General features: G+C 70.7%; 53 protein-coding genes, 1 tRNA gene and 3 pseudogenes (2 of these 57 only partly in view). 22 read left to right on the forward strand and 35 right to left on the reverse strand.

Translation table 11 applies throughout. The features are described 5' to 3' along the window. From ACLQ23_RS09850 to ACLQ23_RS09880, 7 genes are all read right to left on the reverse strand, one after another. Positions 1-203: the 5' portion of a diaminobutyrate--2-oxoglutarate transaminase gene (locus ACLQ23_RS09850; protein WP_425880560.1), read on the reverse strand. Its footprint begins 1,060 nt before the window's first position; the window shows 203 of its 1,263 coding nt (coding positions 1-203); it begins with the start codon at positions 201-203; its stop codon lies beyond the left edge, outside the window. A gap of 88 nt (positions 204-291) precedes the next feature. Then, positions 292-1,629 (reverse strand): peptide ligase PGM1-related protein, encoded by a 1,338-nt coding sequence (locus ACLQ23_RS09855; protein ID WP_355596331.1) that lies wholly within the window; start codon positions 1,627-1,629, stop codon positions 292-294. Between the two features lie 61 nt (positions 1,630-1,690). After that, the gene (locus ACLQ23_RS09860) at positions 1,691-2,881 is read right to left on the reverse strand and encodes an acyl-CoA dehydrogenase family protein (RefSeq protein ID WP_355596333.1); all 1,191 of its coding nucleotides are present in this window, start codon (positions 2,879-2,881) and stop codon (positions 1,691-1,693) included. Continuing rightward, positions 2,881-4,209, reverse strand: coding sequence for an aminotransferase class III-fold pyridoxal phosphate-dependent enzyme (locus ACLQ23_RS09865; RefSeq protein WP_425880561.1), 1,329 nt, complete (start codon positions 4,207-4,209; stop codon positions 2,881-2,883). The genes ACLQ23_RS09860 and ACLQ23_RS09865 overlap by 1 nt, the downstream gene beginning before the upstream one ends. Beyond that, on the reverse strand, positions 4,202-5,221 hold the full coding sequence (locus ACLQ23_RS09870; RefSeq protein ID WP_425880562.1) for a 3-oxoacyl-ACP synthase III family protein: 1,020 nt from the start codon (positions 5,219-5,221) through the stop codon (positions 4,202-4,204). Before ACLQ23_RS09870 ends, ACLQ23_RS09865 begins: the two co-directional genes overlap by 8 nt. 127 nt (positions 5,222-5,348) lie before the next feature. After that, the gene (locus ACLQ23_RS09875) at positions 5,349-5,882 is read right to left on the reverse strand and encodes a winged helix-turn-helix domain-containing protein (protein WP_355596339.1); all 534 of its coding nucleotides are present in this window, start codon (positions 5,880-5,882) and stop codon (positions 5,349-5,351) included. Positions 5,883-5,908: 26 nt separating this feature from the next. Beyond that, entirely contained in the window at positions 5,909-6,103 is a 195-nt protein-coding gene (locus ACLQ23_RS09880) for a hypothetical protein (protein ID WP_355629830.1), read from the reverse strand. A gap of 213 nt (positions 6,104-6,316) precedes the next feature. On the opposite strand from ACLQ23_RS09880, the gene ACLQ23_RS09885 reads away from it, so the two are divergent. After that, complete coding sequence (locus ACLQ23_RS09885) at positions 6,317-7,393, forward strand: LuxR C-terminal-related transcriptional regulator (protein WP_425880563.1); 1,077 nt, start codon at positions 6,317-6,319, stop codon at positions 7,391-7,393. Here the strand turns inward: ACLQ23_RS09885 and ACLQ23_RS09890 are convergent. The 5 genes from ACLQ23_RS09890 to ACLQ23_RS09910 all read right to left on the reverse strand — a co-directional run bounded on the left by ACLQ23_RS09890 (position 7,320) and on the right by ACLQ23_RS09910 (position 13,024). Then, positions 7,320-8,663, reverse strand: coding sequence for a cation:proton antiporter (locus ACLQ23_RS09890; protein ID WP_425880564.1), 1,344 nt, complete (start codon positions 8,661-8,663; stop codon positions 7,320-7,322). The genes ACLQ23_RS09885 and ACLQ23_RS09890 overlap by 74 nt on opposite strands. A 30-nt stretch (positions 8,664-8,693) precedes the next feature. Continuing rightward, entirely contained in the window at positions 8,694-10,067 is a 1,374-nt protein-coding gene (locus tag ACLQ23_RS09895) for an FHA domain-containing protein (RefSeq protein ID WP_425880565.1), read from the reverse strand. Further along, positions 10,064-10,498 carry a hypothetical protein gene (locus ACLQ23_RS09900; RefSeq protein WP_355596428.1) on the reverse strand — a complete coding sequence of 145 codons (435 nt, stop codon included), beginning with the start codon at positions 10,496-10,498 and terminating at the stop codon, positions 10,064-10,066. The genes ACLQ23_RS09895 and ACLQ23_RS09900 overlap by 4 nt, the downstream gene beginning before the upstream one ends. Positions 10,499-10,549: 51 nt before the next feature. Then, the gene (locus ACLQ23_RS09905; RefSeq protein ID WP_355629819.1) at positions 10,550-12,121 is read right to left on the reverse strand and encodes a hypothetical protein; all 1,572 of its coding nucleotides are present in this window, start codon (positions 12,119-12,121) and stop codon (positions 10,550-10,552) included. Between the two features lie 75 nt (positions 12,122-12,196). Next, positions 12,197-13,024, reverse strand: coding sequence for a hypothetical protein (locus tag ACLQ23_RS09910; RefSeq protein ID WP_425880566.1), 828 nt, complete (start codon positions 13,022-13,024; stop codon positions 12,197-12,199). Between the two features lie 530 nt (positions 13,025-13,554). On the opposite strand from ACLQ23_RS09910, the gene ACLQ23_RS09915 reads away from it, so the two are divergent. From ACLQ23_RS09915 to ACLQ23_RS09940, 6 genes are all read left to right on the forward strand, one after another. Next, on the forward strand, positions 13,555-14,367 hold the full coding sequence (locus ACLQ23_RS09915) for an AfsR/SARP family transcriptional regulator (RefSeq protein WP_355596353.1): 813 nt from the start codon (positions 13,555-13,557) through the stop codon (positions 14,365-14,367). Between the two features lie 128 nt (positions 14,368-14,495). Further along, positions 14,496-15,953 carry a lactonase family protein gene (locus tag ACLQ23_RS09920; protein WP_425735439.1) on the forward strand — a complete coding sequence of 486 codons (1,458 nt, stop codon included), beginning with the start codon at positions 14,496-14,498 and terminating at the stop codon, positions 15,951-15,953. 160 nt (positions 15,954-16,113) lie between these two features. Further along, the gene (locus tag ACLQ23_RS09925; protein ID WP_355596357.1) at positions 16,114-16,365 is read left to right on the forward strand and encodes an anti-sigma factor family protein; all 252 of its coding nucleotides are present in this window, start codon (positions 16,114-16,116) and stop codon (positions 16,363-16,365) included. Then, positions 16,362-16,985, forward strand: a complete 624-nt coding sequence (locus tag ACLQ23_RS09930; protein WP_355596358.1) for an RNA polymerase sigma factor — start codon at positions 16,362-16,364, stop codon at positions 16,983-16,985. The genes ACLQ23_RS09925 and ACLQ23_RS09930 overlap by 4 nt, the downstream gene beginning before the upstream one ends. 131 nt (positions 16,986-17,116) lie before the next feature. Continuing rightward, the gene (locus ACLQ23_RS09935; RefSeq protein ID WP_355596360.1) at positions 17,117-18,364 is read left to right on the forward strand and encodes an MFS transporter; all 1,248 of its coding nucleotides are present in this window, start codon (positions 17,117-17,119) and stop codon (positions 18,362-18,364) included. Between the two features lie 178 nt (positions 18,365-18,542). After that, positions 18,543-19,235, forward strand: coding sequence for an HAD family hydrolase (locus tag ACLQ23_RS09940; protein WP_425880567.1), 693 nt, complete (start codon positions 18,543-18,545; stop codon positions 19,233-19,235). On the opposite strand, the gene ACLQ23_RS09945 is transcribed toward ACLQ23_RS09940, so the two are convergent. After that, positions 19,232-19,882, reverse strand: a complete 651-nt coding sequence (locus ACLQ23_RS09945; RefSeq protein ID WP_355596364.1) for a hypothetical protein — start codon at positions 19,880-19,882, stop codon at positions 19,232-19,234. The genes ACLQ23_RS09940 and ACLQ23_RS09945 overlap by 4 nt on opposite strands. 162 nt (positions 19,883-20,044) lie before the next feature. Between ACLQ23_RS09945 and ACLQ23_RS09950 the strand changes: the two genes are divergently transcribed. Beyond that, complete coding sequence (locus tag ACLQ23_RS09950) at positions 20,045-21,253, forward strand: PucR family transcriptional regulator (RefSeq protein WP_355629807.1); 1,209 nt, start codon at positions 20,045-20,047, stop codon at positions 21,251-21,253. A 69-nt stretch (positions 21,254-21,322) separates the two neighbouring features. Here ACLQ23_RS09950 and ACLQ23_RS09955 read toward each other — a convergent pair whose 3' ends face one another. Continuing rightward, positions 21,323-21,904 (reverse strand): hypothetical protein, encoded by a 582-nt coding sequence (locus tag ACLQ23_RS09955; RefSeq protein WP_355596368.1) that lies wholly within the window; start codon positions 21,902-21,904, stop codon positions 21,323-21,325. 214 nt (positions 21,905-22,118) lie between these two features. On the opposite strand from ACLQ23_RS09955, the gene ACLQ23_RS09960 reads away from it, so the two are divergent. Then, the gene (locus tag ACLQ23_RS09960) at positions 22,119-22,667 is read left to right on the forward strand and encodes a GNAT family N-acetyltransferase (protein ID WP_425880568.1); all 549 of its coding nucleotides are present in this window, start codon (positions 22,119-22,121) and stop codon (positions 22,665-22,667) included. Positions 22,668-22,722: 55 nt separating this feature from the next. Here the strand turns inward: ACLQ23_RS09960 and ACLQ23_RS09965 are convergent, their stop codons facing one another. The 5 genes and pseudogenes from ACLQ23_RS09965 to ACLQ23_RS09985 form a co-directional block, all read right to left on the reverse strand. Then, complete coding sequence (locus ACLQ23_RS09965; RefSeq protein ID WP_425880569.1) at positions 22,723-23,058, reverse strand: hypothetical protein; 336 nt, start codon at positions 23,056-23,058, stop codon at positions 22,723-22,725. A 417-nt stretch (positions 23,059-23,475) separates the two neighbouring features. Next, entirely contained in the window at positions 23,476-23,811 is a 336-nt protein-coding gene (locus tag ACLQ23_RS09970; protein ID WP_355596374.1) for a DUF952 domain-containing protein, read from the reverse strand. Between the two features lie 359 nt (positions 23,812-24,170). Next, positions 24,171-24,536 (reverse strand): annotated as a pseudogene (locus ACLQ23_RS09975) (hypothetical protein); the annotation flags it as partial. A 149-nt stretch (positions 24,537-24,685) separates the two neighbouring features. After that, a complete protein-coding gene (locus tag ACLQ23_RS09980) occupies positions 24,686-25,897 on the reverse strand; it encodes a helix-turn-helix domain-containing protein (RefSeq protein WP_425735436.1) in 1,212 nt (403 codons plus the stop codon). A 419-nt stretch (positions 25,898-26,316) separates the two neighbouring features. After that, positions 26,317-26,820 (reverse strand): hypothetical protein, encoded by a 504-nt coding sequence (locus ACLQ23_RS09985; RefSeq protein WP_425735435.1) that lies wholly within the window; start codon positions 26,818-26,820, stop codon positions 26,317-26,319. A 16-nt stretch (positions 26,821-26,836) separates the two neighbouring features. Between ACLQ23_RS09985 and ACLQ23_RS09990 the strand changes: the two are divergent. After that, positions 26,837-26,998, forward strand: a pseudogene (locus tag ACLQ23_RS09990) (GNAT family N-acetyltransferase); the annotation flags it as partial. Between the two features lie 31 nt (positions 26,999-27,029). Here the strand turns inward: ACLQ23_RS09990 and ACLQ23_RS09995 are convergent. After that, positions 27,030-27,425 carry a CPCC family cysteine-rich protein gene (locus ACLQ23_RS09995; protein WP_355596382.1) on the reverse strand — a complete coding sequence of 132 codons (396 nt, stop codon included), beginning with the start codon at positions 27,423-27,425 and terminating at the stop codon, positions 27,030-27,032. Positions 27,426-27,457: 32 nt separating this feature from the next. Between ACLQ23_RS09995 and ACLQ23_RS10000 the strand changes: the two genes are divergently transcribed. From ACLQ23_RS10000 to ACLQ23_RS10010, 3 genes are all read left to right on the forward strand, one after another. After that, a complete protein-coding gene (locus ACLQ23_RS10000; RefSeq protein WP_425880570.1) occupies positions 27,458-27,775 on the forward strand; it encodes a hypothetical protein in 318 nt (105 codons plus the stop codon). 218 nt (positions 27,776-27,993) lie between these two features. After that, on the forward strand, positions 27,994-29,061 hold the full coding sequence (locus ACLQ23_RS10005) for an SMP-30/gluconolactonase/LRE family protein (RefSeq protein WP_425735434.1): 1,068 nt from the start codon (positions 27,994-27,996) through the stop codon (positions 29,059-29,061). A 27-nt stretch (positions 29,062-29,088) separates the two neighbouring features. Beyond that, entirely contained in the window at positions 29,089-30,828 is a 1,740-nt protein-coding gene (locus ACLQ23_RS10010) for a PQQ-dependent sugar dehydrogenase (protein ID WP_425880571.1), read from the forward strand. Positions 30,829-31,196: 368 nt separating this feature from the next. On the opposite strand, the pseudogene ACLQ23_RS10015 reads toward ACLQ23_RS10010, so the two are convergent. Beyond that, positions 31,197-31,321, reverse strand: a pseudogene (locus ACLQ23_RS10015) (IS5/IS1182 family transposase); the annotation flags it as partial. 70 nt (positions 31,322-31,391) lie between these two features. On the opposite strand from ACLQ23_RS10015, the gene ACLQ23_RS10020 reads away from it, so the two are divergent. The 4 genes from ACLQ23_RS10020 (at position 31,392) to ACLQ23_RS10035 (ending at position 35,398) form a co-directional block, all read left to right on the forward strand. Next, positions 31,392-31,736 (forward strand): hypothetical protein, encoded by a 345-nt coding sequence (locus ACLQ23_RS10020; RefSeq protein ID WP_425880572.1) that lies wholly within the window; start codon positions 31,392-31,394, stop codon positions 31,734-31,736. Between the two features lie 433 nt (positions 31,737-32,169). Next, positions 32,170-32,298 (forward strand): FxSxx-COOH cyclophane-containing RiPP peptide, encoded by a 129-nt coding sequence (fxsA, locus tag ACLQ23_RS10025; RefSeq protein WP_231639982.1) that lies wholly within the window; start codon positions 32,170-32,172, stop codon positions 32,296-32,298. Positions 32,299-32,306: 8 nt separating this feature from the next. After that, complete coding sequence (locus ACLQ23_RS10030) at positions 32,307-33,533, forward strand: FxsB family cyclophane-forming radical SAM/SPASM peptide maturase (protein WP_425880573.1); 1,227 nt, start codon at positions 32,307-32,309, stop codon at positions 33,531-33,533. Beyond that, positions 33,530-35,398, forward strand: coding sequence for an HEXXH motif domain-containing protein (locus ACLQ23_RS10035; RefSeq protein WP_355596396.1), 1,869 nt, complete (start codon positions 33,530-33,532; stop codon positions 35,396-35,398). Before ACLQ23_RS10030 ends, ACLQ23_RS10035 begins: the two co-directional genes overlap by 4 nt. A gap of 27 nt (positions 35,399-35,425) precedes the next feature. Here ACLQ23_RS10035 and fxsT read toward each other — a convergent pair whose 3' ends face one another. The 5 genes from fxsT to ACLQ23_RS10060 all read right to left on the reverse strand — a co-directional run bounded on the left by fxsT (position 35,426) and on the right by ACLQ23_RS10060 (position 44,542). Continuing rightward, positions 35,426-39,679 (reverse strand): FxSxx-COOH system tetratricopeptide repeat protein, encoded by a 4,254-nt coding sequence (gene fxsT, locus ACLQ23_RS10040; protein ID WP_425735431.1) that lies wholly within the window; start codon positions 39,677-39,679, stop codon positions 35,426-35,428. Then, positions 39,676-40,716: an AAA family ATPase gene (locus ACLQ23_RS10045; RefSeq protein ID WP_355596400.1), complete on the reverse strand. Its 1,041-nt coding sequence runs from the start codon at positions 40,714-40,716 to the stop codon at positions 39,676-39,678. Before ACLQ23_RS10045 ends, fxsT begins: the two co-directional genes overlap by 4 nt. Before the next feature lie 14 nt (positions 40,717-40,730). Continuing rightward, a complete protein-coding gene (locus ACLQ23_RS10050) occupies positions 40,731-42,212 on the reverse strand; it encodes an effector-associated domain 2-containing protein (RefSeq protein ID WP_355596402.1) in 1,482 nt (493 codons plus the stop codon). Between the two features lie 162 nt (positions 42,213-42,374). Continuing rightward, positions 42,375-44,159 (reverse strand): caspase family protein, encoded by a 1,785-nt coding sequence (locus ACLQ23_RS10055; RefSeq protein WP_425880574.1) that lies wholly within the window; start codon positions 44,157-44,159, stop codon positions 42,375-42,377. Beyond that, the gene (locus ACLQ23_RS10060) at positions 44,156-44,542 is read right to left on the reverse strand and encodes a hypothetical protein (RefSeq protein ID WP_355596405.1); all 387 of its coding nucleotides are present in this window, start codon (positions 44,540-44,542) and stop codon (positions 44,156-44,158) included. The genes ACLQ23_RS10055 and ACLQ23_RS10060 overlap by 4 nt, the downstream gene beginning before the upstream one ends. Before the next feature lie 164 nt (positions 44,543-44,706). Here ACLQ23_RS10060 and ACLQ23_RS10065 point away from each other — a divergent pair, with 164 nt between their 5' ends. Continuing rightward, positions 44,707-44,865 (forward strand): hypothetical protein, encoded by a 159-nt coding sequence (locus ACLQ23_RS10065; protein ID WP_425735430.1) that lies wholly within the window; start codon positions 44,707-44,709, stop codon positions 44,863-44,865. 547 nt (positions 44,866-45,412) lie between these two features. Here ACLQ23_RS10065 and ACLQ23_RS10070 read toward each other — a convergent pair. After that, positions 45,413-46,429 carry a hypothetical protein gene (locus tag ACLQ23_RS10070; protein WP_425880575.1) on the reverse strand — a complete coding sequence of 339 codons (1,017 nt, stop codon included), beginning with the start codon at positions 46,427-46,429 and terminating at the stop codon, positions 45,413-45,415. Beyond that, positions 46,426-46,983 carry an RNA polymerase sigma factor gene (locus ACLQ23_RS10075; RefSeq protein ID WP_355596411.1) on the reverse strand — a complete coding sequence of 186 codons (558 nt, stop codon included), beginning with the start codon at positions 46,981-46,983 and terminating at the stop codon, positions 46,426-46,428. Before ACLQ23_RS10075 ends, ACLQ23_RS10070 begins: the two co-directional genes overlap by 4 nt. Positions 46,984-47,915: 932 nt before the next feature. Here ACLQ23_RS10075 and ACLQ23_RS10080 point away from each other — a divergent pair. Beyond that, complete coding sequence (locus tag ACLQ23_RS10080; protein ID WP_355629783.1) at positions 47,916-48,092, forward strand: hypothetical protein; 177 nt, start codon at positions 47,916-47,918, stop codon at positions 48,090-48,092. Between the two features lie 56 nt (positions 48,093-48,148). On the opposite strand, the gene ACLQ23_RS10085 is transcribed toward ACLQ23_RS10080, so the two are convergent. Further along, a tRNA-Val gene (locus ACLQ23_RS10085) sits at positions 48,149-48,223 on the reverse strand. 50 nt (positions 48,224-48,273) lie between these two features. Beyond that, positions 48,274-48,867 (reverse strand): TIGR02611 family protein, encoded by a 594-nt coding sequence (locus ACLQ23_RS10090; RefSeq protein ID WP_425735429.1) that lies wholly within the window; start codon positions 48,865-48,867, stop codon positions 48,274-48,276. A 294-nt stretch (positions 48,868-49,161) separates the two neighbouring features. Here ACLQ23_RS10090 and ACLQ23_RS10095 point away from each other — a divergent pair, with 294 nt between their 5' ends. Continuing rightward, positions 49,162-49,593 carry an SsgA family sporulation/cell division regulator gene (locus ACLQ23_RS10095; RefSeq protein WP_053653619.1) on the forward strand — a complete coding sequence of 144 codons (432 nt, stop codon included), beginning with the start codon at positions 49,162-49,164 and terminating at the stop codon, positions 49,591-49,593. A gap of 113 nt (positions 49,594-49,706) precedes the next feature. Here the strand turns inward: ACLQ23_RS10095 and ACLQ23_RS10100 are convergent, their stop codons facing one another. Then, positions 49,707-50,483, reverse strand: coding sequence for a glucose 1-dehydrogenase (locus ACLQ23_RS10100; RefSeq protein WP_355598473.1), 777 nt, complete (start codon positions 50,481-50,483; stop codon positions 49,707-49,709). A 202-nt stretch (positions 50,484-50,685) separates the two neighbouring features. Here ACLQ23_RS10100 and ACLQ23_RS10105 point away from each other — a divergent pair, with 202 nt between their 5' ends. Together ACLQ23_RS10105 and ACLQ23_RS10110 are read left to right on the forward strand one after the other, a co-directional pair. Beyond that, positions 50,686-51,681, forward strand: a complete 996-nt coding sequence (locus ACLQ23_RS10105) for a helix-turn-helix domain-containing protein (RefSeq protein WP_355629764.1) — start codon at positions 50,686-50,688, stop codon at positions 51,679-51,681. A 7-nt stretch (positions 51,682-51,688) separates the two neighbouring features. Further along, complete coding sequence (locus tag ACLQ23_RS10110; protein WP_306272357.1) at positions 51,689-52,144, forward strand: RrF2 family transcriptional regulator; 456 nt, start codon at positions 51,689-51,691, stop codon at positions 52,142-52,144. A 1-nt stretch (position 52,145) separates the two neighbouring features. Here the strand turns inward: ACLQ23_RS10110 and ACLQ23_RS10115 are convergent, their stop codons facing one another. The 4 genes in view from ACLQ23_RS10115 to ACLQ23_RS10130 are tightly spaced (at most 2 nt apart) and all read right to left on the reverse strand, a layout consistent with a single transcriptional unit that may run on beyond the window. Then, complete coding sequence (locus tag ACLQ23_RS10115; RefSeq protein ID WP_355629759.1) at positions 52,146-52,826, reverse strand: N-acetylmannosamine-6-phosphate 2-epimerase; 681 nt, start codon at positions 52,824-52,826, stop codon at positions 52,146-52,148. Beyond that, a complete protein-coding gene (locus ACLQ23_RS10120) occupies positions 52,823-53,758 on the reverse strand; it encodes an ROK family protein (RefSeq protein ID WP_425880576.1) in 936 nt (311 codons plus the stop codon). The genes ACLQ23_RS10115 and ACLQ23_RS10120 overlap by 4 nt, the downstream gene beginning before the upstream one ends. 2 nt (positions 53,759-53,760) lie before the next feature. Further along, positions 53,761-54,699 (reverse strand): dihydrodipicolinate synthase family protein, encoded by a 939-nt coding sequence (locus ACLQ23_RS10125; protein WP_355598463.1) that lies wholly within the window; start codon positions 54,697-54,699, stop codon positions 53,761-53,763. Further along, positions 54,696-55,639 carry the 3' portion of an oligopeptide/dipeptide ABC transporter ATP-binding protein gene (locus tag ACLQ23_RS10130; protein ID WP_425880577.1) on the reverse strand. It continues 130 nt past the right edge of the window, so only the last 944 of its 1,074 coding nucleotides appear in the window; the start codon falls outside the window, past its right edge — the gene reads right to left on this strand; its stop codon occupies positions 54,696-54,698. Before ACLQ23_RS10130 ends, ACLQ23_RS10125 begins: the two co-directional genes overlap by 4 nt.

Consider the following 55,639-nt stretch of genomic DNA (forward strand, 5'->3'; position numbering starts at 1 on the left):
AGGTAGTCGCGCAACGCGGTGGCGATGTGCGGGTCGTTGTGGCCGTAGTTGAGGGCCCCGGCGCCGCACAGCAGGTCGACGTAGCGGCGACCGCTCACGTCCCACATGTACGGGCCGTCGGCCCGTTGGAAGACGACGGGGAACTCGCGGCAGTAGGACCGGACCTGCGACTCGTACCGCTGGCACGCGGTTTTCTCGGACATCGGTATCGACTCCCTCATGGTGCCGTCGGACACCGGGTGGGTGGGCGGGCGAGATCGGCCCGGCGGGCCGCCGGGCCGACCGCGGCGGTCAGGCGGTCTGCGCCCGCAGTACGTCGAGGGTGCGGGCCTCGATGTCGCGGGCGTGCGCGGCGTCGTGGCCGATGACCATGTAGTCGACAGTCCCCGAACGGTCGGTGTCCTCGATCGGGATGACCACACCGGAGCGGGTGTCGTGGTCGAAGAGGACCCCGGCCTCGCCGAGGGCCTTGAGGGTCGCGCCGAAGGAGGTGGCCTTCAACCAGTTGCGGGTGAGTACGACGTGGGTGCGGTTGTAGTCGTCGCCGACCAGGGCGCGGGCCAGGTAGTCGATGTGGGTGCAGTCCCCCATCCGGCCGTTGACCTCGGTGAAGAGCATCTGGCCGTCCTCGGTGAGGATCGAGTCCACGTTCATGTAGCCGGTGAAGCCCCGGTCGCCGGCCTCCCGGCACAGGTTGGTGGCGTGGGCGATCATCTCGCCGATGTCCTGCGGGCCGAGGCGCTGGCAGGGGATCTCGAACCCGATGAAGGTGGGCTCCATTCGCATCTCGCCGAAGTTCATGAGCGTCGGCGCCCGCCCGGGGCCGTGCACGTAGTGCTCGGTGTAGTGAACCGCCTGGGAGAAGTGGTAGGCCTCCACCACGACGCGGGTGTTGCGCTGCACCGCGACCTCGGTCCAGAGTTCGCGGGCCACCTCGGCGACGTCCGCGCCACGGGTCAGCCGCCGCACCCGCGACGCGCCGGTCAGCACATCCTCGTCGAAGGAGGTCAGCGCGGTGTTGCCGGCGCTGCCGGAGTTGAGGTCCTGCTTGACCATGACCCGGCCGGTGCGGTCCATCAGCTCGGCGATCGCGCCGGCCAACTCCCGCTCGCTTGCCGCGATCCGTCCCTCCGCCACCGGCGCGCCGATGGCTTCGGCGAGCTGCCGGAACAGGACCTTGCTGTTGTACGTCTCCGCGCCGCCGGCCCGCAGGAAGTTGCGCGCCGGGCCGGCCCCGGCCAGTTGCAGCTCCTCGGCCAGGGTGACCGCTGCCCGGTCGGAGAAGTACGTCTCCAGCTCCCAGCCGGCCACCGAACCGCCGGCACGGGACCGGATCTCCGCCGCCACGTACCCGTCGTTGAGGGACTCGTCGTTCAGGATGAGCTGCTTCTCGTCCCCGTCGCGGGGCACCACCACGTTGCGGGCGGACAGGTTGCGGCCGAGCAGTTCGTTGACGTACCGGATGAACTCGTCGGAGATCGAGTGCGGGACGACGACCATGTCCTGCTCGCTCTCCGCCATCACGATCAGGCGGCAGCAGCACATCGAGCTGAGGGCATGGATCTCCGGCGGCATGTCGTTGCCGCACATGGCGTCGCTGTCGACGTTGGCGATGACGATCCGGGACATGTTCGCTCCTTCCGCCCGCCGCCACGGCGGCGACGGGGCAGTGTCAGGGGTGTCGGAGGTGTCAGGCCGCGCGAAGCGGGGCGAGGACCGGCCGGTTCGGGACGACCGCGACCGGCTTCTTCATCATTTGGGTGAAGATGTTCTTGCGCTGGATGTCCGAGGTGCCGCCGGCGATCAGCGTGCCGAGCGAGTCGCGGACCGCGCGGGACACGTCGCCCTCCTCGTAACCGGCGTGGCCGAACACCTGCATGGCGTCCAGGGCTGCCGCCGCCAGGCTCTCCGAGCCGGTCAGCTTCGCCGCCGACGACATCAGCGCGGCGTCCGGGTGCTCGGCCAGCAGTTGGTCCAGCGCCGCGTAGGAGATCCACCGGGTGGTCTCGATGGCCAGCCTCATGTTGGTCAGCCGGCGCTGGACGTACTGGAATTCGGTGATCGGCTGGTGGAACGCGGTGCGCCCGCGGGCGAAGCGCAGCGTGTCGTCGAGGAGCCCTTCCAGGTAGGCGGCCCCCACGACGCCGTAGAGCAGCCGGTCCAGGGTGATGGTGTCGTAGGTCAGGCTCAGCCCGTCGCCGGGCACACCCAGGATGTCCGCGTCGTCCAGGTGCACCCCGTCGAAGCTGATCGCGCCGGTCGGGCTGGAGCCGTTGCCGAGCATCTCCTCCGCGGCCCCGGTGCGGATGCCGGGCTGGTGCCTGTCGACAAGGAACACTGTGACGTCCCGCTTGGCGGGCAGACCGCTGACCCGGCCGAGTACGTAGATCAGGTCGGCGGCCGGGGCGTTGGTGATGTGCACCTTGACGCCGACCAGCCGGTGCCCGCCGTCGACCGGGTGCGCGGTGGTGCTGACCCGGGCCACGTCCGACCCGCCGCGCTCCTCGGTCAGCGCGGTGGCGCCCACCGCGCCGACCATCAGCCGGTCGAGGTGGTGCTGCTGGGTGTCGTCACCGTGCCGGACGACGGCGCGCAGCAGGCCGGCGTGTGCGATGAGGGACAGGCAGAAGCCGAGGTCGCGGCTGCCCCGGACGATGCCCTCCAGCGCGGCGCAGAAGTCCCACCAGGTCCCCCCGTCACCGCCTCGGGACTCCGGCACCGGGATCCGCCAGAGCCCCTGGTTCGCCAGTTCCCGCCAGGACAACCTGTCGAGTTGCCGGGTGGCGGCGTGCGCGGCGCTGCGTGGCGCGACGGCGTCGCGGGCCAGCTGCTCGTAGTGGTGGGACAGTGCCCGTTGCTGCGGGGTCCAGCCGAGTTTCATCAGGTGCTCCTTCGGTCGGCGACGGGGACGACCCGGTCGAGTGCGGCGGCGAACCGGTCGACGAGTTGGTCCAGTTCGGCGTCGGTGATGGTGAGCGGCGGGGCGACGATGACGGCCCGGGGCACCGCGTCGGTGCCCGCCGGGTAGAGCAGGAGTCGCTCCTCGAACGCGGCGGCGGCCATCGCGGCGGCCGTGACGCCCTGGTCCCGGCCCGGGTGGCGCGCGGTGAAGTCGACACCGAGGAGCAGGCCGGCACCCCGGACGTCGGCGACCACGCCGCGTGCGGCAAGCGCCGCGGCGAGCCCGCGCCGCAACCGGTCGCCGGCCCGGGCGGCCCGCGCCGGTACGTCGTGTCGGACCAGGTAGTCGACAACGGCGGCGGCGCTGGCCGCGGCGAGCGGATTGGCGCTGTAGGTGTGCCCGAGCGCGCTGGTGCCACTGCCGTCGTGGATCGCGGCGTGGATCCGCGCATCGACGAGCACGGCACCGATCGGCAGGTAACCGGCGCTCATGCCCTTACCGAGCACGAGCAGGTCCGGAGCGACGGATTCGGCGTCCACGCCGAACCAGCGGCCGGTACGCCCGAGTCCGGTCATCACCTCGTCGGCGATGAGCAGCACGTCGTGGCGCCGGCAGATCTCGGCGACCGCGGTCAGGTAGCCGGGCGGGGCCGGCACAGCGCCGCCGGCGGCCCCGACGACCGGCTCCACTATGAACGCCGCGACGTTCTCCGGACCGGCGGCGAGGATCGTCCGCTCCACGGCGGACGCGCAGTCCAGCGCGCAGGTGTCCCGGGTCAGGCCGAAGGGGCACCGGTGGCAGTCGGCGCGCGGGGCGCGCGGCATGTCCGGCAGCAGCGCGGCCAGTGGGCGACGGCGCGATTCGTGCCCGGAGACGGCGAGCGCGCCGAGCGTGGCGCCGTGGTAGCTGACGTCCCGGGACACCACGAGCCGCCGTCCGGGTCGGCCGACCTCCTGCCAGTACTGCAGGGCCAGCCGGATCGCGGCTTCGGTGCCTTCCGACCCGCTGTTTGTGAACTGGACGTGGCTCAGGTCGCCCGGGGCGAGGCGGACCAGCTCGGCGGCGAGGCGTTCGGCCGGCTCGTTGGCGAACTGGGTGCGGTAGCAGTAGGTGATGGTGTCCAGCTGGGCGCGGATCGCGTCGAGGATCTCCGGGTTGCCGTGCCCCACGTTCACCACGATCGCGCTGGAGCAGCCGTCCAGGTATTCGCGTCCCTGGTCGTCGTAGAGGTAGCACCCGGCGGCCCGGGTGGCCCGGGGGTACGCGGTGCGCAGGTCCGGCGGGAGCACCCGGCTCGTCTCACCCATCGCGGAGGCCCGCGTGCTCGTGCCGGTCCGCCGCCCAGCGGTGCAGCGAAGCGCCAGCGGTCATCCCGCCGCCGAAGGCGATCAGGACGACGTACCCGGAGCCGCGCAGCCGTCCGCCGCGGACCGCGTCGTCGAGGGTCACCGGCACCGACGCGGCACCGGTGTTGCCGTAGCGCGGGTAGGTGTGGTGCAGCTGGTCCGGCCGAAGCCCGAAGTCGGTGGCCACCCGGTCCAGCATTACCCCGTTGGCCTGGTGGGGCACGACCAGGTCCAGGTCGCCGGCCTCCAGGCCGCTGTCCTTGAGTAGTTCGTCGAGCAGAGCGGGGAAGACCTCTTCGACGTAGGTGCGGACGTCCCGCCCGCGCATCTTGAAGTACTGGTCGCCGCACGCGCGGGCGTTCTCGTCGCACTCAAGCCGTGACCCGCCCGCGGGCACCCGGACCAGGTCATGCAGGCGACCGTCGCTGACGAGGCGCGAGGTAAGCATCCCGTGGCCAGCGGGCACCGGGCCGAGCACCACAGCGCCGGCTCCGTCACCGAACAGGACGCAGGTGCGCCGGTCGGTGTAGTCGAGTTGGCGGCTGTAGATGTCGGCGCCGATCACCAACGCGTACCGGGTCCGCGGGTCGGCGCCCAGCAGCCCCCGGGCGACGTCGAGGGAGTAGACGAAGCTGGTGCAGACGGCGTTCACGTCGAAGGCGGCGGCCCGGTGCGCGGCGATGTCCCGCTGCACCAGGACGGCGGTGGCCGGCTGCGGGTGGTCCGGTGTGGATGTCCCGACGATGATGAAGTCCAGGTCGTCGGCGGTGATGCCCGCCGCCGCCAGCGCCTCACGGGCGGCGGCGGTGGCGCAGTCGGAGGTGGCCTCGGAGTCCAGAGCCCGGCGTCGTTCGCGGATTCCGGTCCTGTCCACGATCCAGTCGGCACCGATGTCGAGCCGTTCGACGAGGGTGTCGTTACTGACGACTGTCGGTGGAAGGTACGAACCCGTACCGATGATTCCAAATTGCATGACCGCTCCCAGCACTCGTCCTCGGCGACCGTCATCAGTTCGGATCGGTCCCGAGGAGGGGACGTCGATGCACCCCACGCTAGGGCGGCGGCAGTGACCGGACCGTCACCGGCGCATCGCGGCAGCGTCAGGCCGCGTTCTCACCCGTTTCGAGCACGTAGCCCCGCCCCCAGACGGTGTGGATCACCAGTTGCAAGGGCTTGATGCGCCGGCGCAGTCGGAGGATCTGCAGGTAGAGGCCATTGGGCGCGGCGTCGCATTCCGGCCAGCACAGGTCGGTCAGCTCACCGCGATCGACCACGTCGCCGTACGACGCGACCAGTCGGCGCATGATCACCGCCTCCAGCGGGGACAGGGGCGTCTGACGGTCACCGACCCGCAGCAGGTTCTGCCGGGTCACCACCGGCCGGCCGGCCAGCGCGGCCCGGACCAGCAGGGTGCGCACCCGCACCCGGGCGTCCTCGCGTTCCACCGGCAGCCGGACCCAGTCCTCCAGCGCGTCCGGACAGGGCGGCGCCGGTACTCCGGCCTCCACGACCAGCAGTCGTGGAACCCCTCGCAGGCGGCACTCCTCGCGTCGCCGCAGTTCCGTCGGCCACCTGACGATCACCACCCCGAGATCACCGAGCGCCGCGGCGGACACCCGCTCCACGTGGCTCATCCGGTCACCTCCGCCCTCGCTGGCCCTCAGCAGCACCAGACGCCGCTCGCCGTTCCGGGCCCGGAATCGTCGCCGGCATGCCCGGTCGACATGGCGGTCGTTATCTGGCCGTTATCCGCATACATCGCCTTGGCGGAAGGCTGCGCAAAAAGCCCGTCCGCGACGAGGGCCAGCGCCAAAGCCAGGTGGATGACGACCCACACATTGATCGAGTTGCTCATTTTGACTCCCCCAGACTCATTGACCGACGACGAACCGTCGCCGACTTTGCTCATCCCATCCTGGCGATACCGCCCGTTCACACGGAAGGGCCGGGACGGTACGTGAACACGCCGTGGCGTGTACGCGTCGCCCCGACGATGCAACCAACTGCCCCCCGTAGTCGCAGGCAAATTGCACCGACAGTCCGATTTAGACGGACGTGCCCGACGCTGGTGAGACTTGCGGGCGTCGGGACTTTGAGCACTACTAGGAGTACCGACAGACGGGACGTGGGCATGGCGGAAGACGGTGGTCCGTCGCCGGCAGGCAGACAGGCCGAGGAAATTGCCGTGGCGATTTACAAGCAGGCTTTCCGGTTCGGATCCGGATCGGTCCGTCAGGCGGCCGACGTATTGGGTCTGTCCGCCGAGGAGCACGATGCCGGACTGCGGGAACTCAATCGACTCGGACTGGTGACCGCAGGCCGCGACGATCCGCGCGTGGCGACTGTCGTATCACCGGAGATCGCCATCGTCCGGGTGCTGGAACGGGACCGCGCGACGCTCACGCGGTACCGGGACACCATCGCCGCCACCAGCGAGTCGCTGGAACGTATCGTCGATCGGTTCCTCCCCCTCGGTCCCGGCCCCCGGCTGGACCTGGAATTCGAGGTCATCGAGGACCTGGCGCGGGTGGCGGAGACGCTGGACATGATGACCGACCTGGGCAGGGAGGAGATGCTGTCCATGCACCCGGGCCCTCTCCCACAGGAGCACCTCCTGCGGGAGGGCCTGGCCCGGGACCGGCGCCTGGGCGAACGCGGCCTGAGCTTGCGGGCCCTCTACGTGAAACAACTGACCACCACCCCGTTCGTCGCCACCTACCTTCGTGAACTGATCACCGTCGGCTACGAGATCCGGACCACGACCACGCTGCCCATCCGCATGATCATCTGCGACACGCGGCGGGCGCTGATCCCGCTGGACCCGACGCAGGGCCAGGCGGGGGCGATCGCCATCGACGGCGAGGTGATGGTCCGTTCGCTGGTCTGCGTCTTCGAGCACTGCTGGCAGGACTCGAAGCCGCTCACCGGCGGCACCAACGACCAGCCCGCCAACCAGCTCACCGATCAGGAACACACAGTGCTCCGGTTGCTGTCGGTGGGCATGAAGGACGAACAGATAGCCAGGGCCATCGGCGTCTCCGTACGGACCGTCTCCCGGACCGTCAGCGACCTCATGCGGCGTCTCGGCGTGCAGAGCCGCTTTCAGGCCGGCGTCCGGGCGGCGCAGGCCGGCTGGGTCGACTGACCCCCGGCGACGCCAGGGTGAGATGCCTCCCCGGCGCCACCGGCGCCGCCTCCGGTCGGGTGGCGGTGCCCGGCTCGGCCTTGTCCCGCCGCACCCCGAGCGCCCACAGCGCCGGACCGGTCATGATCGTGGTGAGCAGCGCCATCGCCACCATTACCGAGAACACCAACTGGTCGATCAGGCCCACCTGGAGACCGACGGTGAGCACCACGATCTCGGTCAGACCGCGGGTGTTCATCAACGTGGACACGGTGAGCGCCTCCCGCGGGCCGAGCCCACCGAGCCGGGCCGTCGGATAGGTGCCCAGCACCTTCGCGACAACTGCCACGGCCACCACGAGGGCGAGTTCGCCCAGCACGTCCGGCCGCATCCGGGACAGGTCCACGTTGAGCCCGGCGACGGCGAAGAAGACCGGCACCAGCAGCATGTTGTTGACCGGCTCCAACCGGGCGACGATCTGCTCCCGCACCTCCGACATCCCCTCGCGTGGCATCATCGCGCCGAACAGGAAGGCGCCGAAGATGTAGTGCGCCCCGATCCACTCGGCCGCCGCGCAGGACACCAGGAGGCCGGCCAGCACTGCGGCGAGGGCACCGTTGCCGGCTCCCGCGCGGCCCAGCAGACGCCGCAGCATCGGCCGCACCAGATAGAGGTGGGCCAGCACGTACGGCACGGCAAGCGCCAGCCGCCACATGTGCTGCCCCTGCGCCCCCGCGTAGGCGATCACCGCGTAGAGCAGGCCCCAGGCCAGCACGTCGTCGACGGCCGCCGCCGCCAGCGACAGGTTGCCGGCCCGTACACGCTGCAGGCCGTGCTCGGTCACGATCCGGGCGAGCACAGGGAAGGCGGTCACGGCCACCGCAACCCCGATGAACAGCGCCGTCGCCGACGGATCCGCCGCACCATGCCGGCGTACCAGCCACCAGCCGAGGGCGACGCCCAGCACCACCGGCACCGCCAGCGCGCCGAGCGCCACCACCACCGCCTGGCGTCCGCTGGCCCGCAGCATCCTTCGGTCCAGCTCGTAGCCGACCAGGAAGACGAACAGCACCAGCCCCACTGTCGACAGCGCGCCCAGGGCGGACCGCGCGGATGCCGGGAACAACCAGTCGCTGAAGCCGCCCAGCAGGGTGGGGCCGAGCAGCACACCGGCCAGGATCTCGCCCACTACCCGTGGTTGTCGCAACCGGATCGCCGCCTGCCCGAGCAGCCGGGCCGCCGCGACGATGATCGCCAGGTCCACCAGGAAAATGACCACGCCCTCGCTCATGGATCGTCCTCACTTCCGCCGCAGGGGGTGTCAGATGCCGCGATGCGAGTGGTACCGCAGGGTGCGCAGGCCGATCCGCAGCCAGGTGCCCGGAGTGACAACCACCGGTACGCCCGGCCGCAGCCGGTCCCACTGGTTGCGCTCCTCGGCCCACACGAAGGTGCCGTTCGTGGACCCGTTGTCGGTAAGCCGGACGTCCCAGCCGTCGATGTCGATGCGGGCGTGCACCCGGGACACCGACGCCTGCCGGTCGTCGACCGCCAGCGGCTCGCAGCCCGTCTCGGCGCCGTCGCGCCCGTCCGGCGCCCGGCCCAGCAGGTATCCCCGGTCCAGCGGATAGGTGGAGCCGTCGTCGAAGGTCAGCACACCGAGCGGCGGCCGCGGCCCCGGCTCCGGGTCCAGGCTTCCGTTGGCGTTGGACAGCCCACAGGTGCCGCAGTACGGCGCGCGCGGGTCGTTCAGGTGGCCGTCGCGGCAGCGTACGCCCAGCACTGTCGGCCTCGGTGCGGCGTGCGGGCCGGCGGGCGACGGCGACGCGGCCGGTCCGGTAACCGGCGGCGCGGAGATCGGGTGTATCAGCACCGACGGCGCGTCCGACGCGGACACCGGCGGCGCGGACACCGGTGACGCATCCGGTCCGGCCGGTGGGGCCGACGGCACGGGAGGCGAGGGCGCCGGCACGGGAGGCGGAGCCGACGGCCGGTCCGTCGGGGGCAGGCAGGCCGCGCAGGCACAGTGCCCGGTGCGGGCGGCGGACACCGACGCGGCGACGCACGCCGCGCAGCCGCACTGTTCCGGGTGACCGGTGTCCGCCGACGGAGGCATGTCGAGCAGCGGTCCCACCGGCGGCGTGGGCGGCACGTTCAGCAACGGGCCGACCGGCGGCGCGGTCGGCGCGGTCGGCGCGGTGTCGGCGGCCAGGACGCCACCGGCCCTGATCACCCCGGACTGCAACACACTCCAGTCGTCGGCGTCGCGGTCGGTCACCTCCTCGCCCAGCCGGACGCTGGTCAGGGTGACGTCCGGATCCACCAGCCGGTTGACGCAGGTGACCGACTCGCGGCCGTCCAGGTGGATCGGGCCCACCGGCCCGGAGAGCGTGGCCAGGGCACGGCCGTGCACCAGCACGGCCCAGCCGTCGGAGCACGGTCCGAAGGCACACAGCGCCGGGTAGGCGCCGTTGTCGCCGTCGTCGCTGAGCAGGTGCGTCAGCCGGCGGCACAGGTCCCGGCCGTCACCGCGGGCGGCCACCTCGCCGAGGGTGTCCAGCAGACGGGTGACCTGCGGGGCCCACTCGGCGCTGGCATCGCAGAGCAGGACGAGGTCGCCCTGCCTGGCCAGGATCCCGTCGCCGGGCACCGGGCGGAGCACCGGCCGTACGCTGTTGATGTCGATCGTGGTCACAGCAACCTCCCACCGTGGAAACGCCATCGGATGAACGGCACCCGCATCGGCCCCTGGGCGACCAGCCAGACCGCGATCCAGACCAGCGTGAAGTGCCAGAGGAACGCCGCGAGTACGGGCGGCCCGGCGCCGGGTACGTGTCCGGCCCGCAGCAGCAGCCAGACCAGCACGCCCTCCGGCACAAGGGTGACCAGCGCGAAGAGGGTGGGCCAGTCCTTCTCCCAGCGCCACTGCATGAGCAGGTGGTAGACGCACTCCCAGGCCACGCCGAGGACGGCGACGGTGGCGAGCACGATGAACGTCTCCCGGTAGTGGTCACCCCACCCACCAGGGATCGGCAGGACCGGCGCCAGGACCAGGGTGACCAGCCCGCCGACCACCGCCAGCAGGAACAACCGGGTCTGAATACGACCGAGCAATGTCGGTACCATCACGCTCCCCTTTCTCTCGTCGACTCCGGACGGCCTGGGGTAGCCGACCGGTCAGATCGGCCGGTCGCGCAGCCAGCGCCACCATTCGCGCAGTGAGCGGGCCGGGCCGATCCGATTGCCGAACCCCTGCCGGGCCAGGTCCTCCTGGATCTCCTGGGCGGCGATCTGAAGCCCGAGGAAGGTGTCCACACCCGGGAAGTAGCCGCCCAGGGTGGCCGCTCCGGAGGCGTAGATCCGGCCGTCACCGCTGGCCGCGCCGCGCACCTCGAACGCCCGGGACACGTCGAGCCGACCGATCGGGTTGCGGCCGGCGTTGGCGTGCCGGAGCAGGTCGTTGATGACCCGGTGGGAGGTGATGTCACCGTCCAGGCCGGTGCAGTCGATGACGTAGTCGGCGCACAGCTCCACCCGGCTGGACTCGGAGTCGACGTACGCCCGCAGCCGGCCGTCGGGGCCCTGCCGGAGCTCGCCCATCGTGCCGGCCACCGACCGGTACCATCCGCCGTTCTTGCCCTCCCGCAGCTGCCGCTGCCAGTGCCTGCGGTAGGCCGTGTTGGTGCCGCCGATCTCGGCGTAGATCCGCGCCCGGTCCCGCCCCTCGCTGCGCCGCGCCCGCGCCTTGAGCTGGCCACCCCACACGGACTTCGGATAGTTGAAGCCCTGGTAGGCGAAGCCGTCGCCGCCGGCACGCCGGGACCACGGGTGCGGGCCGTGCGCGCCCTCCACGTAGGTGCGGAAGAGGTGCACGATCTCGGTCTGCAGCCCGTGCCGCTTCCGTTCGCTGATCAGCCGTTCCAGCACACGGGAGGCGACGATGCCGGAGCCGCGGATCAGCACGCGACCGGTCCGCTGGCGCAGCGCTGTGTAGACGTGCTCGTGGTCCTCGTAGGCGTTGACGACCCGGTGGAAGTCCGAGGTGTCCCGGAACTGCCGCAGCTCGGGCAGGAACTTCAACCCGGCGTAGCCCACCGCGAGATGCACGAACCAGGAGCGGTAGGCCACCACCCGCGACGGCCTGCCGGGCTCGTTGACCGCCAGGACTGTGAAGTAGCCGCCGCCCCAACGCCGCCGTACGGTGCGGACCTGACCGGTGTCCAGCATGTCCCAGTACCGGATCCGGGTGGCCTCCCGCTCCAGACCGGTCAGCACCATGCCCAGGCGGGGGGTGTAGAAGTCCGCGAAGACCGGCTCCCGCAGCACCTGCCACAGCGCGCGTGGGCTGCGGGTACGGAACGCCTCGGTCAGGGCGTACGACGGAAAGCCCCACACGTTGTCCGGACGCGACGCGGAGTCGGAACGGATCCGCTCGCCGCGCGGAATCTGCGACACCCGGGTCAGGTACTCGTAGGTGCGCCACGGTCGGTCCAGGTTGGACAGCACCCGGATGTCGCGCGTCGGCACGCCGGCGATCCGCAGGTAGTCGACGGTCACGAAGCTGCCGATCCCGCCGCCGACGGAGACGAACGGCACGTCGGTCACCGGCAACCCGGCGTCGCGTACCATTTCGTCGCTCCACCAGTCACTGGCCTCCAGGTCCGCCGGCAGGTCCTGCGGACCGGGTAGCCGGCCCAGGTCGTCGTAGACCCTGGTCTCGGTAAGCAGGGTCCCCTCGCTCAGTTTCACCGGATTCGCCTCCTCGGTAGCCGGTACGACGACCGGACGGCTCGGACCGCCGGTGTCGCCTGCTACCCGGGGACGTTAGGTCGACCGGCGTCGCTCGACCGTCGGTACGGCGTCACAGTCGCCGGCCTGCGTGGGCCGACGCCGTGGGCCGACGCCGACGACGAAACCTCCGACGACGCCCCACCTCTCCGGCGGCCAGTCCACGTCGCGCAGGTCGACGTCGGCGGGTAGGACCTGCGTTGGCGTGCCGACAAGCGCCGCCTCCCGGGCCAGCAGGCGCGCCGCGAGGTGCGCCGCGCCGAGGTCGCGGTAGACATCCAGGAGCGCGCCGGCCTGGTACGGGTCCAGCACGTCGGGCCAGGTGACCCGCCAGAGGACCAGGGCCGGGGCGACGCCGTGGCCGAACGCGTCCGGCGTCACCCGCCGGACCACCCGCAGCGGCCACTGGGCCGGTGCCCGGACGGGGACCAGGCGGACGCCGGCCGTTGGCCCGCGGGCGGCGGACCGGCACCGCCACAGTCCTTGCGGCAGCCCGGGCACGTCCATCGTGACCACGAACGGATCCAGGACCGACCCGAGACCGGTCAACGCGGACAACCCCCCGAGCAGGTACGCGAGGCGGCCGGCCGGCACCGGCTCGCTCGCGACGTCGTGCCGGTCCGCCTCGGCGGCGGTCAGCGCGGCCAGGGCATCCGGTCGGGACGGCGGGTCGGCGGGCAGCCAGCGGCCAGCGGCGTCCCCGGCGACGGTGGCGGCGGCTTCCGTCGTGACCGGGCCGCGGCGGCCCGCCCCGGCGCACCAGTAGCGCCGGGCCGACCACAGGTCCCATTCGAGCGCGGTCCAGCCGACGGCGGGAGTGTCGGAGGCGGGAGGGGGGCCCGCTCCGTACCAGTCGAACACCATGTCGACCTCCTTCCGACCTGTCGCCGGGGTCGCGGGCACGGCCGAGGCGCGGATTCGTCACCGACTATGGAGTGCGTGTCTCGAACAATGACACGAAACGCTGAGGATTGGCTTACCGACAACCATTGGCCGGTATACGCCATGGCGTGATTGTGCCTGTAACCACGGAAAGATATAGCCAAGGATTTCGGCGCCGGACGCCGGCTCGAATGGAGGTTGGCGTCACTCTACGCCACCGAACCGACGGTCTCGTCGGGCGGCCAAAGCCTCGATAACCGGCTCTTCCGGACACGAGACGATGCGGAGAGTTCGGCAGCGGGTGCCGCCTCGGCGAGCGGTATCCGTTGACGGTAACGACAGCGGGTTGCACGGTGGATGGCGACGGCAACGCTATGGAAGTTCCAAACCCCGGTCGGTCCGCACATCGCTGACCATCCGATCGCCGTCCCCGCGCCGCGCATTCCGCAGCGACCGATGCACCTTCGTCACACCGATGACGGTGTTCCCGTGCCCGTCGACCGGAGGTCTCCATGCGCCACTCCGCCCCGCAGCCCATCCATAACCCTACGACGACCGAAGCGAGCCCCACGTACGCCGACAACGTCGTCCCCCTGCGCCGCACTGTTGCGCGGACAGCAGACGCGGACGACCGCACCGCCCGCCTGCAGCTGCTGGGCGCCTTCGAACTGCACTGCGGCGGCCGGCGCATCCCGGTCGGTGCCGCCGCCCAGCGGCTGCTCGCCCTCCTGGCCCTGCGGCAGCACCCGCTGGCCCGCGCCACCGCCGCCGGCGTGCTCTGGCCCGACGTGACCGACCAGCGGGCGCAGGCGAACCTGCGGACCGCCCTGTACCGACTCAACCAGGTCTGCGCCGGTCGGGTGGTGGAGGCGACCTCCCACACCATCCGGCTCTCGCCCTCGGTGTCGGTCGACGCGACCGAGGTCGCCGAGTTCGCCACCGCCCTGCTCGACGACCCCACCCGGCTGCCGGCCCGCTGGCCCACCATCGAGTCGATGCACCGGGACCTGCTACCGGAGTGGGACCACGCGTGGCTGCGACCGGAGCAGCAGCGCTACCGCAGCCTGCGGCTGCACTGTCTGGAGGCGCTGTGCGACCGGCTGCTCCAGCACGGCCGCTTCGGCCAGGCCGCCGACGCCGTCCTGGCCGTGGTGCACGCCGACCCGTTCCGGGAAAGCGCACACGGCAAGTTGATCCGGGTCTACCTCGCCGAGGGCAACCGCAACGAGGCGGTGCAGCACTACCTGCACTACCGCCGGACCCTCCGCGACGAGCTGGGACTCAACCCCTCCCCCGAGATCGGCCAGCTGGTCAACGCCGCCTGAGTGCCTCACGGCGACGCCACGACGCCGCGAGTGCCACGGCCCGGTGACACCACCCGCCGAGAGTGGAGGACGGCACGCACGCACGACCGACCGACGACGCGACACAGCGCAAAGCAAAGGAGACTCGGATGAGACACCGCGCAAAGCACGCGACCCGGAACCCCTGGTCGGCGCCGGGCGGCCGGCACCGCGACCCGGAGACCGGTCGACGCACCGGCAACCGAAGCGCCCTGGCCGTGACGGCCGTGTTCCTCAGCGCGGCGCTCGCCGGGCTGATCACCATGCCGCACGTGGTGAACGCCGACGAGGGCACCGACGCCGCCGCCACGGACACCCGCAAGGCCGCCAAGGGCAAGACCGACCTGCGCAGGGGCGCCGTGTTCCTGATGTCCAACGCGGAGGACGGCAACGAGGTGGTCGCCTTCTCCCGGGCCTCCGACGGCAAGCTCACCGAGGTCGAGCGCTTCCCGACCGGCGGCACCGGCAGCGGCAGCTTCGAGGACAGCGCCAACGCGCTGGTGGTGGGCAGCGCCGAGGGCGAGGCCTCGCCGAACATGCTCATCGACCAGCGCCGGCTGCTGTTCGTGCCGAACGCCGGAAGCAGCACCATCTCGGTCTTCCAGATCAACGCCGACAGCCTGGAACTGGTCGAGGAAGTGCCGTCCGGCGGGCAGAAGCCGGTCAGCCTGACGGTGAACAACGGCCTGCTGTACGTGCTCAACAGCGGCGAGACCGCCAACCACCTCTTCGACGAGGACACCAACGTCCTGGAGAACTGCACCAGCGGCGCCCGTCCCGAGATCACCGGTTTCTCGGTGTCCAGCGGAGGCGAGCTGACGCCGGTGAAGAACTCCACGAGGCAACTGTCCGGGCAGGCGCACTCCGGCTGCGCCCAGGTGTCCTTCAGTGCCGACGGCCGGTCGCTGCTGGTGACCGAGCGCCTGGCCAAGCTGCCGGCGCACGCCGACAGCGAGGTCGACGACGACGAGGGAACGGTGGTCACCTTCCAGGTCCGCCAGGACGGTACGCCGGGGCGCAAGCGGGTGCAGGACGCGACCGGGCGTGGCCCGTTCGGCTTCGCGGTCACCCGCAGCGGCACCGTGCTCACCACCGAGCAGTTCGGCGGCTTCGCCAACGACAACGCCTCGGCGGTGGCCTCGTACACCTTCGACGAAAACGGCGGCCTCGAGGCCAGCAGCGAGTCGGTGTTCAACAAGCAGACCGACACCTGCTGGGTCGTGGTCAACGGCGACGAGTCGCTGGCGTACGCGTCCAGCCCGTTCGGCGACGGTACTATCTCCAGCTTCTCGGTCACCGACGGCGTGCCGAAGCTGCTGCACGAGTCGGCGTCGGCCGAGGACGGCAAGGACCGCAAGAACGACCACGTGCCGACCGGGGCGACCGACCTCGCCCTCAGCTCGGACAGCCGCTACCTCTACCAGCTGAACTCCTTCGAGGGAACGCTCACGGTGTTCAAGGCCAACCAGGACGGTTCGCTGGCCTACGTCGAGGATCACCGGGTGTTCGACCTGGAGGTCTTCGGCGAGGGCGGCGAGGGCGACCCGATGGGCATCGCGGTCATCTGACCGTGGTCCACCTTCCACCGACCGCGTGGGGACCGGCTCGACAGCCGGTCCTCACGCGGGTCCGACGTCGCCTCCGGGAGGACGGGAGCGACGAGGCGATCACGTATCGTCGAACGACGACGAATACGTGCGAGATCACGGCCCCGCCGAGGAGTGCCCCATGCACGAGTTGACCTGCGCCCAGATGGTCGAGTCCATCACCGACTACCTGGAGGGCACGCTGCCGCCAGACGAGCTGGAGAGCTTCCGCGCCCACCTGCTGTGCTGCGACGGCTGCGACGCGTACCTCGACCAGATGCAGTCCACGGTGCGGCTGCTGCGGTCCGCGCCCGGGCACCGGTTGCCCGTCGCTGTCGAGTCCGCCATCGTCCAAACGTTCCGCGAGTGGAACGGCACGAGGGCGGAACAGTGACTGTCGACCTGGCGGGCCTGCTCGCCGGTGACGAGGACGCGTTCCGGGACCTCGTCCGGGCACACCAGGCGACGATGATGCGGCTGGCCCTGCTGCACGTACGCAGCACCGCCGACGCCGAGGAGGTCGTGCAGGAAACCTGGCTGGCAGTCCTGCAGGGGATAGACGGGTTCGAGGGCCGGGCGTCACTGCGCACCTGGATATGCCGCATCCTGCTCAACATTGCCCGGCGTCGCGCCGGGCAGGAGTCCCGCAGTGTCCCGATGTCCGGCCTGCCGGGCGCGGACGGCGGGCCGAGCGTGGACCCGGACCGCTTCATGTCCTCCGGGCCGAACGCCGGGCACTGGAGTGCGCCGCCCCGACGGTGGGGCCGCCAGCCCGAGGACCTGCTCCTCGCCGGGGAACTACGCGAACTGCTCGGCGACGCCGTACGCCGGTTGAGCCCCGGACAGCGTGAGGTGATCACCATGCGCGACGTGGAGGGGTGGACCAGCACCGAGGTCTGCGAGCTGATGGAGATCAGCGAGGGCCACCAGCGTGTCCTGCTGCACCGCGCCCGTTCGCGGGTACGGCAGACGGTCGAGTCGTACCTGGAGCGGCAGAGCAGCCCTGCCAGCTGAGCGGCACCGGCGAGAATCGCGCCGGCCGGTGTAACGCCGGGGCCTCCGCACGCCACTGGACGGACATGTGAACCGTCCGTGCGCCCGGTGCCCGTCCGCCGGGACGTGCCCGCTCTGCGAGAGGTGCAGCCATGACGTTGACCAAGGAGACGACCGAGGACCGGCCGCAGGGCCGCCCGTCGGGCTACCTGTCGGTCCTGCGCAGCCCGGGGATGGCCGCGTGGTTCGCGGCAGTGGTCTGCCAGCGCCTTCCGATCGCGATGGCACCGCTGGCGCTGGTGCTGCTGGGGCGCGAGGTGACAGGTTCCTTCTCGGTAGGTGCTCTGCTCGCCGGTGCGTTCGCCCTCGCCGAGGCGGCGGCGGCCGGGGTGATGGGCCGCCGCTTCGACCGCCGGCCGGCAGGGCCGGAGCTGCGGCTCGTCCTAGCTGTCCAGGCGGTCGCCCTGCTGGCCCTGGTCGGGGTGTCCCGGGTGCTCGACGGCGCCGTGGTCGTGATCGGCATGGTGGTCCTCGCCGCGCTGGCTGGCGCTGTCGCCTCGGGTGCACACGGTGGACTGCGGGCGCTTGTGGTGCGCAGCGTGTCGCAGGAGAGCCAGCACTCCGCGTTGGGCCTGGAGGCATCGATGACCGCCCTGATGTGGGCGGTCGGGCCGGCCGTCATCGGCGCGCTGGCGTTCCTCGGCGGCCCCGCGGTGTCGCTGGCGGTCACGGCCGGTGTCGCCGGCGTCGGCGTGCTTGTCGCCGGAGCCCTTGTGGACCCGGGCCGGGCGGCGACCGACCCGGGGCACGGGGACAGTGTCTGGCGGCTGTCCTGGCCGGCGATGACGCACGAGGCCGCGGTGCTGCTGACGGTGGGTGCCGCGTACACGGCGCTCCCGGCGCTGCTGGAGCGCCTCGGTGGCGACGCCGACCTGTCCGGCCTGGCCCTGGGCGGTTTCGCCGTGGCCGGCATCGCCGGTGGCATCGTCTACGGCGGACGGCGCTGGCCGGCCAGCTACCACAGCCAGACCACAGTGCTGATCCTCGTCCTGTGCGCGATGGTGCTGGCCGCCGCCGTGGCCGGCACGGTGCCGCTGGTGATCGCGCTGCTGCTGGTCGGGGGTTTCGCCAGCACCCCGGCGCTCACCGCCCGAGGTGCCGGATTGCAGCAGATGCTGCCCGAGTCGCAGTGGTCCGCCGGGTTCTCCGGTCTGTACGCCGCAGGCGGCATCGGCTTCGGCCTGGCCGGCCTGGTGGTGGCGCCGCTGCTGGCCTCGGTCGGGCCGCACGTCGCGTTGGCGGCCTGCGCGCTCCTCGCCGCCGGTCTCACAGTGGTGGGCACCGTCGCCGAGTCCCGGCTGACTCGAATCCCGGCCACGCACCCCGCGCCGACGCCCTGACCCGCGCCCGCCGGGCATCGGCGGCGTGCCGGGGTGCGGCGGAGGGCGTGCCGGGTTTCGGGGGACGATTCAAACCCTATGGACAGACATCGAGGCCCTGGCCGGCTTCCTGCTGGCCGGGGCCTCATGTTGGTGCCCGGTATGTCCCGAACCCACGGACGCTGGGGATACTGCCGTGATGACGGTCAAGGCGCTCATCTTCGACTTCGACGGCCTGCTGATGGACACGGAGACGACGCTGCTGGAGAGCTGGCGTTGGGAGTGGCGGCGGCATGGTCTGGAACTCGATCCGGCCGGCTTCTTCGCCGACCATGGCGGCGACGCGAACGAGCCGCGTTACGCGGCGCTCGCCGCCACGGTCGGGCCGGCCTACGACCGCGAGTCCAGTCACGCGCTGCGGATGGCGTACCGGGCGGAACTGAACGCGGCGCTGGAGCCGGCACCGGGGATCGTCGGCTGGCTGGACCGGGCCGCGGAGCTGGGGCTGCGGCTCGCGGTGGCGAGCAGTTCCCCGGTCACCCACGTGGGGGCGATGCTCGATCGGACCGGGCTGCGGGCGCGGTTCGAGGTGCTGGTGACCGGCGAGGAGGTGGCCGCGCACAAGCCGGATCCGGCCGTCTACCTGCTGGCGCTGGACCGGCTCGGGGTGCAGGCGCAGGAGGCGATCGCATTCGAGGACACCCCGCACGGCGTGGCGGCGGCGCACGCGGCCGGGCTGCGCTGCGTGGCAGTGCCGAACCCGCATGCGGACCACGCCCGCTTCACGGCCGCGGACCTGCTGCTGCCCAGTGCCGCGGAGCTGTACCTGGACGCGGTCCTGGCCGGGCTGGCCCGGCGCGTTGGCAGTTCCCGGTTGCCTGATCGAGGCTAGACCTCTCCGGTCCAGGGTTTTCCGACGTCAGCCCGTACCGCGCTGCCACCGGGCGGCAGGTCAAGAACGTCGATCAGGCTGGGGTCCTCGTCGACGGCATGGTGCAGGTGCCCGACTTTGCCGTTGCTGCCGCTCGCGTCGGTGGCTCCGATCAATTGCCACACTCCGTCGTCCGCGTCGTGGCTGACGAACAGAACAGGCTCACGGCGTTCGAAGACCTCAGGGGTTTGAAGACAGACCGTGCCGAGCAGCCAGTGCCGCATCCACCAGGCACGCCGATCGCGCTGCATGACCTGGTCGGTGACCCACCAGACGAACGGCAGGTCCTCGTGGGCACGCGACTGGTCCGCGGTCAGGTCCGGACCGCCCTGCGGGACCCGCTCGAAAGGCTCGTCGATGAGCGAGAACGCGTGACCGTCCTCGTTGGCGAAGATGACGGCGTGGAAGGTGCCACCGCCAGGATTGCCGGCACCGATCCCGACGGACAGACGGGCTACGTGCGGGTCCGAGCCGGTGGACCAGCCGAACGCGTACGAGGCCAACTCCCCACGCGGCCCCACGAACTCACCGAACGCCCGCCGGTCCATGCCGCTGACATCGGCCGTCGGCACCTCAATGAGCGCACCTTCCAGCACCTGAATATCCACGCCGGCAACTTAGCTGATCGAGAGCATCGTGCCGCAGGCGCACGCACTCGAATCCGCATGCGTGGACGCCGCCGTCGCCAAGTCGCCGATTGACTCAGGGCGCGACGATACGATCGGCGAACATCAATCGAAAGGCGTTCGACGTCCCTTACAGGAGGTGTCGTGCCGGATCTGATCATGGCGCTTCAGCGGCGGATTGACGTAAATGCCCTGCGTGCCGTCAACACCTACCAGCGAGAGGTGCCCGAGTACGCGTCGCCGTCACCGGAGCAACTCGCGCACATGCTCGACTTCGCGCGTTTCATCAGACGGGTGAGTCTGGAGCGCGTACGGGACGACACGCCGCTCGACGAGGACGATCTGGCGGCTATCGGCGACGTCGGCCGACGACGAGGCGAGGATCGGCTCTCGCTGGCGTCACAGCGGCAGGCGCTCAGCACGCATACCGCACTGATGCTGCGCGATGTGGTGGAGACCGCGGCTCCGGCCAACACCGAGGACGTGCTCCACATGGCCAACTGGCTCGGGCGGGAGGGCAGCCGAGCCCGCTGCGCCTACCTGGACGGTTACCTCGATGGCGTCGCACAGACCTGGTCGATGTCGGCTCAGGTCCAGTTGCTCGCGCGGTCGCTGCTGGCCGACGAACCACCGCCGATCGGCATCGCTCGGGCGGCCGGCGTACGTCTCGGGCATCGGTGGCTGGTGACGGTCGTTCGCTTCGATCCGCCGGGCCTGGCCGCCCCGGAGCGGAAACGCATCGTCGCGACGGCCCTGGCGTCCTGGCGGATCCCGATGTCCTGGCTCGGGCCGGCGGAGTTGGTACTGGCCACGCCGGCATCGGTCGACGCACCGGCGGCCACGTCGGCATGGCTCGTCGACGGTGGCGTCCACGGTCCGGTGGCGGATCGCACCCTGGAGCTGGTCCGTGGCGTCGCCGTGGGCTCCGGCCGTCGGTGCGCTGCCGGCGCGGCCGTCGGAGCGGTGGGCCAGTTGGCCGGTGTGCTGGACCAGGCTCGACAGATCAGCCGACTGACGTCGGCGGAGCGCAGACCTCAGCACCTCTACACCGTCGCGGACAGGTTCGTCGAACTCGGAGCCGTCCACTCGCCACACATGGACAGTTGGCTGCGGGAACTCGTCACCCGACTCGAGGCCGGCCCGGACCTGATCCGCACCCTCGACGCGTACTACCTGCACGACATGTCCCGACCGGCGACGGCACGGGCGCTGGGCGTCCACACCCGCACGCTCGACTATCGCCTACGGCGCGTACATGAGCTGATCGGGCTGCGTCCCGCCTCGACCCGCGGCGTGCGGATCCTGACCGCCGCGGTCGCCTGGACGTTCGCCGACCGGCTGCGGGAGACATGACGAGGTCGGCGTAGCCGACCGACCGCCGCTGGCACTGCGGCAGCCGGCCGGTTCCATAGTGCGTACGCCTCAGCAGCTGACCTGCACGATGGGCGACTGCGTTTCCAGCCTCGCTGACGGGGGGTAGTAGCCGCCGGGAGCAGTGTAGGTGTGGATGCCCCTGGTGACGTAATAGTTCGGCACAGCTTGGCAGATCGTGAAGGCGACACCGGTGTACGTCTTGTTCCCGGGACCCGAATTCAGGCTTCCGACCGACACCAGGAAGAAGCCGCTGCCCGGGACGTACTGGTACAGCTCGACCTGAGCACCGATGTAGGGAATGACCTGGTCACACCACGAATCCGCCTTGCCGTCGAGGCTGCCGGGGATGCCGTTACCGCCGGTCGACGCATGTGGATACTGGGCCCGTGCGCTGCAGGTGATCACATTCTCGGCGGCTGCCGCGACACGACTGGACGGCGCCCGGCTGAACGTAGGTGTTACCGCTGCGGCCTGCTTTCCGGCCAGAGCCTCCGCCGCATCGAGCACCGCCTGGGGGATCGTCCCGTCAGCCATTGCAGACCCTGCTGCACTGGCCGGAGAAGCAACGGCGGAAATGGAGACTGCCAGCAGTGCGGCAAGCCCGATGCCGAGCACGCGACGTCTGAGCATCTTCCCCTCCTACAAATCGTTCCCCCGAAGTGGCAGGGGAATCGGAAACCATGGTGGGGAAACTATTCAGCGAAAGGCGTGCCGGCGTCTTCGTGAACGATCGCAAACCTGCACCTTGATCGGCGCCTGCCTTGTCATGCCGCACAACCGCCCCCCGCAGACCGGCGGCGTCGGCGGGGACTACCGAGGGCGGCTTGTGGCATAGCTTGGTTCGGTGCCGTTGACGTACCCTGCTGTTGATCTTGTCGATGGGCCTGTTCGTCTTCGCCGGTGGCGGGAGGACGATCTGGACTGTGTACGGGCCGCAGCCCAGGATCCTCGAATTGTCGAGGCCACGACGGTTCCGGGAGTGTTCTCGGTCGACGCAGGACGGGCGTTCATCGCTCGGCAGTGGAGTCGAGTCGCCAACGGTGAGGGCGTCTCGCTTGCGATTGCTGATGCGGTGACTGATCAAGCGCTCGGTTCAATCGTGCTCATGCTTCGGCCGCAGCCGGAAGTGGCTGGTCTCGGCTACTGGCTCATCCCGTCGGCGCGGGGGCGAGGAATCACCACTCGTGCCGTGAGCATGGTGTCGTCATGGGCGTTGGACATCGCGGGCATGGAGCGGGTGGAGGCGTGGGTGGAGCCGGACAACGAGGCGTCCCGGCGGGTTCTCACCGCGGCCGCCTTCGAGCAGGAAGGTGTGCTGCGCAGCTTCCTGTCTTTTCCGGGCCGTCGCGCTGACGCGGTGGTCTTCTCCAGGATCCGAGGCCCTCATCCTTGAGGAGCTGACCGTGGCCTGGCCCAGGCTGCGCGGATACCGGTCGCATCCGCTGGCTTCAGCTCTGACCCTCTCCAGCACCTGGCAGGTCGAGATAGGCCAACAGCCGTAGGACTCCGGCGAGGTGTTGAAGGTCGTGCCAGAGCACCGGCATGCTGTCCGCCGGGCCGCGCAACAGCGCACGCAGTTCGGAAAGGTCGTCGCTGGTCTGCCCGACGTCGATCCCCGCTGCCGGGTCGTTACTCACCTCGAACGCGGTCCGCAGGTCGACGTTCCAGTAAAGGTCGACACCGGCGCGGGACACGTCGAGCTCCGCTCCGAACCGCTCCTCCACTGCGTCCAGCAGCCTTCCGGACACCGCGCGAAGGTCCTGGATCCTCAGCACGTCGGCCACGTTCACCACCCTCCCGGTAGCACCCGCACAAAACGACAATGGTTGCGGTACTCAGCTGGTGTACGGCAGCAGAAAGGCCACCTCCAAATCCGCGAAGTGGCCTTCGACCTGCGTGGGCGATGCTGGCACCGAACCAGCGACCTCTTCGGTGTGAACGTCGATCTACCTACTGGTCGAGGCTCGGCCAATGTCGTCCCGTGTCATCGGCTGCTGGCCGGAGGCCGTCGTGGGTCGCCCGCCATTGGGTAGTGCGCCTCGTCTTGCTGACTTCCTGCTGACATGGCCCTGATCTTGCAAAAGACCAAGCCTGCTGTCGGCCAGCGTCGGTAACTGCCGCTGAACTGCTCGCCTTGTCGGCTGCCGTTGGCCTTCGACCGTGCCCGTCGCCCGGCTTGGCCGTACGGTGGCTGTACGGACCTAGCCCTGAGGTAGCGCCCCGTCTACCGACGACGCCTCAGCCACCCGGTACACGGCGACCACAGCGCTGAGAGGCAGAGCTGAATATACGTGCGGAAAGGGCCCGCCGTTGGGGGCGTCCTCCCAGCGCACGGGCTCTCCAAGTAGCTGTGTGTCGAGAGCGACGACCACAAGCGCCGACTCCTGCCCAAACACCCGCAGGGCCGTGGCACCCACCTGCTTGCGTGAGGAGCAGTGGACGAAGCCGCTGCTGCGGTCAAACGGCGAGCCGTCGAAACGCCCGACGGACTCGAACTCAGCCCACTCGGCAGGCAAGAGGATCTTGTAGATCAACACGGCCTAGGGTGGCAGACGGACGGCCGAACCGTCCAGAGATTTGCTCCGTCGTGCCCCGCCTCTCCCTACTTGCATGGCGCCGGGGGTCTCCGCTTCCATGATCTGCGGCACTCCCTACGCCACCGAGCTGGTCACCCGCGGCAGTCGCCTGGTCCAGCCAATGAAGCGGCGATGCAGCGCGCCGGCCGGCGCCCAAGGCATGTCCTCGGCGGCTTGGACGAGATAAGCACCGAGGTAGAGGGCCAGCGACATCGGAGCGTCGGCGTACTCCGCACGCAGCTCCCGCCTGCGGGTCCGGCATGGCCAGGGTAGGTCGCAACCGCCGCAGCTCCAGGTCGGCAGGACCGGACCGTGGCTGGTCACCACACACCGCCGAGAAACCGGGCCACGCTCGCGCGGGCCTGCCGGCTGGTCGCCCACTCCACCTGCCAGCACGGGTACGGCGTGAGCCGCGCCCACCACGCCCGGCAACCAACACACATGCCGTCCAGCCCTCGGACGTGCACCGCGAGAATCGTCTGCTCCTGGCCGGCGTTCACTGCTCGCCGACCTGCGGCCAGTGGCCCCGATTGATCGGAATCCGGTGCCGGCCACGGCAGGGCAGGTCGGCTCCGCAGCGGCAGATGTGCCGCCAGAGCTGCCACGACCACACCGGCCGATGCCGTCGGGCAAAGGTCAACGCGGTGGCCGAGAGGTACTCGTCGTACGAGACGCGCCGCACGCGCCCTCCCTCGTCGTTCAGGAGAGCGGCATCACCACCCTCTAATGAGGGGGACGCGGCGACCAGGCGACTGCCGCACCGCCCGCCGCATCCCGTGAGGGCGACGCTACGTACAGCCGCAGTGCCGGATGGGTAAGGTTCCTACCCCCTAGATCACGAGACCAGACCAACCTTCACCGCGAGGTCACGGGCATCATCGCGGGTAGACCGTGGACCGTCGAGCAGGTCCAGGGTGATCTGTCGGGCGTACCCGTTGAAACGGATCGTCTCCGGCGCCGACTCGTACGCCTGCTGGAGGGTTGCTACGGCCGTTTCCTTGTCGTCCTTGCCGTGGTGCGCCCGCGCGACCTCGATGAGATGCCGTGCCCGTCGTGGCCTCGACGGAATCGCCGCCGAATCGTGGCGGCGTGCCTGCCGAACCGCCTCACCCGACTTCTGCAACTCCACGGCCACGGTCACCGCATGAGCACCCATGATGACCCGGGAAAACGACGTCTGCGGCTGGTAGAAGCCCTGTGGCAGGCGCTGCGCCACCCGGTCCGCGCGATCCCAGTACCGCCAGGCGCGCCCGTCCTCGCCGGCACGAGCGGCCGTGTACGCGGCCTCGAAGTTCAGCGCCCCCCACAGCGCCAGCAAATTCATGCTTCCATCAGCCGTCCGCGACTCCAGAGCCGACAGCACGTCCAGCGTCACCGCCATGGCCGTGTCCCAATCCCCGGCGTCCCGATGCACCTGGCACAGGAACCACCCCGCGCCGGCGATCGCCTCGGGATCACCGGACTCTTGCGCCGCCACCATCGCCCGGTCCGCCACACGCCACAGCAGCTCCGCAGCAGGCTGGTAGGCGATGAACATCTGCGCCAACCCGAGCGTCTCCGCCAACAACGCCTGCGCCTGCCGACGCTCGGCGCCCTCGTACGCCAACGCGGCATGCTGCACGTCTCGCAGCAGCCCCGGCAACAGCCCGCCCAGCACCGTCCGGTGATCCGACGCCTGATGACGCGCACGCCACGCGGCCGCAAGCCGGCCCCGGAGGCTGGGCAACGACTCGACGGGGACGTCACCGGAGATCGCAAAGCGGTTCACAGCATCCCGGACCGACGCCAGCGCCGGATGCTCCGGCCCGTGGACCATGGCCGAACGGTCGCTCAGCTCTCCGGCCAGGGCAGACACGTCGACCTTGAGGGCACGCGCGATGCGGTCCAGCATGTGAATGCGCGGCGGCAGGATCCGATCCGTCTCCACTGCCTTGACCCACTCGGCGCTGCGTCCCACCAACCCACCAAGCACTGCGCGAGTCTTTCCGGACCGCTCGCGGTAGACCTTCAACCGCTGCCCGAACGTCAACTCCGGCAAGGCATCCACCCGGAACCTCCTCGCGTAGCGCGGGAATGCACCACCGACCCATCGGCGCAAATCACGCCCAACGCTACCGACCCCCAGGCCCCCTCATAACCCCTGAGACGCCCGCAGACTCACTGCGTCTGGCAGCCACTTCGGCCTCTCCTTGCAAGTTCTGGGCGCTCCGTCCTGAAGGGTCCGTCCACGTTTGCGACCTCGGGCGGGGCTGTACGTGCTCGGCCGCTGGTGGCTGCCCTCGTCCCGGCCGGTAGCTGTTACCGCTGCTGTCGCAAACGGTTTAGGAAGGAGACTGAGGCAGGTTGGCGAGCAGGACCGTGACCTGGTCCTGCGGGTCGACTCCGTCGCACACCAATCAAGATCATTGCACGCACTCTGTATGGCGGGTAGGGATGCTGGTTGGCGGTAACGAGCGGACGTCCAGGTCACTGCCCTTCGGCAGTGGGGCCGGGGGCGCCCACCCAACCGCTGACCGACAGGTACTGCCGGAGCCTCTCCGGGATCCGCCCCGGTTGGCAGATCCACTCGTCAGCCAAGGTCGCAACGAGCAGCTCGGCCCGCTCGAAGCAGAGCATGGTTCCGCCGACAGCCGGAACCGTGCCGTATCCCTGGACAAGGCCCACATCGACGAGGCATTGCCCGACCACCTCGCCGAGCACGTCGGTGGGTTGGACCGGTCCGACCACGGTTCGTCCGTACTCCTGCATGTCGTACGACGAGTAGGGCTCTTCCTCGGTGAGCTTCAGCAGGTCACCGCAGCCATGGGCCATGATGGCTGGCATTCCCTCGAAGTGCAGCCAGAAATGCAGCAGGCCGGCAGTCCCCGTCACTGGTCCCTCGTCGTACCAATGCCGCGCCTCGGTCACCGCACGCAGGCGTCGCCCTAGGAGCGGGCGAAGTAGAACGGCGACGGTCTCGGCATCCGGCACGGCCGCACCATAGCCGCTTGTCCTGGAGATCGTTGACCACGAGCGTTCAGCCCTCGCCATCGCCCTCTACGAGCGCACCGGCTGGCGGCACACCCACACGACCACCGCCACGTGGACCGGCCCAGAAGGCGGGCCCGTCCGTGTGCGCCGGTACACCCTCACCGACGACCCGCCCTAGCTGGATGCGACCGGCGTGCGGTCCAATCACGTCAAGTTGCCTCGGGCGCCGATCGGCGTCTGCGCTCTTCCCAACGGGCTTGTCGTCTGGCATAGGCACGCCGCGCATCTGCCAGGCTGACCGGCCGTTCGGCGTAGGCTCGCCGGGCATCCGTCAGACTGAGCGAACCGTTGGGGCCGCCTCGCACCGTGTCAGCGTCTTCGTCATCCTGCCCGTCGTCCTCCCAGCCGCAGGCGAAGCAAATCTCGAACTGACCTCGCCCCTCAAGCGTCGGGTGCCGACAGCAGGGACACGCGTACGGTTCGCCACCCGCTTCAGCCACTACAGATCGCTGGTTCAACGCCTCGACGTACTGCTCAAACCACCTGGTGCGGCTCGTGACTTCTTCCGCGGACAGCCCTTCCTGCTTACCGGCATGCTCGTCCATCATCTGCACCTCTCGCTGTAAAGGATGACGGCATGGATCGCTTCGAGGACCGCTGCTGGCTGGACTGGTGGGCGAACTCGTCCACTCTGCTCGACAGCGTCGAGGTGGTCGTCGTGATCGCCGCCGCCACCGGCGGCTGGGAGGCGAATGGTCGCCTGGTCAGCGACAGCGACGAAGACCGCGAGGCGTTTGCATTCCTGTGCGAACTCGACCCCGTCTTCACGCTGCGATTCGAAGACGAGAGCGTTGTCGCCGTCACCGTTCATCCCACGGATGGGCATCGCCGCTTCGGCCTCACCGAGTACACCGGTCCGGTCCAGCGATCGGTCGTCAACCGCATCGCTCTGTAGACAACGCCGAACCTGATTGGCTCGACTCCACCGGCCAGGTCATCGGCGCCTTCCGGGCATGCACCAAAGGTGATCGTGGGGAACTGATGCGAGGCGCCGCTTCCTCGCCTAAGCTGCGTGATATACACATCGATAGTGATCGATAAGAGGTGTTGGCGGCCGAGGTCAGTCCAGGCAACCACGGGCCTCGAATTCACCGACTCCGATTGGAGTACCCGATGACCTGGCGTCCAACCATCGCCGCACTCACCGGCCTGTGCCTGGCGCTCACCACCGCACCAGGCCCCGCCGGTGCCGCACCCGCGCCCCCGGCACCTCGGGACGCCGCTGATGTGAACGTTCACACCAACCTGCTCGCCGGCCCACCCGGCGCGCCCCCCGGGGTCTGCCCGGGTGGCACCGGGTACGGCCCGCCTCTGCCGGCCAGCTCCGTGTCCGCGACGAAGATCCAGAGCGGGTTCTCGTTCCTCGAAGGACCGGTCTGGATCGCCGACGGCGGCTACCTGCTGATGTCCGACATGGCCGCGGGCGCCGGGCCGAACAACGTGCAGCCCTCCACGATCCGCCGGTTCACCCCGCCGGCGACTTTCGACACCTTCAGCGCCAACGCCGGCAGCAACGGCCTGGCGCTCAGCCCCGACGCCCAGCAGATCGTCGCCGCCACCCACGACCAGCGGAACGTCTCCGCATACCGGCTGAGCGACCAGGCCCGCAGCACCGTCGCCGCCGACTACCAGGGCCGGGCGTTCAACTCACCCAACGACGTCACAGTCCGTTCCGACGGCGTCGTCTACTTCACCGACCCCAACTTCCAGCGCGGCAACCGACCCGACCAGATGAGCGGACGTACAAGTGTCTTCCGCGTCTCTGGCGGCCAGGTGTCGCTGGTGGACGACCGGCTGCGGCAACCCAACGGCATCGCGCTCTCCCCGGACGGCAGCACGCTCTACGTGGGTGCCTACTCCGAGAACAAGATCTACAAGTACGTCGTCCAGCCCGACGGCAGCACCGGCGCCCGCAGCGTCTTCGTGAACTACCTCGGCGGTCCCGACGGGGTCACCATCGACTGCGCCGGCAACGTGTACTGGGCCTCCGGCTCGGACGGGCTGATCCACGTCTACTCGCCCGCCGGCGCGCAGCTCGGCACGATCCGCTCCGGCGGCACCGGCACCACCAACGTGGCGTTCGGCGGACCCGACCGGCAGACCCTCTACATCACCTCCGGCCGAACGAACGACTCGGGCCTGTACAGCGTGCGGCTCAATGTCCCCGGCTACCCGTACTGACCAAGAACCCCGGGAAGGAAAGCACCCTTGCGGATTAGTCCTCACCAGCTCCGACACCGCGTCCCGCTCGCCCTGCTGGTCTGCGCCGGCACCGTCCTGAGCGGCGTACCCGCCAACGCCGCGGCGGCCGCACCGGCGACCGGGAGCCGGCAAGCGGCCTGGCTCGCCGCCGACACCAGCCCGCCCACCCGGCCGACCGGCCTGCGCAGCAGCCGGCTGACCTGCCAGTCCGTCACGCTTTCCTGGTATGCCTCCCGGGACAACGTCGGCGTCGCCTTCTACGACATCTACCACGACGGCCAGCTCGTCACCTCTGTCTCGGGACGGACGCTGACCGCCACGCTCAGCGTCGTGCAGGGTGTCACCTGGGGCTGGTACGTCAACGCCCGCGACGCCGCCGGCAACGTCTCGCAGGCCAGCTCCACGCTCTCGGTCACCCCGCCGTTCTGCCAGCAGGACACGTCTCCGCCCAGCACGCCGACCAACCTGGCCGCGACGGTCAACGGCACGGCCGTCACCCTCAACTGGTCGGCCTCCACCGACAACGTCGCGGTCACCGGCTACACGATCCTGCGCAACGGTACGGCGGTCGGCTCCACCACCGGCACTGCCGGCAACCCGCCGGCGACCACGTTCACCGACACCGGGTTGACGCCCGACACCGACTACCGGTACACCGTGACCGCCCGGGACGCCCAGGGCAATGTCTCGGGGGCGAGCGCCGCGGTCACCGCGCACACCGGCTCAGGCTGCACGAGCCCGGTCTGCGGCGCCACGGTGATCACCACCGAGAAGGACCTTCCCTGGGGCCTGGTGCAACTGCCCGACGGCACCGTCCTCTACGGCCGGCGCGACCTGTTCGACATCGTCGCCATGAACCCGGACGGCACCGACAAGCACAGCATCGGCACCGTGCCGAACGTGGCAGGCACCAACGGCGAGGGCGGCGTGCTCGGGCTGGCCGTGTCGGCCAACTTCACCACCGACCGCTGGCTGTACATCTACCACACCACCACGACCGACAACCGGATCGTGCGCATCCGCTACGACGGCACGCTGCAAACAGGCACCAAGCAGGTGCTCGTCACGGGAATCCCGCGCAACAAGTACCACAACGGCGGCCGGCTGCGCTTCGGCCCCGACGGCAAGCTCTACGCCGCCGCCGGCGACGGACAGAACCCGGACCTGGCCCAGGACACCAACAACCTGGGCGGCAAGGTACTGCGGCTCAACCCCGACGGCACCGTGCCGGCGGACAACCCCTTCGGCAACTACGTGTGGAGCTACGGCCACCGCAACCCGCAAGGACTCGCCTTCGACTCCCAGGGGCGGCTCTTCGAGCAGGAGTTCGGCAACAACGTCGTGGACGAGACCAACATAATCGTCAAGGGCGGCAACTACGGCTGGCCCGCCTGCGAGGGCACCTCCGGCGACTGCGCCAACCCGAACTTCAGGGCCCCGATCCGGACGTACCCGGTGGCCGAGGCCTCGTGCAGCGGCATCGCGATCGTCCGGGACGTGCTCTATATCGCCTGCCTGCGTGGCAACCGGATGTACCGAGCGGAGATCAGCGGCGACACGCTCACCAACGTCCAGCAGTACTTCGTCGGGACGTACTTCCGGCTGCGCACCGTCGAACCGACCGTCGACGGCAACCTGTGGCTGACCACGAGCACCGGCGGGGACAAGGACAGCACCCCGAACAACAGCAACGAGAAGATCCTCAAGGTGACCCTCGGTGGGGCGGCTGCCGGCCCCTCAAGCTGAGTCAAAGCGGCGTCAGCGTGGGACACGAAGGCCTCCTGGTTGCCGGAGCGGTTCCTGGACAGCTCCACTCCACAGCCGGAGGCCTTCGTCACCACGACCTCAATTGTGGACGGCGGGACCAGGGAGGCTACTAAACCGACGCACCGGTACAGCAACGTGCGGTATCGGTGCTCGCGCTGACACCGCCGGCACTCAGTCGCTGCCGCCCGACGACGCGGTGCGGCTCAGCCGCATCGCGAACGAGACGGCCGCCGAGGCCGTGAGTCGCCACCCGCGTCGGCTGCGTGCGATGTCGACGCTGCCGATGTCGGCTCCGGACCGGGTCGTGCGCGAGCTGGAACGCGCGGCGGCGGAGGGCACGTCAGCACGCGGCCGTCGGCGATGCCGTCACCGCCACGCTCGGCGACCAGTCGGACCAGCGTGCGGAACGGGGCGGGCTGCAGCCCGGTGAACGGGAAGCCCACTCAGGGTGGGCTGCGGTGCTCGCCTGCACCCAGGCATCCTGCCGACCATCCTCAACAGACAGACGCCAGGGTTACGAGACGTCCCTTAGGGTCGTCATCGTGAGCGATCATCACGGCGGCACTTGGACGCTGCATCGGCGCGACGACGGCCGGGTACTCGCTGGTCTCGTGGTGACCGGTGGTGACTTTCCGTGGCCAAATGCTCGTGTGGACCCGAGGGAAGGGCTTGCGGAGGTCCGGACGCTCTTCGCCGAGGAACTGCGGCTGCTCGATGGCGTTGATGAGGACGCGGAGTCCTGGGAGCGCGCATACGAGGCAGTTCGGAACACCGTGACGCTTCGGTACCCGGACGGCCAGGAGGTTCCTGAGTTCCTACTTCACATCGATGGCAACGAGGCGTGGTGGCGGTGGAGCGACGAGCCGTTTAGCGAGGATCAGGCCTAGCCAGCGCGGCCGCTCGGCGGCAGATCCGCCTGCCTGACCTTGGCCGTCAGCGGCTCGGATTGCGTGATCTGCCACGATGGCTGGCTTTCCAGCGGTCGTCTCGAACAACGGCGTCACGAGCGGGCGCGGTGGCGGAGGTTTGCCGCGGGCGATCCGCCGGATGGCGGCGGGCGCGGCGCCACGACTTCCGCGACCATTGCTAGAAATCGGACAGCTCACGGTGCGCGCGCCGGCTATGGACTGTCCGGGGCGGGGCGTCGGCCGTAGACTGACCCGGCTGTCCGGCATCCACTGGTATCTTGGGCTAGTTTAGGTAATTTGCTCCGTCTCCAGCTGCCGCGTTCGGAGCCGGTCAGGATCACTAGCGTGCGATTGTCCTATAGAGGAACCGATGGAAACCACGGTCGATGATTATGTGTCTCACCAATTGGATGTGAGCAAGATCAGCCTCGCCGAACTCCGGGAGGCGAGGCAGGGCGCTTTCGTGCACTGCCTGGAGCGGATTCTCGACGAGTTGGACCGACCACAGGACCCCGTCGCTGGTTTCACCTCCGCGATCTGAACCCCGTCGTGGTCACCACCGCGCCACCGTCACTTCCTCCGGCGTCCGAGTGGCCGCTCGGCGAGTCACCGCTCGACATCGCACCGGCCGGTTGGCGGCCCACCCCGTTCCACGACTTTGTCGTCAAGCTGCACAGTCGGTGCGACCTCGCCTGCGACTACTGCTACATGTACGAGCTGGCCGACCGTTCTTGGCGGGGCCGGACGGTCTTCATGCCCGACGAGGTCGTCGACCTGGCGACCCGGCGCATCGCCGAACACGCCCGCGACCACCGCCTGTCGACGATCCGGGTCATCCTGCACGGCGGCGAGCCGCTTCTCGCTCCACCCGCCACGTTGCAGCGGGTGGTCAGCACGCTGCGTGCGGCGCTGTCGCCCGGGACGGCGGCACAGTTCACCGTGCAGACCAACGGCACCCGCCTGACCGAGCAACGCCTGCGCCTGCTGCGCGCCGCCGGCCTGCGGGTCGGGGTCAGCGTGGACGGCGGCCGGGTGGCCAACGACCGACACCGCCGGCACCTCGGCGGCCGGAGCAGCTTCCCCGCCGTCGACCGCGCGCTGCGGCTGTTGCGCGAGCAGTCCGACCTGTTCGCCGGCATACTCAGCGTCATCGACCTGCGCAACGATCCGGTCGAGACCTACGAGACGCTGCTGGCGTACCAGCCCCCGGCCCTGGACTTCCTGCTGCCGCACGGCAACTGGAGCGAGCCACCGCCGGGCCGTCCGCCCGACACCAGCACCCGGTACGGAGAGTGGCTCGTCGCCGTCTTCGACCGGTGGTACGACGCGCCCCGGCGGGAGACCCGCCTCCGCCTCTTCGAAGAGATCGCCGTGGGCGTACTGGGCGGCCACAGCAGGTCGGAGCAGATCGGACTGAGCCCCGTCGGTGTGATCGTCATCGACGTCGACGGGTCGCTCGAACAGGTCGACACGCTGCGCTCCGCCTACGAGGGCGCCCCGGCCACCGGCCTCACCCTGGCCGATCACCCGTTGGACGCCGCCCTGCGGCACCCGGCCGTCATCGCCCGACAGATCGGCGCGAAGGCACTCGCTCCGGCGTGTCTTGATTGTTCGATTCATCCGGTCTGTGGTGGAGGGTACTATCCGCACCGATACCGTAAGGGCTCAGGATTCCGCAATCCCTCGGTCTACTGCGCCGACCTGCGATATCTGATCGACCACATCGCCGGCCGCGTACAGGCCGATGTCGCCCGAGTGATGAGGCAACGCGCGTGACCGACGTGATCCGACTTCCCGCCCAGTCCTTCAGCCAGCTCGCCGCGGGCCACGGCGACGCCGAGACGATCGCCCGGCTCCGCCGCGGCCAGCTCAGCCGGCGGCTGTTCCTGCTGCGGGCACTGCTGGACGCCGACCCGTCCCCGGCCACCGAGGCCTCGCTGGAACTGCTCGTCCGCGCCCAGGCCCACCGGCCGGAGGCCGTCGACGAGGTACTGCTCGCTCCGCACGTCGGCTCCTGGCTGACGGTCACACTCCGGCGCCTGCGGGCCGGCCCCGCCACGGTGCCGCCCCGCAGTCGCCGCTCCGGCACCACCGTCGGCACCGTCGCGGCCTCCCGCGACGTCGGCCGGCTGGGCGAGATCGCCGCGGCCGCGGCGGCCCGGGCCGGGCTGGACTTCACGATCGAGCTGTCCAGCACCGACGGCCAGGTCATGCTGCCGACGTACGGACGCGCCGAGTCGGGGACCGGCAGCGTCACCGTCACCGCCGAGGACGGCCGGCTGCGGATCGGCCCGGTCCTGGTACCCACCGACCCGTCGGCGGACGCGCCCGGCTGGTCCGGCCTGCGCGCGATCGCGGCCCAGGCCGCCGGCCGCACGCTGCGGCTGATCATCGACGACCTCGACCCGTGGCGCGACGTCCACCAACTCCGGGCGGCGGGCCGGCTCTCCGACCCCGAGCTGGCCGGGTGGCAGGCGGCCCTCGACGAGGCGTGGCCGGTGCTCGTGCGGTCACACCCCAGCTACGCCGAGGGGATCGCCGCGGGACTCACCACGATCGTCCCGCTGGTCGCCCCCGAGGAGAGTTACGGCGTCAACGCGACCGCCATGGAGTCGTTCGGCGCCGTGTCCCTGACCCCACCTACCGATCCACTCGCCCTGGCGGCGGCGCTGGTACACGAGTGGCAGCACGCCAAACTCGGGGCGCTGCTCGACCTGATCCCGCTGCACCACGCCGATTCAGAACCTCGGCACTACGCCCCGTGGCGCGACGATCCCCGGCCGCTCGGCGGGCTGTTGCACGGTGTCTACGCCTTCTTCGGGGTCACCGACTTCTGGCGGGTGCAACGGCACGTCCAGCGCGACGCCGCCGCCCGGTTCGCCGACTTCGAATTCGCCCGCTGGCGCTCCATGGTCTGGCAGACCACCGAGCTGCTGCACGGGGTCCCGAACCTGACCGAGGAGGGCCGGCGGTTCCTCGCCACGCTGACCGAACGGCAGCGCCGCTGGCTCGCGGAACCCGTCTCCCCGGCTGCGGCCTCGCTGGCCCGGCAGGTCACCGCCGAACACCGGCTCGGCTGGCGCCTGCGCAACCGGATGCCGGATCCGCACCGGGTGCGCCGGCTGGCGGACGACTGGCTGGCCGGGGCGGCGGCCTCACCCGGGCCGATCTCCGCCGTGCTGACCCACGACGTCGGCTGGACCTCGACCCACAACGTCCGATTCGACCTGGCCGGACTCCAGATGGCAGATCCGGAGGGCTTCGACCAGCTCTGCACCGACCCGGCCCAGGTGACCACGCAGGTACCACAGGCGTCCGCCGGCGACATCGCGCAGATCCTCGGCGACCACGCGACCGCCCGCGCCGCCTACCTCCGCCAGATCCTCGACCAGCCGGACGAGCCACGGTCCTGGGTCGGTCTGGCGATCCTCACCGAGCTGAGCGGCGACGGCGCGGACGGGGAGACCGCCGCGCTGCACCAGATGCCGGAACTTGTCGCCGCGCTGCACCGCGAGATCAGGCGTCGCGGTGCCGACGCACCGGACCCGCTCCGGTTGACCCGCTGGCTGCGCCCCCTCGTGGCCGAGGCGCCCGAGGCGGTCAGCCCGGCGGCGGGCGCCCCGCTCGCCGCCCGGGCCTAGCCGCCGTCCTCCCGGACCCGCCGGCGCTCACGTCGGAGGCGGGTCGATCGGGATCGACACCCGATGGCTGGCCAGCAGTTCGGCCGCGTCCGGGTGGTCCAGGCCGACGGTCCGCTCGTACCCGGCGATGGCCGCGTCGCGCAGCTCCCGGGCGGCCGGCCGGTCGCCGAGCGCCGACAGCTCGATCGAGAGGTTCGCGGCGCAGATCAACGTCTCCGGGTGATCCTGGCCGTTCACCTGCCGGGCCGCCGCCAGGGTCTCCCGCAGTAGCGAAGCCGCTCCGGCATGGTCCCGGCTGGCAGCGAGATCGTTGGCGAGGTTGATCATCGCACAGAGGGTGTACGGGTGCTCCATCCCGAGCCCGGCACGGAGTCCGGCGACCGCCCGCTCGTCGAGCCGGCGCCCTTCTGTGTAGTCCCCGAGTAGGCGGAACACGATCGCCAGGTTCGCCATGCAGACGTACGTGAAGGGGTGTTCGTCGCCCAGGACCCGCCGGTAGCCGGTCAGCGTCTCCTCACCCAGCACCCGGGCCTCGGCTAGGGCCCGGGCCCGGGCCACCCGCTCCTGCTCGGTGCGGGGCAGGATGTTGAACAGCGTCATCGCCGCCGAGATCGTGTCGGCGTGGTTCTCCCGGAACCGGCGCAGGCACAGCGAGTACACCTCACGAGCCACCGTCAGCGCTTCGCTGTAGAGACCGATCTTGCGGAGCGTGACCGCGTGCAGCCGGGTCGCCCGCAGCACGTTCGAGTGGTCCGGCCGCAGGCTCCGCCGGTGCAGCGGCAGCCACTGCCGCTGCAACCGCAGCGCCTCGTGGTAGCGGCCCAGCCCGTCCAGATCCCGGGAGAGCAGGGTGGCCGTGAACAGGGTGTACGGGTTCGTGTCTCCCAGCACCCGCCGGTAGCGCGCCCAGTTGTCCTCGTCTGTGCGCCGCGCCCGCTCGAAGTCGCCGAGCAATCGGTAATCGACGGCGAGGTTGTTCGCACAGCGCAGGGTGTCCGGGGCGTCCTCACCGAACACCCTGCGGTGCGCCTCGAGCAGCCCCTCGTCCAGTTCGCGGGCCCGCTGCCACTCGCCGAACAGCCTCAGGTCCGCCCCGAAGCTGTTGGCCAGCGCCAACGTGTGTTCGTGGTCGGACCCGAGCGTGTCGCGGGCGATCTCGTACGTCCGTTCGTTCAACCGCCTCGCCTCCTGCGGATTGCCGGCGGAGCGCAGCGCGTTGGCGAGGAACCGGGCGGTGATAATGGTCTGCTCGTTGGCCGCCCCCAGCTTCTCCAGCCACCGGCGGTACGCGATCGAGCCGAGCTCGCGGCTGCTCTCGTAGTCGCCGCTGACGTAGAGGTAGCGGATCTGGTCGAGCACCACCTTGCGGATGTCGTCGGACTCGCCGTCGATCGCCCCGGAGGCCAGCACGTGCGGGTTGAGTTCCGCGTGCCGGGGCCAGATCTCCTGGTCCTCCGTCGGATCACCGGGGTTCGCGGCGGCGAGGAGCTTCTGCACGGCGGTGCGGTAGGTCTCCCGGTCGGCCGGGGTGAGCCGGTCCCGCAGGATCGCCTGCACCAGGCGGTGGATCTGGATGCTGTTGCGGGTCGCGTCCACCTTCGCCAGGCCGTACTTGCCGATGTCCCGCACCGCCCGGCGCAACTGGATGTCGTCCCGGACGGTGGCGTCGAGCAGGCTGGGCAGCCCGGCGTAGCGACCCATCGGCAGCAGTCTGATCGAGATGGGCTCCGAACCGAGGAAGGCGCACAGCTCCAGCAACTGCAACGCGGCGGGGGTCTGCTCGGCCAGCTGATCGAATGCCAGCCCCCAGGTGATCACCACCGGTGTCGAGTACGACGCGGGTGAACTCTCCCGCAGCAACAGGCCGACCCGTTTTTCCAACTGGCCGAGGTACTCGTCGATCGGGGTGCCGGTCGCCAGCATCCAGGCCGCCGCCTGCTCCAGGGCCAGCGGCAGGTCCCCTAGCTGCTCCGCCAGCCGGTCGGTGTCCTCGTCGTCCAGCTCCGGCAGCCGCCGCCGGATCAGCTCGATGCTCTCCTGACGGGTGAAGACATCCACCTCGATGCTGTCCGCCACCCCGGCCCAGTTGTGGTTGCGGGAGGTGATGAGCACATGCCCGCCGGGGTTGCTGAGAAACGGCATCAGGTCCTCGGCCCGGGTCGCGTTGTCGAAGACCAGCAGCCACCGGCCGTACGGCCGTCCGGTGCGCAATGCGTCGTACACGGTCTCCAGGGCCTGCGACACGTCAACGTCGTCGCTGACCAGATCGAGCTTGCGGGCCAGGGCGACGAGCGACTCCCGGATCCGGGTCGGTTGTTCGGCCGGAACCCACCAGATCAGGTCGTAGTCGCTGGCGTACTTGTAGACGTACTCGACGGCGAGCTGGCTCTTGCCGACTCCGCCAAGGCCGTGCACGGTGTGCGGCAGCACCGCGGTGACGTTGTCGGTCAACCGCTGGCGCAGCACGTTGAGCAGTTCTTCCCGCCCGGTGAAGTCGGGGTTGCGGGGCGGCACGTTCCCGAACACCGCCGGCTGCTCCCCGACGCTGGAACGGCCCCGATCTCCTGGAGCGGTCTGTGCGGTCATGTCGTCCCCCTCTTCGGGTGTCGCCGCGATCGGTAGCCGCCGGTCGGTCCGCTGCGTTGGCGTGGCTGGCGGGCCGAGGGCGACCGGAGCCAGCCGCCGCGCGAGTTCCGAGTACCGGCCTCCCAGGCTGCGCAGCACCGTGTAGGCCACCTCGGCGAACGGGCGGCCCAGTCGGGTCGCCAGCCGGTCCGAGACCTGTCCGGCGAGCAGCGCCGGAAAGTCCAGAGCCGCGCCCATGTGCTCGTTGACGTAGCGGGAAACGACGTCGAGGATCCGCAGCGCCTCACCGACCCGCAGTCCGGAGAGTAGTTCCTGCCGTACGCCGGGAAGGAACTCGTAGCGGGCCTGTTCGACCGGCGTGTCCTCGGCCCAGCTCGCCGCGTGGCGCAGCAGCCCGCTCAGGTAGACCTCGGCGAGGTCCTGCGGCTGTGAGCGTGGCAGCATGAGGCGCTGCACCAGGCGCATCACCGGCAGTGTCAGCGGTGCAGCGGCAAGAAACTCGGCGAGTTGACGGGCCTCGTCCGAGGCCATCGCCCGGAACCGGGCGACCCGCTGGGCCGGCGTCAGGTCCAGCGGCTCAGGCGACGGAGGCTCCCGCAGCGGGTCGACGAGCAGCGGACGAGGGTCGGTGGTCAGCAGCGCGACCGCCGCGACCGGGCCGAGGGTGCGGCCACTGACCAGGGCGGCCCCGGCGGCGAACCATCGCGGTGCCAGTTCCAGCACCGGTATCGCGACCGCACCGCGCGGAAGGTGGTCCGGCACCTCGTCACGCAGGCGGGGGTGCAGTTGCGCCGCCGGTGCCGCAGGCCGGGTCGGCCGGACCAGCATGGGGTGCAGCGTCGGGCGGCAGCGGTGCCACAGCCGCTGCGGCAGCGGCTGGACCACGGCGACCGGACCGGAACGGCCCCAGATCGCGAGCCACCGTCGCAGCTCGGGAGCGTCCCAGATGGCGCCGGTGCAGTCGCTCAACACCATCGTCAACTGCCGGCCCTCCGGGTCGACCAGCTCGCGCGGGTCCCGCGCGGTGCTGCCGCCGTCGGAGGTCAGGATCGGCCGGTGGCCCTTGGCGTCCGGCCGCAGGTACCACACCTGGATGCGCCGGAACGTGTGCACCCGCATCCGGTCGGCGAGGGTCCGGATCTCGGTCGCCGTCGCCTCCCAGACCACCATCGATGGGCTGCCGTCGACCAGCAGTACGAGATCCAGCCACGGCTCGGTGACCGGGGTGAGGCACGGTTGGAGCATCCGGGCCTCAGCCGACCGGCGGGCCGTCTCCGCCTCGTCGAGCCGCACGGCGTTCCGGGCGGGTACGGACCGGCGCAGCGGGGCCAGCGCCCGGGCGATCTCCCGGGCGTGCGGCAGGGCGGGCACCCCGGGAGTGCGTACCGGCAGCGAGGACGGGTCGCGGGGCCCGTTGGCGGGCGGCGGCAGGTAGAGCCTGGCGGACGGCTCCGCCTCGGTCACCGCGGGCGTCTCCGGCCGGGCGGGCTGCCGGGCCGGGGGGGTGGACGGCGGCGACGCCGGTGGCTCAGGTGGCGCCCCCGGTGGCGCGTCGCTCGCCGTCGCGGCCGGCCCGGCCCGGGGCGGTCCCGGCTGGCGGGGCAGGAAGCGGGCCAGCCAGATCGCCTCGGCGTACTCCTCGGCCGTCAGGGCCGAGGGAGCGCCGCCGAGGGCGGTGACCAGCCGATCGATCATAGGGTGCCGGCCGCTTCGAGGTCCCGGATCAGGTTCGCCCGCAGCCGGGCGCGGGTCGACTCGGGCGGTCGCGCCCCGGAGGTGACCAGGAAGATCGCGTTCAGCAACTGGTCCGTGGCCACCGCACCCCGGTCGCGCAGGTCGAGGAAGTGCGTGATCAGGTCGGCGCTGGCGGCCACCGCCTCCTCGCCGAGCATCGAGGTGATGATCTGGGCCAGGGCCTGCTCGTCCGGGGGCTGGATGTCCAGTCGCAGGCAGCGGCGCAGGAAGGCAGGTGGGAACTCCCGCTCGGCGTTGCTGGTGATGACGACGACCGGGAAGGCGGCGCAGCGGACCTGGCCGCGCCGTACCGGTGCCCGCAGGGTGCCGTCGCTGGTCATCACCTCCGCCAGGCTCTGGTCCTCCGGCAGCCGGGCCAGTTCCGGGATCTCGAACCGGCCCTCCTCGAAGACGTTGAGCAGGTCGTTGGGGAGCCCCAGGTCGCTCTTGTCCAGCTCGTCGATCAACACCACCCGGGGACGTGCCCAGGGCAGGAGTGCCGTGCCCAGCGGGCCGAGCGTCAGGTAGCGGCCGATGTCCGGTATCTCCTCGGTCCGCCCGGTGGACTGGAAGAGGTTCGTCTCCTGGAGCCGGCCGATCGCGTCATAGCGGTAGAGGCCGTCGTCCACGGTGGAGCGGCTGGTCACCGGCCAGTAGAGCACCGGCCCGAGGCCCAGCTCGTACGCGACGCTGTAGGCGAGGGTGGACTTTCCGGTGCCCGGCTTGCCCGTCACCAGGAGCGGGCGGCGCAGGTAGAGCGCGGCGTTCACCATCTCGATCGCCTCGTCGGTGATCTGGTAGCCGCGGGCCCGCTCGGCGCCCTGCCGGTCCTCCGGCAGCGCGGAGGTGATCAGTGGCCCGCCGCCGAACCGCCGCCACCGGGGCGGCTCGGGGAGCCGCTCGATGCCGCTGTGCGGCCGTCCGGTGCCGAGGTAGATCCGCCAGTCCTCGCCGTCGCCCGTGGCGGAGTCCTCCGGCTGCGGTGGTGAATCCAACACGCTGTCGTCCCTTCCTAGACCGGCGCGCTGAGGGCGTCGGCCGGTGGCACCCGGTCGATCTCGTCCCACAGCAGGGTGAGGTGGAGACCGAGGTGTTCGGAGGAGCCGCCCTCGCTGCCCGCGTCGCGACGCAGCTCCCAGACCAGCTCCCGCAGGTTTGCGACGCTGCGCGCCATGAGCACCTCGGGAATGTACGAATCGAACCGTGACGCCGCCGCGCGATCGCGACACCAGAGGACGACCGGCAGTCCGGCGGTGACCGCGGCGCCGATCGCCGCCTGGATGTGCCGTTCGGCGCCGCTGACGAACAGCACGAGACAGACCGGGTAGTCGTCGTTGCCGAGCAGTCGGGCGTGCAGGTGCTGCGCGACGTACGGCTCGGTGAGCCGCTCGAAGGCGACCGCCCTGGCCTGCACGGCGGAACCCTGCTCGCGCAGCCGCCGGTGCCGCGTTCGCCAGCGGGGACGCATCAGGGAGTTGCGCATCCGGGTGAGGTCGCGGACGACCACCGGGTAGTGCACGCCGAGGGCCGTGTAGAGCCCCGGAGCCGCCACCTGCCACCGGTCGAACTCGTAGTCGAGCAGGGGTCGGGGCACGATGAACTCGACAGTCAGTTGACCGATCTCGGCGGTACTGCGATTGGCCAGTTCGGTGAGCGCTTCATCGATCTTGAGCTGGATCTGCTCCAGTCGGAACCGATCCCCCGGCCCGTCCGGGACGCGTTCCCAGTGCCACGGCAGCCGGCCGGGATCGCCCGGGGTCACCAACCAGGCCTCGAACAGGTACCGGGAGGCGTCGATGCCGTCCGCGTCCAGCAGCACCACGAAGTAGGAGCGGTACTGGTCGCCGTCCGAGGGTCTGGGACCGCCCGCCGACCCGGCCGGCGGCGGGGCCGCCGCCGGACCCGGCGGGACCCCCATCCGCCGGGCGACCTCGTCGGCGAGGCGGCCGGCGATCCGGCGGGCCGGTAGGGCGACCCGGCCCGCAAGGTCGTCCAGGAAGGCGACCAGCGGCGGGCGTACGTCGGGGTCGGAGATCGCGTCCTCCAGCTCCCGGAGTACGGCCGCCAGGTCGGTGACCGGTGGGCGCACCCGCAGACCGAGCCGCGCCACCGCGCCGCGGCACAGGTCCAGCAGCACCGGCGGATCGAGGCCGTCGGCCAGCTCGACGATCCGGCCGCGTTCGTCGGCGGTGAGGATCTCCGGCGGCAGGTGGATGGCGACGAGTGCGCGGAAGCGGTCCAGCTCCGGGCTCTCACCGTCCACTGCCGCCACCGCCTCGGGCAACAGCCGGAGCGCCCCCGGCACCTCCTCGCAGGCCGCGACGAGTCCCCAGAGGTCGGTGAAGGGCACGTCGGAGCGGCGGAAGACCGGCTCGCCGTCGATCAGGTGGCCGAGTTGCCGTACGTACCGGTCGCGGTGGGTGCGTACCTCGGCACCGGTGAGTGCGAGCATCGCGTCGACCAGCCGGCGGTGGTCGTGGGATTCGAGGGTCACCGGCGCCGCCACCCGAGCGCACTTCGGCAGCGCCGGAGGACACCGCTATCGACCATGTCTCCTCCGATGCGATGTCGAGAACCACCCATTGCGGCAGGTCTACAAATAGTACGGAAGCAACCGCGTGCGGTAGAACCCTTCGCACAGGGGAAATCTATTAGCTTAAATCAAACGCATCGGACGGATCGGTGGAATACCGACCGCAGCCAGCGGTGCGGGCCGGTCCGTCGCCCGCAGCGCCTCGTGACCGGCGTGAATGGCGTTGCGGATGTCCGCCACCACCGCTCCGCCCCCGTCCGGCACCGGTGCGCGCAACGCGTCCCGTACGCCGAGCTGGCGGGCGTGCAGCAGGGAGATCAGCTCGTCTCGGCGTACCTCCACGGTCCGCCGGACCTCCTGCAGCCGCGCCAGCGGCGACCGCCACACTCCCTCGGGCCCGCCGTCGCCGGCCGGACCGCCGGACCAGGCCGGGTCGGTGGCGCGCAGCCGGGTGCGGGCGACGTCGAGCCGGCGGATCTGCGCCTCGCCGCAGGCGATGGCCTCCTGGACGGCCGGTCCGATCTCCATGCCTGCGGCCTCGCACTCCACCGCCATCTCCGGGTCGAGCAGGAACGCGCGGGTCAGCGCCGCACCGTCACCGGCCCACGCTGCGGAGAGCACCAGCAGCGGCGGGCACAGCGGCAACGCGTCGACGGAGTCGGTCAGCACCTGGGCCGCGCGCTGGTCGCCGCCCGCCCGCAGCGTGACGACCGCGAGCAGCAGCGCCCCGGCGGTCAGCGCGGCCGTCGGCGCCGGATGGTCGGGCGGGGCCTCCCGCAGCCCTCCGGCGGCCGCCGCGAACGCGTGGCCTGCGGCCCGCCAGCGTCCGCCGATCGCGTGGCTGATCCCGAGTCCCCACCAGGCACCGGCCGTCCCGTCAACGCGCACCGCCGCCTCGAACCGGGTGGTCGCCTCGTCCCAGCCGCCCGTCCGCAGGGCCAGCCAACCCGTACGGTCGGCCAAACCTCTCAGCATCCGCTCCACCGGCTCGGGCAACCCCGCCCCCCAGTGCAGGCGCTCCGCCGCCCAGGGGACGGGCCGCTGGCGGGGCGGGACCGGACCGTCCGACCGGTCGGCACCGCGCCCGTCCCGAACCTCCACCCCGGCCGGCGGCAGGGGCGCGGTCCGGCCGGCCGCCGTGGCCAGGGCCGGGCCCCGGGAGCTCCGGGCGACGTAGAGGTCGCCCTCGCCGTACATCCAGCGGCGGGGCGTCTGCCCGCCGGCCACCGCGACCGAGTCCCTGACGTACCGGTAGAGCTCGTCGGCGGATACCAGTCCGTCACCGTCCAGGTCGGCGTCACCGGTGCGCAGCCCTTCGATCACCGCACCGGCGAAGACGGAGTGCCGAGGGTTGTCGGTCAGCGGCAGCGGCTCGCCGGCCGGCTCCCAGGCGTACTCGTGGGCGGTGGTGGCGGTCAGGACGGCGCGGCCGGTTCCCTCGCCCGGGAACAGGTCCCCGCCGCGGACGCCCGCGTCGCCCTGGTGGGTCAACACCCGCGACACCGCTCCGCTGAAGCAGCAGTCCAGCAGCAGGACCATCCGCTGGCAGGCCGAGCGGTTGAGCAGTCGGTTGATCAGTTCCGTGGGAAGCGCGGTGGCCGGCAGGTCGTCGACGTCCGTGTCGGCGAGAGCGAGGTAGAGCAGCCCGTCAATGTCGCGTCGACCGTGGCAGGCGAAGAAGAGCAGCAGGTGATCCGACCGGCCGGCCGACCGCAGCAGTCGGGCGATCTCCAGCCGCGCCTCGTGCTCGGTCGGGTTGACCAGCAGCCGTACGTCGTAGGCGCCGACCGTCGGGTCACCGAGCAGCCGGGCCAGCACCTGAACGTCGTGTGCCGGAGACCGGAGGCGGGACAGCTTGGGATCGTCGTACTCGTTACAGGCGATCAGAATGGCGCGTCTGCGCGTCACCGGGGAAGTTTCCGGTCGAGCCAGGTCTGGGCGATGTGGCGCTGGTCGGCGGCGGAGACGCCGGTGAGGTCGAGTTCGCTGCCGTCCGGCTCGACGATCCGCACGCCGCGTCCCTGGCGCTGGCCGGCCCAGGCGAGGAGGAGTTCCAGCACCGCGATGATCGACGGGAGAGCGGGTTCGATGGCCAGCGCGACGGCACCGATCATCTCGATCTCGCCGGCACGGGTGCCGTCCGGCGCGACCTCGCTCGGTGCGGGCAACCGTTCCCCGTACGGCGCCAGTTCCAAGGCCAACTGCCGGGCACCGAGTTCCAGCTCGCCAGGTCCGTCCTCCGGGCCCCCGAGCAGGAGCGCGGCGATCGGCAGCCCGCTGTGGTCAGCCATCAGATTCCTCCCCGGGTACGGATCCGTCAGCGTCAATTGCACCATCAGTGGTCAACGCGCCCGGCCGGCGCCGGCGAGGTACCCGTCCGGGCCGGCGTTCCGGCCGGCGGCGAGGGTGCGTGCCGAACCATGAGAAACTTCTATAAGCCGATGTAAAAGGTGCGGTGACCACTGGATCTACCGGCACCGGCACCGGCACCGACACCGGGCCAGCGGCGGGAGGCGACCGGGCCGGCGGCGGCGATCTGGCCCGCGGCGTCGCCAGCTTCGACCGCCTGCTCCGACTGTTCCGCCGGCTCACCACGCCGGAGGGCTCAGCCTGACTGCGGCCTCGACGCTGTACCGGCTGGACGAACTCGGCCCGCACCGCTCTCCGAACTCGGCGCCGCCGAAGGGGTGACCCAGCCCGGGATGACCCAGCTCTGCCGCCGACCTGACCGCCACCACCGCCGGCTTCCACCGCTACCGTCCGATCCCACCACCGGCCATCTACCCAACACGACTCACCGACGCCGCCGGCCTACCGCTTCGACATCCTCAACCAAGCCCTCACCAACCAGCGACCCACCCGAACCGCACTACCACCTGGCCGCGAAGAAGCCGAACGACTCAGCCGTCGACCAGTCATTCAGCTGGGCACCCCCAGGTCGAGAGGCGACAGCGGTTGACGCACCGACATCACCGCTCGGATCTTCCCGGGACCCCTGCCGCGAGCACCCTGGCCCGTCCCTAGATTCCAGTGGGCGTCGATCCCACCTCGTCACCACCCCCGATGCGCCTGTCTGCGATAGCAGGAGCTGCCGCGACTCAGCGGCCATCAGGTCGGGTGCAGATAGGCGAGGCCGTGGCCGAGGTCACGGCCCCGCCGCTTTACCGAGCGTGCGGTGTGACGATGACTTGGGCGCCGACGGCCACGACCTGTTCGCCAGTCAACATCGCTGGTGCCTGAAGGTGGAAGGCGGTCCCGTCGGGCAGCGGAACCTGCAGGAACCACCCGTTGAGCGTCTGCACTAGGTCGCTTTCCCTGCCGTTGACCTGCACCGTGCTCACCCGCTTCGCGCCACCTACGAGGCCCATCAGATTTCTCTCGGGAGCCTTGACGAGATTGACACTGAGCTCCTCGCCGGAGTCGGGGGCGCGCAGGGTCACGATCTTGTTGTCCTTGAAGGCCGCCAACCGCCAACCCGCTGGAGCGAGACGCACCTGCAACGGCACCGACTGGGCACCGTCCGCCACGGTCGCGGCCAGCACCCGCGCCGCCGCTTCACTGCCGAAGCGCCCATGGCCGGTCAGCGTCACCCACTGGCCAGGCCGGCGCTGCCAACTCAGCACCACCGATGTGCCGGACTGCGCATGATGTTCGACCACGAAGCCGGGCACGCCCTGCAACGAGACGGACCGGACCCGCTCAGGCGCGTCCTGGGGCACATACCGCTCGTCGACGCCGAGGTAGACATCGCTGACGCCATCAGTCGCCCGGAAGACCGCCGTCATCACCGGCCGGCCGCTGCCCTGCTCGTCGCGGACAACACCGCCACTGAAGGTCGGCGCCGCCAGGCCAGCGGGGCGAGGACGCAACCCGATGGGAAACACCGGCGCGTCGAACGCCACGAGCTGCACGCCCGGCGGCCGGCCCGCCGGCGCGCGATGCTCCGACAACACGAATGAACCGCCAGCCGCCGCAGCGACCACGACAGCAACGGCGAAGCCGAGGCCCAACCGCCGATGTTGAAGCGCCCAGCTCGCACGGCTCCAGCCCCACCGACGGCGGACCGGCGCGGCCGGGGCCATCTCGGCCATCAGTCGGTGACGCGCACTGGACAAGGCCGCCGAAGACACCGGCGGCGCGTCCGGACCATGCTCGCGCAGCAATTCGAGATCGTTCATAGCAACTCCTCGTTGATCATCGCCGAGCCAAGGGATTCACGAGTCAGGCGTCGGGCCCGGTTCAGCCGGGACCGGACCGTGCCAACAGGTATGGCGAGCACCGCAGCGATCTCGGCGTAGGACAACCCGGCCCACGCCGTCAGCAACAGCACGTCCCGGTCCCCGCGCTTCAACCGCGCCAGAGCCACAGCCAACTGCTGGCGCAGGGCCTGCGCGTCCGCCCGCTCGACGGCCTCGTCGTCGCTCGACGTCACATCGCTGGTGGTGGCGGCCAACCGGGCCAACATGCGGTAGCGGCGCTCCTCCTGCCGCGCCTGTCGGTGCAACACGTTCGTGGCGATGCCGTACAGCCACGCCCGCGGATCAACACCCTGCGATCGATAAGTCGACCTCCGCCTGAACGCAATCAGAAACGTCTCAGCCAGCAGGTCGTCAGCCGCGCTACCGACCCGGCGCGCCAGATACCGGTGAACGGCCACAGCATGCCGGTCGAACAGCGTCGCGAACCGCTCCGGACACTCGACCGACTCGCGCAACAACACGTCATCGCCCACCAACTGCGACGGTGCCGCGAGCTCCGCCGGTGCAGGCCCCTCCGATCGAGGACCGGCCCGCTCACCCAAAGAAACATCCCTCGCTTCGTACGTTGCGCTCACACCTGCTTATGCCCGCACAGCGCGACCGGGTTCACGACGCCGCCTACCAGATCGACGCCGTTCGTCAGATCGAGGGACCGCACCTTCAGGTGATGGAGGTCCTATCGCGACCTGGACCTCAGTTCCTGCCGTCGCCAGACACGCAAGACGCCATGCTTGGCAACATGCTGGGTACCTTGCCCGGGGCCAGGGACGCCCACGCACCCAGGTATGGCGAAACGATCAACTGGCGGCTGCCTCCGGCGTCGGTGATGCTCTGTCTGCCCTCGTCGCAAAGCTGGCAGGGCTCGGCATGGTGTACGACGAGGGCATCGGGCGACTCGACTACCAGCCGTGTTGGCAGCTAACTCCTTCGGCCGGAACTGCCTTCGGTTCCTGGGAGACCGTCGCTGACGGCCGACGCGGAAACCGCTCTGGTGGCCGCTCGGTGTGAACGCGGTTGCGGGCACCGCCGGATGTCCTCGGATGCCGTTCTGCCTTGTAAAGGCAAGCTTCTCTGCTGTCCTGTGTCGTCTCCTGTCGGTCGACGCCGTTGCGCTCGCTGCCCCCTGGCTGCCTCAGTACGCCTTCTGCCACGTGGTGTTGCTCAAGCGCCGGACACCAACACGTAACAGCCAACCGCCGGCGCAACACAGGGGGATCACCAACCAGGACGGCCACCAAGACCAGCTCTTCGTCCACGAGTACAGTTCGAGGCCCAGTCCAGTGGCGGCCAGCAACCCGCCCGCCATTGCCAAGAGGAGATAAGCGAGACGCCGCCGATGCCTGCCGGCAGTAGACCACGGTCCCGCATGACCTGCCCAGAGACGGCCCCGGCACCGTGAGTTTGGATGACGTCGACTGTCAGCTTGGGATCCGACGGCGTACCGATCAACGACGCGGCGAAGGTGATGGGGCACGAGCAGACGTCAACGACGTTGAACCGCTACACCCATTCGACCGCTGAGCGGGACCGCCGGGTGTTGAAGTCCTTTGCTGCCTTCTCGCTGCCTCCGGGCAGCGACTGACCCTCGGATACGAGTCAAGGCCCCTCGATTGAGGGGCCTTGAGCTTGCCATATTCATGGTGGGCGATGCTGGTATCGAACCAGCGACCTCTTCGGTGTGAACGAAGCGCTCTCCCACTGAGCTAATCGCCCTCAGCGCCGTTGACTCTACCCGATCGTGGAGCCGGACCGGAAATCCGGGGTCAGCGCGCCCCGAGGTAGTCCAGCGCGATGGCGACCAGGTCGATGTCGAAGCTGTACTTGAGGGAGAGCCAGACCACAGTGCCCACGAAGAGCATCCCCACGGCGCCGAGTACGAAGCGCAGCGGCAGCGACTGTCGTTTGGCCCAGTTGGTCCAGGCGTACACGTGTCGGCGGGTGAAGGCGAGCAGTCGGCGGGCCCAGTGGTATTCGACGGCCCAGATGCCGAGGCCGGCGATGACCAGCAGCCAGCCGGGGCCGGGCAGCGGGATGAGGGCGATGCCGATGGTCACCACAAGCGCCCCGACGATCGCGACGACGATCTTGAGGGTGATCCGGCCGGTGGGGTTGGCGCGGATGAGGTCGAGGGTGGTGGAGATGCGCTCCCGCCAGCGGGGACGCCGGGGGCGCTCGGCGGTCACGAGGACGCCAGCGCTGTGACCGGTGCCACCGGTGCGCGTATCGCCGCCGGGGCGTCTGTCGTCGGACGCCGGCCGACCAGGCGGATGTGGCTGCTCCATCGACACTTCGTACCCCCGCTTTTCGGCTGCTCGGGCCGCGACGTTCGGCGGACCGGACACGACCACCGGATCCACTGAGGACCGGTTAGTGACCATTTCACCCCCCAGTGTCGCTCGGGCCCGTCACTGCAACGGCCGACTGGACGTTACCGGAGTAAGTCGACGACTGAACCACCCGATGCCGGGCGGCATCACGCACTGGGCAGAACCGGAAATCCTACATGAATCCTCACATTCACGCGGTCTTTCCGTCCCCCTTCCCACCACTGGGTGAAGTCAGCGTATGGCGGAGCGTAGCCAGGAGTAGCACCTGAGTATGGGAAAAGCGGGACACGCGCGTTCCGCAGCGGTGCCGGGGGGAGAACGTCCATGAGTGTCATCCGACCGACGACCGTAGAGGTCGAGACGTCGCTAAGGCTCGTCGCACCTGACGCCACCGCCTTGCCGGTGCGTGCCAGTCTGCGTTACGACCCTGCTGACCCGTATGCGGTCCATGTCCTGTTCCATGCCGAATCTGCCGGCGGCGAGGCGGTGAGCTGGTCCTTCGCCCGCGAACTGCTCGTCACCGGCCTGGACGAGCCAGCCGGCATCGGCGACGTGCGGGTCTGGCCCTGGGCCACCCCGCGCGGCGACTTCGTCGCGCTGGCGCTCTCGTCACCGGACGGCAACGCCCTCTTCGAGGTGCCGCGCAGCGTCCTGGTGCGTTTCCTTCGACGGACCTACGTCGTCGTCCCGCGCGGCCGGGAGGCCGAGCACCTGGACGTCGACACGGCGGTGACCCGGCTGCTCGCCGGTCGCTGACCACCGCCCGAACGGGCAAACCGGCCAGACGGGGCCGCGCGGATCTGCCGAGTCCGCGCGGCCCCGGCACACCCGGGGTACGCGGGTCCGCCGCACCCCGGGTCGACCGGTGCTCAACCGTGGGTGGTGATGCCGCCGTCGACGGGGATGACCGCGCCGGTGAGGTACGCGCCGGCCCGCGAGGACAGGTAGATGGCAGTGCCGGCCATGTCGTCAGGGCGTCCGATGCGGCCCAGCGGCACCTGCTGCTCGATGCTGGCCCGGCTCGCCGGGTCGTCCAGGGCGAACGCCATCATCTTGCTCTCGAACGGGCCGGGGGCGATCGCGTTGACGGTGATCTGCTCGCCGGCGAGCTGGTGGGCGAGGCTGCGGGTGAGCATGTGCACGGCAGCCTTCGTGGCCGAGTAGGCGTAGACCTCCATCCACGGCACGCGGATGCCGTCGATGGACCCGATGTTGATGACACGGGCGGGGTCGTCGGCGCTGGCAGCGGCGCGCAGCGCTGGCAGCAGGGCGGTGGTGAGCCGGAAGACCGCCTTCACGTTGACCGCCCAGAGCTTGTCGAACGCGGCTTCCGGGTAGTTTTCCAGCGGGGCACCCCAGGTGGCGCCGGCGTTGTTGACGAGCACGTCGAGGCGACCGAAGCGGTCCCGCACGGCGGCGGCGAGTGCCTCGGCACCGGCGTCGGCGCCCAGGTCGGCGGGGATGGCCTCGCAGCGCCCCTCCGAGGAGAGTTCCTTGGCGACCGCCTCGCAGACGTCCGCCTTGCGGGACGAGATGATCACGTGGGCGCCGGCCCGGACGAAGCCCTGGGCGATCATCAGACCGATGCCCCGCGAGCCGCCGGTGACCAGTACCGTCTTGCCTTCGACCGAGAACAGCTGCGTCATGCCCATCCCATCGCGAGTCGGCGGTGCCTGCCGGCCCGGCGGGCGACCGGCGGACCGGGGCCGGACGGCGCTACCGCCGGGTAAGGTAGCCCGGCCTCCAGGATCGCGACAACCCCTGCAGGTACGTCGCGAGGGCCACAGGAACGACGCGCACCGCTGATCGGGATGCAATGACCTGCGGTTCGGGCTACCGTCGCAGGCGATGGTCTCTACCGATCCCTCCCCCGCGCCACCGATCGGAACGGCGTCACCCGTAGCCGACGAGATTTCCACGTTCGCGCTTGCCGACCTCGCCGGTGACCCGGGCTGGCGCCGGCCGGTCATCGTCGAGCGCGAGTTGCTGGTCCTCACCACCCGGGGGCACGGCGACGCCGAGCTCGATTTCCACCTGCTGCCCTGCCGACCCGGCACGTTGCTGCGGGTCCGCGCTGGTCAGCTGCTGCGATGCGCCGGCCCGCAGTTCGACGCGACGGTGGTGGGTTGGACCACCGAGGCGCTGCGCGGTCTCGCTGTCGACCCGGACGCCCCGCCGACGTGGCGGCAACTTGCCGGCGAGGACGAGGACGCGGTGATCAGCGAGGTCAGCCAGCTGGCCGTGGACTGTCAACGGCACGGCGACGGAACACCCGCCGCCCGTGCTCTGCTGCGCCACCAGCTCGCCGTGCTGCTGCTGCGGCTGGCCCTGCCCGGCGTGGACCGGTCACCCCAGCGACCCGAGGTGGAGACGTTCCAGCGGTTCAGCCGCGAAGTAGAGCACGGCTACCAGGGGACGCGACGGGTCGAGGACTACGCGATCGCGCTCGGGTGCTCGGTGCGGACGTTGACCCGGGCCTGCCTGGCCGTAACCGGTCGCAGCGCCAAACAGGTGATCGACGAGCGGGTCGCGTTGCAGGCGGGTCGACTGCTCGCGGCGACCGACGAGCCGATCGCGCAGATCGGCCGACAGCTCGGCTTCTCCGAGCCCACCAACTTCGGTCGCTTCTTCACCAGGGAGACCGGGACGAGCCCTGGCGCGTTCCGGGCGGCCCGCGAGCAGCCGGCGGCCGGCCGGGTCGTACGCCCCCGATCGCCGGTCGAGCCGACGGGTGCCAATGGGGGGTGGTTCCGCTCCGGCCCGCTCGGCGAACCGGCAAACGGGGGGCACGCCAGGCGGTCCGGGTCGCCCACCGGCCCAGACGGCGGCACCGGGCGGGCATGATGACAGGGTGCAGATCTCCGCGCGCGGCGACTACGCGGTACGGGCGGCGCTGAGCCTCGCGACCGCGTACCCCTCGCTGTTGTCCACCCAGGCCATCGCCGCAGACCAGGACATGCCCCGCAAGTTCCTGGAGGCGGTCCTGGCCGACCTGCGCCGGGCCGGCATCGTCCGCGCCCAGCGGGGCGCCGAGGGCGGCTACACCCTGGCCCGGCCGCCACGGGAGGTGACCGTCGGCATGGTGCTGCGTGCCGTGGAGGGCCCTCTCGCCGGGGTGCGCGGCCTGCGGCCGGAGGAGACCCGGTACGAGGGTGCGGCGGAGAACCTGCCCGGCCTGTGGGTGGCGGTGCGCGCCGCCGTCCGGCGGGTCGTCGACGAGGTGAGCCTCGCCGAGATCGTCAGCGGCCGGCTGCCCGCGCACGTCCGCAAGCTCACCGCACTCCCGGACGCCTGGGAGCCGCGCTGACTCAGACGGCGTCCGTCATGGCCGAGGCGAACCAGCCGGTGATTGTGGTGGGGTGGGTGATCGCCGTGCCCACCACCACCGTCCACGCTCCGGCCCGCAGCGCCTGCGCCGCCTGGCTCGGGGTGTGGATCCGGCCCTCCGCGACCACCGGCACGTCGATCGCGGCGGCGAGCTGGGCGACGAGGTCCAGGTCCGGGCCGGGCCCCTTGGTCGTGTACGCGGTGTAGCCGGCCAGGGTGGTGCCGACCAGGTCGGCGCCCGCCGCGGCGGCGGCGATCCCCTCGTCGAGGGTGGAGCAGTCGGCCATCACCAGGGCCCCGGTCCGCTCGTGGACGGCGGCGATCGTCTCGTCGAGGGTGCGACCGTCCGGCCGGGGCCGCGCGGTGCCGTCGAGCGCGACGACGTGCGCTCCGGCCTCGGCCACGGCCAGCGCGTGGTCAAGCGTCGGGGTGATGAAGACGGGGTCGTCGCCGTCCTTCCAGAGCCCGATCAGCGGCAGGTCGACGGCCTCCCGGATGGCCGCGATGTCCGCGAGCCCCTGCGCGCGGATGCCTGCGGCTCCACCTTCGGCGGCCGCGAGAGCGACCCGGCGCATCGTGTCCGGGGTACGCATCGGCTCACCCGGGTACGCCTGGCAGGACACGACCAGTCGGTGGCGGAGTGCGTCGACAAGCGCGTTCATGCGGTGCCCTCCCAGGCGAGTGAGGCGGCGCCGAGCAGTGCGGCATCCGAACCGAGGGCCGAGGCCAGCACGGGCACGTCGTCCAGGCTGGGCAACGTCTCCCGCCGCACGGCGTCGCGAAGTGCCTGCCACCAGAAGTCGCCGAGGCCCGCGACCCCGCCGCCGACCACGACCGCGCCGGGATCGAGCATGTTGACAAGCCCGCCGACAGCCGAGCCGACGGCGGTGCCGCCCAGCAGGATGACCTCCCGGGCCACCGCGTCGCCGTCCGCGGCGCGGGCGGCCACCGCCCGCAGGTCGTCGACCGGCTGGCCGGTACGCCGCGCGTACTCCTGCGTGAGGCCGGGCCCGGAGGCGATCGCCTCAAGGTGGCCGTGCCCGCCGCAGGTGCACGCCAGCCCTCCGGCGTACGGCGAGGGCTGGTGGCCGGCGTGACCGGCAGTGGAGTGGGCACCGGCGAGCACGGTGCCGTCGATGACGAACGAGGCACCGATGCCGGTGCCGACCGCGACGAAGAGCGTCGTCTCGTGGCCGGCCGCCACGCCGTGCCGCGCCTCGCCGAGGGCGTGGGCGTGCACGTCGTTGATGACGGTGACGGGCAGGCCGAGCAGGTCCCGCAGTCGTCCGCTCAGGTCCGTACCGGCCCAACCGGCAAGGGTGTCGGTGGCCGAGAGCACCCGGCCCGTCCGGTGGTCGATCACCCCGGCGCTGCCCACTCCGACCGCCCGGACGTGTGTCCCCGTGACGCTCGCCCGCAGCCGAGCGACGAGATCGGCCGCGGTGTCGAGGATGGCGGTCGCCCCAGCCCGACCGGAGGTAGGGGCGGTGAGCCGATCCACGATCTCACCGTGGCGGGTCACGATGGCGGCGGCCGTCTTGGTGCCCCCGATGTCGAGCGCGGCGACGACCGGAAATGTGCGTGCCTCGGACATGGCTAGAGCAGCCCCGCCAGCTCCAGGTGGGCGCGTACACGGCCCGTCTCGTCGGCGTCGAGCGGTCGCAGCGGAAGCGACACCGCGTTGCTGTCGATGACACCGAGCAGGGCCAGGGCGGTCTTGAACGCGCCCACGCCCCGGGTGGCCCCCGCCGCCGTCGCCGGGTCGGCCGCGTCGACGATACGGAACAACCGGGTCAGCCGGTCCTGCTCGGCGCGCGCGGTGTCCCAGTCGCCGTTCACGCAGGCCCGGTGCAGCCGCACGTAGCCGGCCGGGTCCACGTTGCCCAGCCCGGGGACGGAGCCGGAGGCACCGGCGAGCATCATCGCGTCGACCACCACCTCGTGCCCGGTCAGCAGGCTGAAGCCGGCGTCCGGGGCGCGTTCCGCGATCGCCAGCACCAACTGGCGGAAGGAGACGTCGTCGCCGCTGGAGTCCTTGACACCCGCGAGGGCACCCTCCGCCGCGAGCCGGCTCAGCAGATCCGGGGAGAGCTTGGTGTGCACGCAGACCGGAATGTCGTACGCCAGCAGCGGAAGCTCGACCGACGCGGCGAGGGACCGGAAGTGCCGCTCGACCTCGTGCGGGCCGACGATGGCGTAGAAAGGTGCCGTCGCCACCAGACCGTCGGCGCCCAGACGCGTCGACGCGTCGGCCCGGTCGAGTACCCGGCGGGTGGTCGGCTCGATGCAACCGGCCATGACGGGTACGGCGCCACCGACGGTCTTCACGACGGTTTCGAGGGCCTGGTCCCGTTGACTGTCGGTGAGGAACACCGTCTCGCCGGAGCTGCCGAGGGCGAAGAGGCCGTCGACCCCGGCGGCGAGCATCCGCTCGACGAGCCGCTCGAGGGAGGCGACGTCGACCGCGCCCTCCTCGGTCAGGGGGGTGACGACCGGCGGCACGACTCCGGCGAACCGCGGGGCAGGGCTGGTCACGCTGTCTCCTCGACATGTAGTGGGGTGTTGCCGCCGGTCGCTGCTCTGGCGAGTGCGACAAGCTCTGTGTTGCTGGATCCAGCGGGAACGGGGTGGTAGCAGCGGAACTCGTGGGCGCCGGCACCCCCACCGCCCGTCTCGGACGGCGGCATCTCGGTGGCGCACACGTCGGTGGCCTTCCAACACCGCGTACGGAACGGACAGCCGCTGGGCGGACGGGTGGCGAGTGGGACGGGGCCGACGAGCGGGATCGGGTCGAGCGGCGACAGCAGTCCCGGCGTGGCGGAGAAGAGCGCCCGGGTGTACGGGTGCTGCGCGACCTCGGGGAGCCCGGCGGCGGGTGTCTGCTCCACGATCCGGCCCAGGTACATCGTGACTACGCGGTCACTGATCCGCTTGACGGTCTGGATGTCGTGCGAGACGAAGACCATGGCCAGGTCCAGCCGCTCCTTGAGGTCCAGGAGCAGGTTGAGGATCTGCGCCCGTACCGACACGTCGAGAGCGCTCGTGGGCTCGTCGGCGATGACCAGGCCGGGCTCCAGGGCCAGGGCACGCGCGATGGACACCCGCTGGCGTTGGCCGCCGGAGAGCTGGCTCGGCAGGACGTCGGCGACCGACCGGGGCAGCCCCACCAGGGCCATCAGTTCGTTGACCCGGTCCTCGCGCTGTCTGCGGGTGCCGCGACGGTGCACGTCGAGCGGGTCACGCAGGATGTCGCGGACCGGCATGCGCCGGTTCAGCGACGTGGCCGGGTCCTGGAAGATCATGCCGACGCCGGCGCCGATGTGCTGCCGTCGTTCGGACGCGTTCATCGACCAGACGTCCTTGCCGGCGAATGCGACGGTGCCGCTCGTCGGCCGTTGCAGGCCCACAAGCACCTTGGCCATCGTGGACTTGCCGCAGCCGGACTCACCGACGACACCGATGGTCTCACCGGCAC

The organism is Micromonospora sp. DT41 (assembly GCF_049841715.1).
GTDB classification, from domain to species: domain Bacteria; phylum Actinomycetota; class Actinomycetes; order Mycobacteriales; family Micromonosporaceae; genus Micromonospora; species Micromonospora profundi.

What these genes read in the sequence shown, in the direction of transcription:
- ACLQ23_RS09855 (WP_355596331.1), bottom strand. Translation starts at nt 1,629, where the DNA reads ATGTCCCGGATCGTCATCGCCAACGTCGACAGCGACGCCATGTGCGGC.
- ACLQ23_RS09860 (WP_355596333.1), bottom strand. Translation starts at nt 2,881, where the DNA reads ATGAAACTCGGCTGGACCCCGCAGCAACGGGCACTGTCCCACCACTAC.
- ACLQ23_RS09865 (WP_425880561.1), bottom strand. Translation starts at nt 4,209, where the DNA reads ATGGGTGAGACGAGCCGGGTGCTCCCGCCGGACCTGCGCACCGCGTAC.
- ACLQ23_RS09870 (WP_425880562.1), bottom strand. Translation starts at nt 5,221, where the DNA reads ATGCAATTTGGAATCATCGGTACGGGTTCGTACCTTCCACCGACAGTC.
- ACLQ23_RS09875 (WP_355596339.1), bottom strand. Translation starts at nt 5,882, where the DNA reads ATGAGCCACGTGGAGCGGGTGTCCGCCGCGGCGCTCGGTGATCTCGGG.
- ACLQ23_RS09880 (WP_355629830.1), bottom strand. Translation starts at nt 6,103, where the DNA reads ATGAGCAACTCGATCAATGTGTGGGTCGTCATCCACCTGGCTTTGGCG.
- ACLQ23_RS09890 (WP_425880564.1), bottom strand. Translation starts at nt 8,663, where the DNA reads ATGAGCGAGGGCGTGGTCATTTTCCTGGTGGACCTGGCGATCATCGTC.
- ACLQ23_RS09900 (WP_355596428.1), bottom strand. Translation starts at nt 10,498, where the DNA reads ATGGTACCGACATTGCTCGGTCGTATTCAGACCCGGTTGTTCCTGCTG.
- ACLQ23_RS09910 (WP_425880566.1), bottom strand. Translation starts at nt 13,024, where the DNA reads ATGGTGTTCGACTGGTACGGAGCGGGCCCCCCTCCCGCCTCCGACACT.
- ACLQ23_RS09915 (WP_355596353.1), top strand. Translation starts at nt 13,555, where the DNA reads ATGCGCCACTCCGCCCCGCAGCCCATCCATAACCCTACGACGACCGAA.
- ACLQ23_RS09920 (WP_425735439.1), top strand. Translation starts at nt 14,496, where the DNA reads ATGAGACACCGCGCAAAGCACGCGACCCGGAACCCCTGGTCGGCGCCG.
- ACLQ23_RS09925 (WP_355596357.1), top strand. Translation starts at nt 16,114, where the DNA reads ATGCACGAGTTGACCTGCGCCCAGATGGTCGAGTCCATCACCGACTAC.
- ACLQ23_RS09935 (WP_355596360.1), top strand. Translation starts at nt 17,117, where the DNA reads ATGACGTTGACCAAGGAGACGACCGAGGACCGGCCGCAGGGCCGCCCG.
- ACLQ23_RS09940 (WP_425880567.1), top strand. Translation starts at nt 18,543, where the DNA reads ATGACGGTCAAGGCGCTCATCTTCGACTTCGACGGCCTGCTGATGGAC.
- ACLQ23_RS09955 (WP_355596368.1), bottom strand. Translation starts at nt 21,904, where the DNA reads ATGCTCAGACGTCGCGTGCTCGGCATCGGGCTTGCCGCACTGCTGGCA.
- ACLQ23_RS09995 (WP_355596382.1), bottom strand. Translation starts at nt 27,425, where the DNA reads ATGGACGAGCATGCCGGTAAGCAGGAAGGGCTGTCCGCGGAAGAAGTC.
- ACLQ23_RS10000 (WP_425880570.1), top strand. Translation starts at nt 27,458, where the DNA reads ATGGATCGCTTCGAGGACCGCTGCTGGCTGGACTGGTGGGCGAACTCG.
- ACLQ23_RS10005 (WP_425735434.1), top strand. Translation starts at nt 27,994, where the DNA reads ATGACCTGGCGTCCAACCATCGCCGCACTCACCGGCCTGTGCCTGGCG.
- fxsT (WP_425735431.1), bottom strand. Translation starts at nt 39,679, where the DNA reads ATGATCGATCGGCTGGTCACCGCCCTCGGCGGCGCTCCCTCGGCCCTG.
- ACLQ23_RS10060 (WP_355596405.1), bottom strand. Translation starts at nt 44,542, where the DNA reads ATGGCTGACCACAGCGGGCTGCCGATCGCCGCGCTCCTGCTCGGGGGC.
- ACLQ23_RS10070 (WP_425880575.1), bottom strand. Translation starts at nt 46,429, where the DNA reads ATGAACGATCTCGAATTGCTGCGCGAGCATGGTCCGGACGCGCCGCCG.
- ACLQ23_RS10080 (WP_355629783.1), top strand. Translation starts at nt 47,916, where the DNA reads ATGACGTCGACTGTCAGCTTGGGATCCGACGGCGTACCGATCAACGAC.
- ACLQ23_RS10095 (WP_053653619.1), top strand. Translation starts at nt 49,162, where the DNA reads ATGAGTGTCATCCGACCGACGACCGTAGAGGTCGAGACGTCGCTAAGG.
- ACLQ23_RS10100 (WP_355598473.1), bottom strand. Translation starts at nt 50,483, where the DNA reads ATGACGCAGCTGTTCTCGGTCGAAGGCAAGACGGTACTGGTCACCGGC.
- ACLQ23_RS10105 (WP_355629764.1), top strand. Translation starts at nt 50,686, where the DNA reads ATGGTCTCTACCGATCCCTCCCCCGCGCCACCGATCGGAACGGCGTCA.
- ACLQ23_RS10115 (WP_355629759.1), bottom strand. Translation starts at nt 52,826, where the DNA reads ATGAACGCGCTTGTCGACGCACTCCGCCACCGACTGGTCGTGTCCTGC.
- ACLQ23_RS10120 (WP_425880576.1), bottom strand. Translation starts at nt 53,758, where the DNA reads ATGTCCGAGGCACGCACATTTCCGGTCGTCGCCGCGCTCGACATCGGG.